This window comes from Veillonella magna DSM 19857 (genome assembly GCF_000428745.1).
GTDB lineage: Bacteria > Bacillota > Negativicutes > Veillonellales > Veillonellaceae > Veillonella_A > Veillonella_A magna.
Genome location: NZ_AUAN01000009.1, coordinates 57,672 through 104,465, shown reverse-complemented (window position 1 = coordinate 104,465; position 46,794 = coordinate 57,672). Strand labels below are relative to the sequence as shown.

The 46,794-nt window shown below is 44.6% G+C and carries 42 protein-coding genes, 2 tRNA genes, 1 riboswitch and 1 other annotated feature (1 of these 46 cut by a window edge); of the genes, 31 read left to right on the top strand and 13 right to left on the bottom strand.

Features of this window, described 5'->3' with window-relative positions; all coding sequences use genetic code 11:
• Positions 1 to 284: helix-turn-helix domain-containing protein (locus tag G344_RS0104460; RefSeq protein WP_028255157.1), on the bottom strand; the 284-nt coding region annotated here is incomplete at its 3' end.
• 694 nt (positions 285 to 978) lie between these two features.
• On the opposite strand from G344_RS0104460, the gene serC reads away from it, so the two are divergent.
• The 4 genes from serC (at position 979) to G344_RS0104440 (ending at position 4,820) form a co-directional block, all read left to right on the top strand.
• Positions 979 to 2,046: a 3-phosphoserine/phosphohydroxythreonine transaminase gene (gene serC / locus G344_RS0104455; RefSeq protein WP_028255156.1), complete on the top strand. Its 1,068-nt coding sequence runs from the start codon at positions 979 to 981 to the stop codon at positions 2,044 to 2,046.
• Between the two features lie 13 nt (positions 2,047 to 2,059).
• The gene (serA, locus tag G344_RS0104450) at positions 2,060 to 3,649 is read left to right on the top strand and encodes a phosphoglycerate dehydrogenase (protein ID WP_028255155.1); all 1,590 of its coding nucleotides are present in this window, start codon (positions 2,060 to 2,062) and stop codon (positions 3,647 to 3,649) included.
• A 48-nt stretch (positions 3,650 to 3,697) separates the two neighbouring features.
• Positions 3,698 to 4,336 carry a histidine phosphatase family protein gene (locus tag G344_RS0104445; protein WP_028255154.1) on the top strand — a complete coding sequence of 213 codons (639 nt, stop codon included), beginning with the start codon at positions 3,698 to 3,700 and terminating at the stop codon, positions 4,334 to 4,336.
• 187 nt (positions 4,337 to 4,523) lie between these two features.
• Positions 4,524 to 4,820: a DUF1294 domain-containing protein gene (locus tag G344_RS0104440; protein ID WP_028255153.1), complete on the top strand. Its 297-nt coding sequence runs from the start codon at positions 4,524 to 4,526 to the stop codon at positions 4,818 to 4,820.
• Between the two features lie 126 nt (positions 4,821 to 4,946).
• Here G344_RS0104440 and G344_RS0104435 read toward each other — a convergent pair whose 3' ends face one another.
• Both G344_RS0104435 and G344_RS0104430 read right to left on the bottom strand, forming a co-directional pair.
• On the bottom strand, positions 4,947 to 5,447 hold the full coding sequence (locus G344_RS0104435) for a GNAT family N-acetyltransferase (RefSeq protein ID WP_028255152.1): 501 nt from the start codon (positions 5,445 to 5,447) through the stop codon (positions 4,947 to 4,949).
• A 155-nt stretch (positions 5,448 to 5,602) separates the two neighbouring features.
• Positions 5,603 to 7,003, bottom strand: coding sequence for an amino acid permease (locus G344_RS0104430; RefSeq protein ID WP_051245750.1), 1,401 nt, complete (start codon positions 7,001 to 7,003; stop codon positions 5,603 to 5,605).
• Between the two features lie 238 nt (positions 7,004 to 7,241).
• On the opposite strand from G344_RS0104430, the gene fusA reads away from it, so the two are divergent.
• The 3 genes from fusA (at position 7,242) to G344_RS0104415 (ending at position 10,904) form a co-directional block, all read left to right on the top strand.
• Positions 7,242 to 9,311 carry an elongation factor G gene (gene fusA / locus G344_RS0104425; RefSeq protein ID WP_028255150.1) on the top strand — a complete coding sequence of 690 codons (2,070 nt, stop codon included), beginning with the start codon at positions 7,242 to 7,244 and terminating at the stop codon, positions 9,309 to 9,311.
• 226 nt (positions 9,312 to 9,537) lie between these two features.
• Positions 9,538 to 10,008, top strand: a complete 471-nt coding sequence (locus tag G344_RS0104420) for a NanQ anomerase/TabA/YiaL family protein (protein ID WP_028255149.1) — start codon at positions 9,538 to 9,540, stop codon at positions 10,006 to 10,008.
• The gene (locus G344_RS0104415) at positions 10,008 to 10,904 is read left to right on the top strand and encodes a DMT family transporter (RefSeq protein ID WP_028255148.1); all 897 of its coding nucleotides are present in this window, start codon (positions 10,008 to 10,010) and stop codon (positions 10,902 to 10,904) included. Before G344_RS0104420 ends, G344_RS0104415 begins: the two co-directional genes overlap by 1 nt.
• Before the next feature lie 320 nt (positions 10,905 to 11,224).
• On the opposite strand, the gene G344_RS0104410 is transcribed toward G344_RS0104415, so the two are convergent.
• Positions 11,225 to 12,406: an MFS transporter gene (locus G344_RS0104410; RefSeq protein WP_028255147.1), complete on the bottom strand. Its 1,182-nt coding sequence runs from the start codon at positions 12,404 to 12,406 to the stop codon at positions 11,225 to 11,227.
• Positions 12,407 to 12,793: 387 nt separating this feature from the next.
• Between G344_RS0104410 and G344_RS0104405 the strand changes: the two genes are divergently transcribed.
• The 6 genes from G344_RS0104405 to G344_RS0104380 all read left to right on the top strand — a co-directional run bounded on the left by G344_RS0104405 (position 12,794) and on the right by G344_RS0104380 (position 17,648).
• Positions 12,794 to 13,690, top strand: a complete 897-nt coding sequence (locus tag G344_RS0104405; protein ID WP_028255146.1) for a pirin family protein — start codon at positions 12,794 to 12,796, stop codon at positions 13,688 to 13,690.
• A gap of 61 nt (positions 13,691 to 13,751) precedes the next feature.
• Positions 13,752 to 13,858: riboswitch (TPP riboswitch) on the top strand.
• 146 nt (positions 13,859 to 14,004) lie between these two features.
• Positions 14,005 to 14,208: a sulfur carrier protein ThiS gene (thiS, locus tag G344_RS0104400; RefSeq protein ID WP_028255145.1), complete on the top strand. Its 204-nt coding sequence runs from the start codon at positions 14,005 to 14,007 to the stop codon at positions 14,206 to 14,208.
• Between the two features lie 2 nt (positions 14,209 to 14,210).
• Entirely contained in the window at positions 14,211 to 14,906 is a 696-nt protein-coding gene (thiF, locus tag G344_RS0104395; RefSeq protein WP_083963063.1) for a sulfur carrier protein ThiS adenylyltransferase ThiF, read from the top strand.
• A gap of 62 nt (positions 14,907 to 14,968) precedes the next feature.
• The gene (locus G344_RS0104390; protein WP_244869489.1) at positions 14,969 to 15,772 is read left to right on the top strand and encodes a thiazole synthase; all 804 of its coding nucleotides are present in this window, start codon (positions 14,969 to 14,971) and stop codon (positions 15,770 to 15,772) included.
• 12 nt (positions 15,773 to 15,784) lie between these two features.
• Entirely contained in the window at positions 15,785 to 16,993 is a 1,209-nt protein-coding gene (thiH, locus tag G344_RS0104385; protein WP_028255142.1) for a 2-iminoacetate synthase ThiH, read from the top strand.
• A gap of 46 nt (positions 16,994 to 17,039) precedes the next feature.
• On the top strand, positions 17,040 to 17,648 hold the full coding sequence (locus G344_RS0104380) for a thiamine phosphate synthase (RefSeq protein WP_169718810.1): 609 nt from the start codon (positions 17,040 to 17,042) through the stop codon (positions 17,646 to 17,648).
• Between the two features lie 59 nt (positions 17,649 to 17,707).
• On the opposite strand, the gene G344_RS0104375 is transcribed toward G344_RS0104380, so the two are convergent.
• The 6 genes from G344_RS0104375 to rbsK all read right to left on the bottom strand — a co-directional run bounded on the left by G344_RS0104375 (position 17,708) and on the right by rbsK (position 23,085).
• Positions 17,708 to 18,133: a hypothetical protein gene (locus G344_RS0104375; RefSeq protein WP_028255140.1), complete on the bottom strand. Its 426-nt coding sequence runs from the start codon at positions 18,131 to 18,133 to the stop codon at positions 17,708 to 17,710.
• 240 nt (positions 18,134 to 18,373) lie between these two features.
• A complete protein-coding gene (gene rbsB / locus G344_RS0104370) occupies positions 18,374 to 19,279 on the bottom strand; it encodes a ribose ABC transporter substrate-binding protein RbsB (RefSeq protein WP_028255139.1) in 906 nt (301 codons plus the stop codon).
• 14 nt (positions 19,280 to 19,293) lie between these two features.
• Positions 19,294 to 20,229 (bottom strand): ABC transporter permease subunit, encoded by a 936-nt coding sequence (locus G344_RS0104365; RefSeq protein WP_028255138.1) that lies wholly within the window; start codon positions 20,227 to 20,229, stop codon positions 19,294 to 19,296.
• 3 nt (positions 20,230 to 20,232) lie between these two features.
• Positions 20,233 to 21,714: a sugar ABC transporter ATP-binding protein gene (locus tag G344_RS0104360; RefSeq protein WP_028255137.1), complete on the bottom strand. Its 1,482-nt coding sequence runs from the start codon at positions 21,712 to 21,714 to the stop codon at positions 20,233 to 20,235.
• Positions 21,715 to 21,779: 65 nt separating this feature from the next.
• Positions 21,780 to 22,193 carry a D-ribose pyranase gene (gene rbsD / locus G344_RS0104355; protein WP_028255136.1) on the bottom strand — a complete coding sequence of 138 codons (414 nt, stop codon included), beginning with the start codon at positions 22,191 to 22,193 and terminating at the stop codon, positions 21,780 to 21,782.
• A gap of 1 nt (position 22,194) precedes the next feature.
• Positions 22,195 to 23,085, bottom strand: a complete 891-nt coding sequence (gene rbsK / locus G344_RS0104350; RefSeq protein ID WP_028255135.1) for a ribokinase — start codon at positions 23,083 to 23,085, stop codon at positions 22,195 to 22,197.
• Between the two features lie 319 nt (positions 23,086 to 23,404).
• Positions 23,405 to 23,657: a binding site (T-box leader), on the top strand.
• Positions 23,658 to 23,721: 64 nt separating this feature from the next.
• On the opposite strand from rbsK, the gene G344_RS0104345 reads away from it, so the two are divergent.
• The 3 genes from G344_RS0104345 to G344_RS0104335 are packed head-to-tail and all read left to right on the top strand — an operon-like array spanning position 23,722 to position 26,726.
• Positions 23,722 to 25,197, top strand: coding sequence for an energy-coupling factor ABC transporter ATP-binding protein (locus G344_RS0104345; RefSeq protein ID WP_028255134.1), 1,476 nt, complete (start codon positions 23,722 to 23,724; stop codon positions 25,195 to 25,197).
• Positions 25,198 to 25,233: 36 nt separating this feature from the next.
• On the top strand, positions 25,234 to 26,043 hold the full coding sequence (locus tag G344_RS0104340) for an energy-coupling factor ABC transporter ATP-binding protein (protein ID WP_028255133.1): 810 nt from the start codon (positions 25,234 to 25,236) through the stop codon (positions 26,041 to 26,043).
• Positions 26,043 to 26,726: an energy-coupling factor transporter transmembrane component T gene (locus tag G344_RS0104335; RefSeq protein ID WP_028255132.1), complete on the top strand. Its 684-nt coding sequence runs from the start codon at positions 26,043 to 26,045 to the stop codon at positions 26,724 to 26,726. Before G344_RS0104340 ends, G344_RS0104335 begins: the two co-directional genes overlap by 1 nt.
• Before the next feature lie 222 nt (positions 26,727 to 26,948).
• On the opposite strand, the gene G344_RS0104330 is transcribed toward G344_RS0104335, so the two are convergent.
• Positions 26,949 to 28,133, bottom strand: a complete 1,185-nt coding sequence (locus G344_RS0104330; protein ID WP_028255131.1) for an SAM-dependent methyltransferase — start codon at positions 28,131 to 28,133, stop codon at positions 26,949 to 26,951.
• 323 nt (positions 28,134 to 28,456) lie between these two features.
• Between G344_RS0104330 and G344_RS10675 the strand changes: the two genes are divergently transcribed.
• Together G344_RS10675 and addA are read left to right on the top strand one after the other, a co-directional pair.
• A complete protein-coding gene (locus G344_RS10675; RefSeq protein WP_051245748.1) occupies positions 28,457 to 31,921 on the top strand; it encodes a PD-(D/E)XK nuclease family protein in 3,465 nt (1,154 codons plus the stop codon).
• Positions 31,887 to 35,771 carry a helicase-exonuclease AddAB subunit AddA gene (addA, locus tag G344_RS0104320; protein WP_028255130.1) on the top strand — a complete coding sequence of 1,295 codons (3,885 nt, stop codon included), beginning with the start codon at positions 31,887 to 31,889 and terminating at the stop codon, positions 35,769 to 35,771. Before G344_RS10675 ends, addA begins: the two co-directional genes overlap by 35 nt.
• A gap of 96 nt (positions 35,772 to 35,867) precedes the next feature.
• Here the strand turns inward: addA and G344_RS0104315 are convergent.
• Positions 35,868 to 35,941 (bottom strand) — tRNA-Gly (locus tag G344_RS0104315).
• A gap of 182 nt (positions 35,942 to 36,123) precedes the next feature.
• On the opposite strand from G344_RS0104315, the gene G344_RS0104310 reads away from it, so the two are divergent.
• From G344_RS0104310 to G344_RS0104300, 3 genes are all read left to right on the top strand, one after another.
• Positions 36,124 to 36,678 (top strand): beta-class carbonic anhydrase, encoded by a 555-nt coding sequence (locus G344_RS0104310; RefSeq protein WP_028255129.1) that lies wholly within the window; start codon positions 36,124 to 36,126, stop codon positions 36,676 to 36,678.
• Between the two features lie 87 nt (positions 36,679 to 36,765).
• Positions 36,766 to 37,494, top strand: a complete 729-nt coding sequence (locus G344_RS0104305) for a tetratricopeptide repeat protein (protein WP_028255128.1) — start codon at positions 36,766 to 36,768, stop codon at positions 37,492 to 37,494.
• 99 nt (positions 37,495 to 37,593) lie between these two features.
• Positions 37,594 to 37,684: transfer RNA gene (locus G344_RS0104300), tRNA-Ser, on the top strand.
• Between the two features lie 367 nt (positions 37,685 to 38,051).
• Here the strand turns inward: G344_RS0104300 and G344_RS0104295 are convergent.
• Positions 38,052 to 38,927 (bottom strand): PocR ligand-binding domain-containing protein, encoded by an 876-nt coding sequence (locus G344_RS0104295; protein WP_028255127.1) that lies wholly within the window; start codon positions 38,925 to 38,927, stop codon positions 38,052 to 38,054.
• Positions 38,928 to 39,193: 266 nt separating this feature from the next.
• Between G344_RS0104295 and G344_RS0104290 the strand changes: the two genes are divergently transcribed.
• The 10 genes in view from G344_RS0104290 to pduL are tightly spaced (at most 27 nt apart) and all read left to right on the top strand, a layout consistent with a single transcriptional unit that may run on beyond the window.
• Positions 39,194 to 39,490: a BMC domain-containing protein gene (locus G344_RS0104290; protein WP_028255126.1), complete on the top strand. Its 297-nt coding sequence runs from the start codon at positions 39,194 to 39,196 to the stop codon at positions 39,488 to 39,490.
• Positions 39,490 to 40,311, top strand: coding sequence for a propanediol utilization microcompartment protein PduB (gene pduB, locus G344_RS0104285; RefSeq protein ID WP_028255125.1), 822 nt, complete (start codon positions 39,490 to 39,492; stop codon positions 40,309 to 40,311). The genes G344_RS0104290 and pduB overlap by 1 nt, the downstream gene beginning before the upstream one ends.
• A 27-nt stretch (positions 40,312 to 40,338) precedes the next feature.
• Positions 40,339 to 42,000: a propanediol/glycerol family dehydratase large subunit gene (locus G344_RS0104280; RefSeq protein WP_028255124.1), complete on the top strand. Its 1,662-nt coding sequence runs from the start codon at positions 40,339 to 40,341 to the stop codon at positions 41,998 to 42,000.
• Positions 42,001 to 42,012: 12 nt separating this feature from the next.
• Positions 42,013 to 42,687 carry a propanediol/glycerol family dehydratase medium subunit gene (locus G344_RS0104275; protein WP_028255123.1) on the top strand — a complete coding sequence of 225 codons (675 nt, stop codon included), beginning with the start codon at positions 42,013 to 42,015 and terminating at the stop codon, positions 42,685 to 42,687.
• A 12-nt stretch (positions 42,688 to 42,699) separates the two neighbouring features.
• Complete coding sequence (locus tag G344_RS0104270; RefSeq protein ID WP_028255122.1) at positions 42,700 to 43,218, top strand: diol dehydratase small subunit; 519 nt, start codon at positions 42,700 to 42,702, stop codon at positions 43,216 to 43,218.
• Between the two features lie 15 nt (positions 43,219 to 43,233).
• On the top strand, positions 43,234 to 45,072 hold the full coding sequence (locus G344_RS0104265) for a diol dehydratase reactivase subunit alpha (protein WP_028255121.1): 1,839 nt from the start codon (positions 43,234 to 43,236) through the stop codon (positions 45,070 to 45,072).
• Complete coding sequence (locus G344_RS0104260) at positions 45,063 to 45,437, top strand: glycerol dehydratase reactivase beta/small subunit family protein (protein WP_028255120.1); 375 nt, start codon at positions 45,063 to 45,065, stop codon at positions 45,435 to 45,437. The genes G344_RS0104265 and G344_RS0104260 overlap by 10 nt, the downstream gene beginning before the upstream one ends.
• The gene (locus tag G344_RS11435) at positions 45,434 to 45,991 is read left to right on the top strand and encodes a BMC domain-containing protein (RefSeq protein ID WP_051245747.1); all 558 of its coding nucleotides are present in this window, start codon (positions 45,434 to 45,436) and stop codon (positions 45,989 to 45,991) included. Before G344_RS0104260 ends, G344_RS11435 begins: the two co-directional genes overlap by 4 nt.
• A 20-nt stretch (positions 45,992 to 46,011) precedes the next feature.
• Positions 46,012 to 46,281, top strand: coding sequence for a propanediol utilization microcompartment protein PduA (gene pduA, locus G344_RS0104250; protein WP_028255119.1), 270 nt, complete (start codon positions 46,012 to 46,014; stop codon positions 46,279 to 46,281).
• A 19-nt stretch (positions 46,282 to 46,300) separates the two neighbouring features.
• Positions 46,301 to 46,794: the 5' portion of a phosphate propanoyltransferase gene (gene pduL / locus G344_RS0104245; RefSeq protein ID WP_028255118.1), read on the top strand. It continues 127 nt past the right edge of the window; only the first 494 of its 621 coding nucleotides appear in the window; the start codon lies at positions 46,301 to 46,303; its stop codon lies beyond the right edge, outside the window.

Sequence of the window (46,794 nt, the reverse complement as noted above, 5' to 3'; positions counted from 1 at the left end):
TCAATAGCACCGGCCTTCAAGGTATTGAAAGAACCTTTTCTAGATGCTTCGTAACTGCCCTGACCACGATCGGCCAAGTACATGAGTACTGATGTACCTTGCTTGATTTGTACTACGGTGCCACGTTTGATTTCAGTATGAATCGTTGTTCTAGAACGACCAAGTGCTTTGGCAATGGCTGATTTCGAGACATTAGCCTGCAGCTGCTTTTCAATGTAGAAACGTTCTTCATACGAAAGGTGTTTGTTTGTACGCAATGATGTGTTATGATTAGTGTAGTCCATAGTGATACCTCGTGTGTTGGTCTAGTTTTGTTACTTTAATCATAACACGGCGTAGTCACTATGGATTTTTTATGTGTTCAGTTTCATTTTACAATTAACCAGTAGTTTCTGGTATAGAAAGGGATGCAAAAAATTTTTCTTGCACTTTTGGAGAAATTCATTTATAATGCGTATATAAAATATACATGTGTCTATTTAAGATAGATGTGTACAGATATTGTAAATTGGCGATGATGGAGAAGGAATTTCCTCACGTTTTCAGAGAGGCAACGGGTGGTGCGAGTTGTCAATGTTCAGTTATTCTTCCGCTCCTGAGATGAAGGCGAAGAGTCTTTCGGGTATGCCCGTTATAGCTGTTTAAAGATGGCCGTAAGGCAATTTGGGTGGTATCGCGGGTGCTCTCGTCCCTTAGAGGATGAGAGCCTTTTTTAGTATGCGTTACGTTAGGCATCAGTCATAGGATCAATCATAGGTATGATGAGGTATAACTGATTATGACTTGATGAAGAGTATCGCTACGATGATAAGCTGCTGTTATATTGCTCTTATTTCCTTACGTGTTAACTTGGGTGGCACCGCGAGAAAAGAGAAGCTCGTCCCATGGGACAGCTTCTCTTTTTGTGTTTAGGGATGTATGTTATCTGTTAAGATTAGAAAAATTATTTGATATGTAGTACTAGAGTAGGAGGACACTATGAAGCGAGTATATAATTTTAACGCTGGCCCATCGCCAATGCCTTTAGAGGTACTGGAAGGATTAAAAGAGGATCTTACGGATTTTCGTCAGACCGGTATGGGGATTACGGAGATCTCTCACCGCTCTAAGGAATTTCAGGTTATGTTGGATGAGACGAAGGCATTGGTACATCATCTAACGGGGCTTGATGATTCCTATAAAGTTGTATTCGTTCAAGGCGGCGGTACGATGCAGTTTATTATGACGGCCATGAACTTTCTTCACTGTAAGGGTGCCTATGCAGATACAGGTGTTTGGACAACGAAGGCAATGAAAAATGCCTCTTATTATGGTACCGTGTATGAAGCGTCTTCATCAAAAGATAAGCAGTATTCGTATATTCCGAAGACAGTGAAGCTAGAAGCGGATACGGATTATTTGTATTTGTGCGCTAATAATACAATTTACGGTACGGAGTATCAAGCGTTTCCTCGTGTAGAAGTGCCGATGATTGCGGATATGTCCTCTAACATGTTATCCAGAACTTATGATTTTACAAAATTTGATTTGGTGTGGGCAGGGGTTCAAAAAAATTTGGGAGCGGCCGGAACGGCTTTAGTGATCGTGAAGGAATCACTGCTGGAGCGAGCCCGGACGGATATTCCAGAATTTTTCCGTTATGAAACATATGTGAAATCCGATTCTACGTATAATACACCGCCGGTATTTTCTATTTATACGGTGAATCGAACATTACAGTGGTTAGAAAAATTGGGTGGCCTTACAGCAATGGAGGCTCTTAATCGAAAAAAGGCAGCAGAAATTTATGCTGTAATCGATGGCAGTGAAGGTTTTTATCGAGGCCATGCGGTAAAAGAGGATAGAAGTCGAATGAATGTGACGTTTACATTAGAAACTCCTGAGCTGGAGGCGGAATTTGTAGAGCAAGCAAAGGCACATGGTTTTATAGGATTGAAAGGTCACCGTCTGGTAGGTGGTTTACGGGCATCATTATATAATGCAGTTACGTTAGAGGCAGCGGAAGCGTTGGCTATGTTTATGAAAGAATTTCAGAATAATCATTGAGGAGGAGATTCAAATGGAAAAAATATATATTACACAGGATGTAGCTAAGGAAGCTAAGGAGTTATTGGAAAAAGAATATACGGTTGTTATTGGTAAGAATTTGGCCGAGGATGAATTGTGTGAAATTATAGGCGAGTACGATGGCATTATTACACGCAGTCAGACGAGAATAACGAAAAAGGTTATTGAAGCGGCAGATAATTTAAAAGTTATCGGCCGAGCCGGCGTAGGTATTGACGGTATTGATCTTGAAGCGGCTACGCGCCGAGGGATTACGGTGGTGAATACGCCGGAATCGAATACAATTGCTGCGTGCGAGCATGCTATTGCGCTGATGCTTTCGGTGACACGTTGCATTCCTCAGGCCCATCAATCGATTCAAGAAGGGCGTTGGGATCGAAAAAGTTTTACAGGGATTCAATTGTTGGATAAAACGGTAGGGATTATCGGTGTAGGCCGAGTTGGTTCCAATGTAGCCAAACGGTTACAGGCGTTTAACATGCGCACCATCGGTTACGATCCATATATTACAGAGGAGCGCGCTAAGGAGTTGGGTGTGGAGTTGGTTGATTTGGATACGCTTTTAGGCGAATCGGATTATATCACCTTGCACACGCCGCTTACGGAAGAAACACGAGGAATGATTGGTGCTGCCGAAATCGCCAAAATGAAAGACGGTGTTCGTTTGATTAATGCAGCTCGCGGGGCCATTGTAGATGTAAAGGCTTTGGCAGAGGCCTTGGCCAGTGGTAAGGTGGCGGCAGCCGGTATTGATGTGTGGGCATCGGAACCTTTGCTTCCGGAAAATAATCCGTTTATTACTATGACGAATGTAGCATTAACGCCTCATATCGGAGCTTCTACAAAAGAGGCTCAAGCCGGGGTAGCGACGGATGTAGCATTAGGTGTTCGACAGGTGTTACATGGTGAACCGGTGGCTACGGCGGTCAATGCATCGCCTATTACAAAGGCAACGTTACGAGTGATTCAACCTTATTTTGATGTATGTGAACGTATCGGCCATATTGCGATTGATTTAGCAGGCGGACGTATTTCCGGTATTGCCGTAGAATATACGGGGGAACTGGCAGAAACGGAGACGGCACCGCTGACAACGGCTATACTCAAGGGGTTGTTATCGCCGGTATTACAACAACCGGTGAACTTTGTAAATGCCCGCGGTATTGCTAAGGAACGCCATATTGATATTCGAGAAACGAAGACGGCTCGAGGACGGTATTATACGAATACGGTCACATTGACTATTGAAACCAATGCGGGCAGTCATCAGGTAACGGCTACATTATTTGATCGTAAGGAAGCCAAAATTGTGGCACTGGATCATTTCCGCGTTGATTTGGAACCTAAGGGTTGTTTTATTGTAGCTCCTCATGAGGATAAACCGGGAATGATCGGTCAGGTGGCAACGGTACTGGGCGGTGCTCATATTAACATTAACAGTATGCAAGTAGGTGCATCGAATGCCAAGGGGGTTAATGTTATGGCAGTCGGTGTTGATAAGGATATTCCTACGGCGATTATTCCGGCGTTGCTTAATATTGAAGGTATTCAAGACGTGAAGATCATTCATTGCGAACATTGATGTCCGCGCTCTCTTGTATGTGCTAAGTACAGTAGATAAGGAGGTACTATGCTTCGAATTATATTGGTTCGTCATGGTGAAACGAAGTGGAATATTGAAGGACGCTTTCAAGGACAGGTGGATACGGAGTTATCAGAACGTGGTATTGCGCAAGGCCAACGGGCAGCGATTGCTTTGGCGGAGGTGCCCATTGATGCAGCTGTTGCCAGTCCTTTGCAGCGATCTTATTTGACGTGTAAGATGGCGGCAGATAAGCACGGAATAGCAGTACGTAAGGATGATCGGTTATTAGAAATTTCCCATGGTCTGTGGGAAGGGAAGCTGGCTGATGATGTAGCTAAGACCTACGGATATGAATTGGCTTTATGGCGAACGGAACCGGAGAAAGTGACAATGCCGGAAGGTGAATCATTGGAGGATGTGCGGATTCGAGTGCGTGCTGCTTTTGATGAATACACGAGGACCTATGACGGGCAAACGCTGTTGGTTTGCGCTCATGATGCAGTGAATAAAGCAATTATCTGTGATTGCATGGGGTTGTCCGTTGCCCATTTCTGGCAGATCAAACAGGATAATGCATGTATCAATGTTTTGGAGTACGATGAAGGAACGTGGAGAATTGTCACGTTAAATGCTACCGCACATATAGGGTATCTAATCAGTGGTATTGAGCAAAAAGGGTTATAGTCATACTCTAGGCTGAGGAAGAGTTAATAGGGGCTGAGCAATTTTTGCTCAGCCCCTATTTATGTAAATAAAAGCCTTCGAAAAATTTGTGGATATGTAGTTTAGTTGCCATAGTAAAAAAGGGACGGCCCATACATATCATGTAACATATGGTATAATGATTACACTATCTAAAAGGAGTGTATATATGTTTACGATTAACAATGAAATCCATCAGTGGATTCTCTTCTATGCGGCAGGTGTTAATCTATTGGCCTTAGTTGCGTATGGATGGGATAAATATTGCGCTATTCACCATAGATGGCGAGTTTCTGAAATAATGCTTTTGGTATTGGCGGCCATAGGAGGAAGTGTAGGTGCTATTATGGGAATGCGAATCTTCCATCATAAGACACTGCACTGGAAATTTCGAATTGGTGTGCCTCTGTGTTTGATGCTTCATTGCCTGCTTTTGATTTGGCTCAATATACATCATATTATATAAAAAACGGTTACAAGATATTTTTTATCTTATAACCGTTTTTTGCCCTGCATGTACTTGTGCTTTACTGGGGAAACATAGAGTATAGGCAAGTTTGATGATGTCTGATTTCGGCGGAGAGTAGTTGTATTATTGATTTTCGGGAAAGTCTATGGTCATGTTGTACCATGTAGAGCCACCGTGTGTTGATTGCGCAAGACCTTCATTGATATAGCTGAATTGCTCATAGAAAGGAATGCGCTCTTTTTTACAGGTCAGCGTCAGACGTTTCTTTTTATTCATGCGAGCTATTTCGATAAAGGCGTGCATAAGGCGTACAGCAATTCCTTGATGCTGATACTCGGGATGTACGGCTAAACTAAATACCATTTGTGTAGGTGCTTGATCATCATGTAATGCGGTAGAGTGAAACAGATCATCGGTAATATGTGGTTGCTGGGTTACGCATCCGTTAATAAAACCGACGATAGTTGTATCAAGACAGGCTACCAGAAATGTATGCGTAAATAGCTTTTGACGTTCTCGAATACTTTCTAAAGGGGCAGCTTCGGTTGATGAAAAGCAGAGCTTTTCTATGTAGGCGATGGTTTCACAATCCTCTGGCATGGCCGGGCGAATAAGTAGTGACATGACAAACTCCTTATATGATAACTAAGTACGAATGATAGATACTCTATAAATTTATAATAAGAATAGCAAACATAAAAATAGGGGCTGTTAGGAACATGCATCATGTTCTTACAGCCCCTTTATTGTATCATATGACAATAATGGTTTGGAAACTATTATTTTTTTATCGTTCGTCGGCTTTTAATACGATAGGTAATGTATAAAAAGAGTACCCAGAACGGTAGAATAATTACGGATGTTCTCATGGAATCCATGAACCACATGACACCGACCATCGTAAGCAAGAAGGCAATGCAGAAGTAATTGCTTACCGGATATAGCAGCGATTTAAATTTTAATTCATTTAAACGGCCTTCTCGCGTGAAAGTACGACGGAATTTCATATGCGTTACAACGATGACGAACCAGCTGATAATAAGGCCGGCTACAACAAGCGCCAATAAATGCATGAAGACTTCGCCCGCACTTGGATATAGGTAGGTCATCAAGACGATGATGAGAGCGATAGCCGATGAAAACAGCGTTGCAATAAGCGGTACACCGCGAGCGCTGAGATAGCCAAACAGCTTTGGTGCATTGCCCTCCCGAGCCAGACCATACAGCATACGAGAGTTACTATATAAGATGCTGTTGAATACGGATAAGGCCGCTACCAATACTACGAGATTTAAAATATTGGCCGCTGCGGGAATACCGATGTCTTGGAAGATTTGAACAAACGGACTGGCAGTAAGGCCTACTTTGTCCCACGGAGACAGGGTCATGAGGACAACCATAGTGCCGATGTAGAAAATCAAAATGCGAAGGAGCAATTCGTTGATGGCACGAGGCAAGCTTTTTTCCGGATCTTCGGCTTCACCGGCGGTAATGCCGATGAGTTCGACACCGCCGAAGGAAAACATAACAACGGCCAATGAGCAAAGGAAGCCCCAGCTACCGTTAGGAAAGAAGCCGCCGTTATTCCAAAGATTACTGAAGTTTTGCGGGAACGGTCCCATGTGAGCAAAGATGAGATAGAAGCCAAAGAGTATCATACTTACGATGGCTGCAATTTTTATAAAGGATGCCCAGAATTCAACTTCGCCGTAGGCTTTTACATGGACAAGGTTGACGGAGGTAATGATGACAATGCATAGCAGTGTGCTCAGCCATTGCGGCAGTCCGGGAAACCAAAATTGTAAATAGACGGCAATGGCAGCTAGTTCTGCCATTCCGGCCAGCATGTACAGTGTCCAATAATTCCAACCGGCCAGATAGCCGACGAAGCCATTCCAATATTTATTGGCAAAGTAGCTGAAGGAACCGGACACCGGTTCACGTACGGACATTTCACCGAGCATGCGCATGACGAGAAAAATAAAAATGCCTGCCAACAAATAGGAGATAATAATACCGGGGCCGACGAGCTTGATGGTTGGTGCGGATCCATAAAATAATCCGGTGCCGACAGAAGCGCCGAGGGCAATCATTTGCATGTGGCGATTTTTTAAACCTCGTTTCATATGCTTGTTTGTTGACGAATCTTGCGGAGATACGTCGTTAGTTACGTCTTTCATAGATTGAGTCCTCCCTTGTTTCGGCACATCATGTGCCATTACTGTATCTCTTAGCAGTATATCACATATACTAGACAGTTGTCTTTGTAATTTGAAGGCACTTTTACAGGGGTATTATGCCAAAATGTTAAAATTCAAAATTTGTATAATTGTTATGAAGGATTTTAATAGTAAGGCATAGAATTAACTACAGTAATGACAATTGCGTGGGTTCTACGCTTTGAAGGAGGCGGTTTGTATGAAAGAATATGCAGGTGATTTAATCCGTAATGTGGCAGTTGTGTCCCATGACGGAGCAGGTAAGACGGCTCTTGTAGAAACATTACTGTTGGCTTGCGGAGCAGTAGCTTCCGTTGGTAAGGGACAAGATAATAAGCATATTATGGACTTTGAACCGGAAGAAATTAAACGCAATGTAACCATCCAGTTGGGAATGGCACCATGTGAATGGAAGGATCATAAAATTAATTTTATTGATACACCGGGCTATTCCGAATTTCACGGAGAAGTGCGCGCGGCCTTGCGTGCTTCGGATGGTATGCTCATGGTATTGTCGGCGACATCCGGCGTAGAAGTAGACACGGTTCGTGCATGGGATTATGGCGTAGAACTGCAGATGCCGAGGATGGCTTTTATTAACAAGATGGACATGGAAGGAGCCGATTTCTTCGGAATTTTGGAAAAAATGCGCGAATTATTCGGTAAGGCTGTCATGCCATTGCAGGTACCTATCGGTGAAGGACCGGATTTTAAAGGCGTTGTGGATGTGGCTAAGCGCACAGCTTATGTATATGACAACGGTAAGATGACAGAAATTCCGGTACCGACAGAACTGGCCGATAAAGTAGAAGAAATTCGCGAAATGACGGTAGAAGCTGCTGCCGAGGGTAATGACGAATTGCTGGAAAAATACTTGGACGGTGAAGAGTTATCGTTGGAAGAAATTCGCCAGGGACTTAGAGAAGGTATGATTACCGGTCGTGTATGTCCTGTTATGTGTGGTAGTGCAGCTATGAATATCGGTATGGATCAAGTACTGGACCGTATGATTCGCTACATGCCGGATGCTACTAAACGAGTTATGACGGCAGAAGATGTAGACTCGGGAGAACAAAAAATTGTTCATGTGGACAAGCCGTTTACAGGTTTTGTCTTTAAGACGATTCTCGATCCTTTCGCGGGTAAGCAAAGTTTTGTTCGCGTGTTCTCCGGTGAATTAAAAGAAGGGGACAAGCTTCTTAATGTAACCCAAGGGGTAGAAGAAAAATGGGGCAAGATGTATACGCTTATCGGGAAGCAGCAAGTACCGGTTACGGAAGCCGGCGCAGGAGATATTGTTGTCATTCCTAAATTGGCTGCATCAAAGACGGGTGATACCTTTGCTACACCGGAGTTCAAGGTAAAGTATCGTCAAATTCGATTCCCGCAGCCACTGCTTACAGTAGCTATGGTTCCCGAAAAGAAGGGGGACGAAGAAAAGTTAGCCTCGGCTTTGCAGAAAATTGGCGAAGAAGATTTAACATGTGTAGTTGTGAAGGATGTAGAAGGTCGTCAGATGCAGGTAAAATGCATGGGTGAAGTACATCTGGAGCACATTATGAATAAGATGGAACGCAAATACGGTGTGAAAGCAAAATTAGAAAAACCGTATATTCCGTATAGAGAAACGATTCGCGGCAGTGCCGAAGTGGAAGGCAAGCATAAGAAACAAAGCGGGGGCCACGGTCAGTACGGTCACGTTAAGATTAGCGTAGAGCCGTTATATGATGGTACGGATTTTGAATTTGTAGATAAAATTTTCGGCGGTGCTGTTCCGAAACAGTATATTCCGGCCGTAGAAAAAGGTGCTAAGGAAACGTTGGACAAAGGCTTAATTGCCGGCTATCCGATGATTGGCGTACGGGTTACCTTGCTTGACGGATCGTATCATTCCGTGGATTCGTCGGAACTTGCTTTCAAGGTAGCCGCTGCGCAGGCATTAAAGAAAGCTATTCCAGAAGCTAAGCCGGTCTTGTTGGAACCGGTATATGAAGTAAACGTTATTGCGCCGGATTCTTTTATGGGCGATATCATGGGTGACTTGAACAGTCGTCGCGGTCGCGTGCTTGGTATGGAACAGGGTGAACGGGAAGGTATCACCATTGTTAAGGCACAAGTACCGTTTGCGGAAATGTTGGATTATGTAACAGTGTTGCGCTCCATGACGCAAGGACAGGGCGTATTTAATATGACGTTTAGCAGTTATGAAGAAGTACCCCATAAATTAGCAGAAGCAATTATCGCAAAGTATGAAGCGAAGGAAGAATAGCAGTATATAGTAAGGAAGGCCCCGTATATAGGGAGCAAAAGCAGATTGGATGAATGCTTTTCAACTTATATGCGGGGCCTCTTATTATGTGGGAAGTATGTGGAAAGAAGGAAAAAGGAAAGAGACGACGGGCTTTCGGTTGCCCTTTAGGGGGAGGGATGGTATAGTAGAGGAAATATTGTAGTTGTGAGCGGCAGTGCTCGGTAGTAGGAACGGAGGATGTGCGATGATATTCGGAACATTGGACATAGATTTTACACAGTTTCATTTACCCAAGGCGTTAGAAGAAGCGTTAACATTTTTAAAGGAACATGACTTTATGGCGATGGAACCGGGGCGTGTTGGTATTGATGGAGAGCGGATGTATGCTAATGTAGATGCCGTATCGACGCGACACCTGACAGATACAAAACCGGAACAGCACAAGCGTTACATTGATGTACAGTTCATGGTACAAGGGCATGAGCGCATTGGCTTTGCCTGTGACCGAGGACAGGCAGCGCCGACGGAGGCTATGCCGGAACGGGATTTATGGTTTTATGATACGACGCTGACTGATGAAGGTGTACTCGATTTGCGTGAAGGCTGCTATGCCATCTTTTTCCCGGAAGATATTCATCGTCCGTTAATGGCGATTGATGATACACCGCAGGCGGTTCGCAAGGTAGTCGTTAAAGTGAGTGTGGAGGCATTGTAGTGGATAGGAATACGTTGATTGGTATTGCATTGACGTTATTAGGTGGTATCCTATGGGGATTCTCGGGGATTTGTGCCCAGTTTATTCAGCAACAACGGGGAATTACTCCGGAATGGCTGTTGGTTGTACGCTTGTTGTCAGCCGGTGCCATAACGGTATTCTATGTTTTTTTTCGTATGCGAGGGACGATGTTTCGGATTTTTAAAAGTCCAAAGGATACGGCCAAGCTGTTAGTCTTCGGCATTTTGGGGATGGCATTGTGCCAATATTCCTATTTCCGATCTATTTTTTATGCCGGTGCCGGTATCGCCACGGTATTACAATATTTGGCGCCGGCTATGATTATCATATACATGTCGGTAGTCCATCGTGTAAAACCCAGCTGGGGAGAAGGCATCAGTGTATTATTGGCTACCGTAGGTACGGCACTAATTGCGCTGCACGGTGACTTTTCAAAGTTGAATATTAACGAAGCCGTGCTTTTCTGGGGATTATTATCAGCGGTGGCAGTAGCTATATACAGTGTACAGCCGGTACAAATTTTAAGAACCTATGGGACCGGGCCGGTTGTAGGATTGGCGATGATGGCCGGAGGAATTTTGGCATATGGTGCATGGCCTCTTCATGAAGTGCCGGGAACATGGGACATGTGGACATTCGGAGCCTTATTTGGCATTGTTATTTTAGGAACAGTGGTGTCCTTTAACGCCTATTTGGAAGGTGTGCGCCGTATCGGTGCCGTGCGGGGTTCGGTATTATCTTCTATTGAACCAATTTCGGCAGCGTTGTTGGGATGGTTAGTATTGGGAAATACGTTTGTTACATCGGATATGATTGGTTTTGTTATGATTTTGTCCACTATATTTATATTGGCCAATGAAAAGAAAGCAAACTAAACATACGGTGACAATAAGAATACAAGAAAATTAAGAATATAGGAAAATGAAAAGTGGTGTCTGTTCTTGTAACGGTAAGTCAGCATGTATGCATGACGTTATGTACAAGATAGACACCACTTTTTTGTATAAAGAAAAGACAGAATAGTTTTATGAGAAGTCAGAGAGCAATAGATTATAAAGGCTATTTTATGTATCTTTAGTAGGATGAAAGCAAAGGGTAAATCATAAAAATTATTTTGATGCGGTATGTGAATAGAGTTTTTGATGCGCTGTGCGAGTAGAGTAAAAAAAGTTGTTGGCTATAGGCATATACGGTATTATGACCGGATGCGTAGGAATACCCATAATGCATTTAACATAAAGAGAATCCCCGTCGCCCAGAAGAGAAAGGTGAAGCCAAACCAAGCCATGAGTGAAGCACCGCCGATGGATCCCAGAAAATAACCGAAGAATTGCATGGATTGATTATAGGAAAACACTTGGCCGGAATATTGCTTCGGTGTATGAGAAGAAATGTAGGTATTAAGGGCGGGTAGGAGTCCGCCTAATCCTAAGCCAAGAAGAAAACGCAACAAGCCCAGTTGCCATACATCGGTGACATAGGCCTGGGGGATATGAAGAAGTCCTACGTATAACAAAGCGATGATAAGAACTTTGCGAGGACCGACGCGATCGATAAGGCGACCTAAGAAGGAACTGCTCATCATTTGAGCGAAGCCTGTTGCCGAGAATACAAGCCCTGCCAATAATGCCAAATGTTCTGTAGCCGGTGGCACGATGTCACGCACATACACAGTGATGATTGGCTGCAGGGACATAAAAGCTACGGCATAGATAAAGGAAGAGACGGAAATAATAACGAGCTGTTCAAAAGAGTCCAGTTTATGACGCAACTCGGAGAATCCTTGCTTTTCTACCGTAGGCTGCGGCGTAAAATTTTCGTGGATAAAAAACAGCGTCATTAATGTGGAAACGCAAAGCAGTGCAGCCGTGATAAAAAAGGTGCTGCGTATACCGAATATGCCGGCTAAGTAACCTCCGATAAGAGGCCCCAGTAAGGCACCGGCTAAGTTGGCGCTAGCTAATAAACCGAGCGCCCAACCGGTATGCTTTTCCGGTGTTTCCGTAGCTACCAATGTAATGGAACCGGAAAAATAGCCCGACACCAAGCCTTGCAATAACCGGACACCTACCAGCTGAATAGGACTGGTTACAAATCCGATCAGTATGTTACAAATCATCATGCCAAAGCCGGCACGGAGGAGAATAATTTTTCTGCCTTTACGATCGGCTAGCTTGCCCCAAAAGGGAGCGGATAAAGCAACGACTACATGGGTAATCCCCATGGCCCAACCGGACCAAACGGCAATATCCTTGGAACTTTCCATCCCCAGCTCGTGTAAATAAATCGGTAAAATAGGGGCTAGTTGACTGATGCCCGTTGATGCCAGAAAAGCACCGAATAAACAGATATAGACGGTGCGTCTCCATGGTTCCATAGCTAATCACTTCCTTACTATTGTATGTATTGTATTTTACAGTCGATACAGACTATGATATGTCATCTCGTTTCAGAGTGTATTCCTGCTCTATAGCTATTATACGATGAAAACTATTAGGGAATAAATAGTTTCCTATAAAAGAATGCCGCTAAAAGAGAGGCATTAAGATATAACGTAAAGGTGATATTGATTGTAGATGTATGGCGCTGTTGTTGAAATACTTGAGTTATAGGATATCCTACAGAAAAATAAAACTGTAAGTATATAAAAGTTGACTACGATATAAAAATATAGTATTATAATGGCAAGTTAAATACATCGAATATTATCGATATAAAAGAAGACGACATTATTCATGTCGAAAAGAGGAAGGAATGATAGAATATGAATAAAGAAATTAGAAACGTAGAGGAAATTATCAGAGGCAACGGATATCATTGGGTAGGTAACGGATTTAAAGTAAATCAGTTGTTGCCGGCAGCTGTATACGGTCGTGATATGCGTAGATACTCTCCGTTTTTGTTGATGGATTATAATGCGCCTACTATATTCCCGGGCACAGAAGACGAAGTTGGTGTAGGTGCCCATCCGCATCGTGGTTTCGAAACAGTTACTTTTGCTTTCGAAGGCAAAGTAGAGCATCATGACAATCGAGGTAATCATGGTGTTATCGAGCCCGGTGATGTGCAGTGGATGACTGCCGGTGCCGGCATTCTGCACAAGGAGTATCATGAAAAAGAATATGCCAAACAGGATCGTCCGTTTCATATGTTGCAACTGTGGGTGAACTTGCCTATTGAACATAAGATGGCGACACCGGGATATCAAGCCTTGGAAGCTAATCAGATGGGAACGGCAACAATCGGTGATGATGGTAAGGATGGTGAGGCCATTGTGGTAGCCGGAGAAGCATTCGGTGCTAAAGGACCGGCGCATACGTTCACACCGATGAATGTATATCGACTCAAAGTAGCACCGGGGAAAACGGTAACGGTACAGGAACCGGAGAACTATCATCTGTTAATGCTCACCATTTACGGCACAGCCACATTGAATGCTAATGAAACAGTAAAGCAAGGAGAGCTTGCAGTATTTGCCGATGAGGCCGGTCAAATTACAATCACAGCTGGTGAAGAAGGGGCAGAACTCATCGTCCTCAGCGGTGAGCCGATTAATGAACCGATTGTAGCAGCCGGTCCGTTTGTAATGAATACACAGGCAGAAATTCGTCAGGCTGAAAAAGATTTCTACGATGGAAAATTCGGTACGTGGAATTTCTAAGAAATGTTTCAGTCATAATTTACTTGACAATAGTATAATGCAAAGCGTATGATTACGTTGTAAAAATAATAAGGGGAGCTTGTGTGACAGGCTGAGAGGAAGCTAAAGACTTCGACCCGCAAACCTGATTTGGGTAATGCCAACGTAGGGATTATATGATGAAGATTTGCGGGAATAGGTAGATGACCTATTCCCCTTTTGTTTTTTCAATTGAATTATAGGAAGACCATGTGATTGAACAGAGTTCATGAAGGGGGACACCACCGCGGGTGTCATCCTTTGTGAACTCTTTTTTAGAAAGGAGGAAATATGGTATGGTAAGGCTTTTGGTAAATGGTAATAGTGTAGAAATCGCGGAGCCAATATCGTTGGCACATTGGTTAGAAAGCAAAGGCTATGGGATTAAAACTGTTGCTGTAGAGCTTGATGGTACTATTGTAGGGCCTGAAGCATATGAAGCTATAATACTGAGTGATGGTATGCAGATAGAAGTTGTTAGTTTTGTTGGCGGTGGATGATAATGGAAAAAAATGAACAGAAGACAGATTTTAGTAGTATAAACTCATGGCCACCTTTGGAAACAGAGGAGAATGACGTACAACATTTGTGGCAGGCTTTATGTAGTCGTCATGGTAGAGACGTGCAGGAACAATTAGCCAAGGCACATGTGGCAGTTGCCGGATTGGGAGGATTGGGATCAAATATTGCCGTTCAATTAACTCGTATTGGTGTAGGCAAATTAACATTGCTTGATTTTGATCGGGTAGATATTACAAATTTAAACAGACAGCATTATTTTTTACAACACGTAGGGCAGTATAAAACGGAGGCACTGCGTAAAATTTTAGCGATGATTAATCCCGGCATACAAATTACTTGTATTACCGATAGATTGACCCCGTCTACGGTGATCCCTTATTTACAAGAGTCGACGATTGTTTGCGAAGCGTTTGATGTGGCAGATCAAAAAGCAATGTTGGTGAGAGAGATCCGTCGACAATTACCGGAAATAACTATTGTGTCAGGTAATGGTATGGCCGGATACGGGAGAACAAATGATATGTGTGTAAAACGTTTAGGAACTCATTTATATTTATGTGGCGATGGGTATAGCGGGATCGAAGGAAAAAATTCCGTCATGGCGCCAAGGGTTGTATTATGTGCTTCACAAATGGCTAATGTGGTGACATCTATTGTACTGGGAGGAAAACCGTGAGGTAGGAGAAAATATAAGTTAAACCGGTAAAAGATGTAGAAGAAGGAGGTAAAGGCGTAGGTATGAAAGAAGATACACTGATGACAGCAGAACAGAATGGACAAAATGATGAATGGTATTTGGGCGACCATCGATTTTCATCACGGTTTGTTTTAGGCTCGGGTAAGTTTTCATTACCCTTAGTACAAGCTGTAACGGAAGCAGCTGAGGTAGAATTGATTACCTTGGCTTTACGGCGGACAAATGAAGGAGGTGTTGCTAATATTTTAGAGTATATACCGTCAACAGTGGGTATAGTGCCTAATACATCGGGTGCACGTAATGCAGAAGAGGCTGTGCGGATTGCTCGTTTGGCTCATCGTATTTGTCACACACCGTTTATTAAAATTGAAATCATGAGGGATAGCCGTTATCTATTACCGGATAACCAAGAAACTGTGAGAGCAACAGAACAGCTGGCGAAAGAGGGATTTGTAGTTATGCCTTATATGTTTCCCGATTTGACAGTAGCAAGAGATTTAGTGCAGGCAGGGGCGGCGTGTGTAATGCCTTTGGCAGCACCGATTGGTTCTAATAAAGGGCTTATTAATAAAGAATGGATTCAATTGTTAGTAGACGAGCTTTCAGTACCGATTATTGTGGATGCCGGTATAGGAAAACCGTCGGAAGCATGCGCGGCTATGGAGATGGGGGTTACGGCTATTATGGCTAATACAGCTATTGCCACAGCGAAGGATATTTCCGGAATGGCTAAGGCATTTAATATGGCCATTCAAGCCGGGCGTAGGTCGTATTTATCTGGACTAGGGCGCGTACTTGAACGTGGTGGACAAGCATCTTCACCTCTTACGGGATATTTACGATAGTAGGAGGAGAATATGTACGATATAAACAAGACAATTATAAATGATGTAGTACGACAAGCATGGCAGCAGAAACGAAGCGATTCGATGTCATATATAACCGGTATGGAAGTAATTGATGAAACATTGATGCACAAGGTTATATCTGCCAGAGAGATATATAGCCCAAAAGAATATACCGCCATTGATGTGGAAGAGGCTCTGCAAGTAGACCGTCTGTCATGGAAAAATTTTGGCGCACTACTATCACCGGCAGCAAAGCCGTATTTGGAGGCAATGGCTCAGCGGGCTAAGGCTGTAAAAGAAGCGTACTTCGGAAATGGCATACAGATTTTTACCCCGTTATATTTATCGAATTATTGTGAAAACTATTGTGTGTATTGCGGGTTTAATTGTCATAATACAATTAAGAGGGCAGCACTCAATCGTGATGAAATTGAACGAGAAATGCAGGCTATTGCCTCTACCGGCCTACAGGAGATTTTATTACTTACCGGTGAGAGCAGATCCATGTCGGATATTTCCTATATTAGTGAAGCATGCCAAATAGCCAGAAAGTATTTTCGGGTTGTTGGACTTGAAATATATCCGGTAAACAGTGAAGAGTATGCATTATTACATCAGTGCGGTGCTGATTATGTAACGGTATTCCAAGAAACGTATGACAGCCTAGTATATGAACAGTTACACCTTGCTGGTGCCAAACGCATATTCCCCTATCGTTTTCATGCACAGGAAAGAGCTTTGCGTGGAGGGATGCGTGGAGTAGGATTTGCAGCGTTGCTAGGATTAGCTGACTTTAGAAAAGACGCATATGCTACAGGGATTCATGCTAGAATGTTGCAACAAGCCTATCCGCATGCGGAAGTTGCTTTTTCATGTCCACGCTTACGGCCTATAAAAAATAATACATCAATAACTGCTACAGGTATTGGCGAAGCAGAGCTATTACAGATTGTGTGTGCATATCGTTTATTTATACCTTCCGCATCTATTACGGTATCAACACGGGAGTGTGCTCGTGTGCGGAATGCGATGGCAAGCATTGCAGCGAATAAATTGTCCGCCGGTGTAAGCACTGGAATAGGGACTCATAGTGAAAAGACAAATCATGATGGGGATGCACAATTTGAAATTGCCGATGGACGATCTGTTTCTGAAGTATGCGCAGATTTAGAAAAGCTAGGCTTGCAGCCGGTGCCGGTGGACTATATATATGTTTAAATTAACTGCATGTCAAGATGATTGTAGGACTACACTTCCATGGATAGTGATTACTGACAGACATTGTGCGGAACAACCGCTAGCGTTACAAATTGCTGATCTTTGTAAGGTGTATACACCACAAGCTATTATTGTTAGAGAGAAAGATGTAACCGGTCAAGTATATGAAAAAATATGGCAATCGATTTCTTCGGTGGCGAATAAGAAAAAAATTTCAGTACTCATGCACAATTACCCTGATCTAGCAATAAAAAATGATGCTGTTGGCGTACATATGCCGTTGATGTCCTGGTTGAGGTGGAGAAAGAATGCGCCAAGTGAAGCTCAACGATTATGTAGTAGACCAAAGAATCATAAGTTTGGTGGTGTCGGTGTTTCCGTTCATTCTGTAGAGGAAGCATTGATAGCCGAAGCTTCCGGTGCTAACTACATAATAGCAAGTCCCGTATTCCCTACTTCCTGTAAACCGGATGCACAGCCATTGGGTTTAGAAGGATTGGCGGCTATTTGTCATGCAGTTGGTTGTCCGGTATATGCCTTAGGAGGTTTGCGGCTGAATGACATACGTCAAGAAATGTTAGTACAGGCTGGAGTGACCGGTTATTGTGTGAGGTCGGCAGCTATGAACTTTTCAGTAAAACCTCAGTTAAAATGAAGAAAATTGCTATATGACTGAAGGCGGAACATCTAAGTTAACTGTTATAAAGGATAACTTTATTTTTTTCTTCTTAGTAGGTTAACATATTGAGGAATATGAGAAAGCCCGTGCAGTGCGCCGATGGAAATAAAAATATAGGCGGCGTATTGATGCCATAGTATAAGCTGAGCTTTTACGACGGATTTTGGGATTCCGAATACAGTAATAACCGATTTTGGAAAGAAAGCGGCGCCCAGTACAAACGCTAAAGAAAGAGCTAAGGATCCCCAGAATAGGAGGCGTATCGTATGTTTGACGCGTGCTTCCGGTACCCGTAGAAGACGGAACCAGTTATATTGTGTTAGTAGGTGAACGACGATAAGTGCAAGAAATATATAGGCTGTGGTTTTATGGAACGATTTGCCAATATCGATGCCCTGCCATAATAGTGGTAGACAGAGTGCACAAAGTCCGGCACTGATGTAACGAATGTAGTTTTTCATAAAGAACCTCACTTGAGATAATAATAGAAATCTATTTCTGCAATCAGTATAGCGCATGGATGATGAGCCAATAATGAATTATACTGGGAAGAGAGTGATATACGACATTATATCACACTCCAGTGATATATAGACTAAAAGGTGTGACCGGATAAAAAAGGAACCGACGAACAATGCGTTCGTCGGTTCCTTTTTTGTCTATATGCAAGTCATAGGTATGTTATCGATAGATGACGGATGTTATTTCGTCACTACTTTTAAGTCAACCGGGATTTTGGCATCTACTTTTTCGCCTTTCAATACCTTGCTGGCTGTATCGACAGCAATTTTACCCATCAATTCCGGTTGCTGTGCAATAGTAGCACCTAATGCGCCGTCCTGTACGGCTTTCTGGCCGTCCTCCGTGCCATCGAAGCCTACGATAAAGATTGTTTTACCCGCAGATTTGGCAGCCTGGATAGCGCCGAGAGCCATTTCGTCATTCTGTGCGAAGATTGCTTGAATGTCCGGATTAGCCTGTAACATATTAGATGCTACGTTAAGACCCTTCGTGCGGTCGAAGTCAGCACTCTGTTTGGTGAGTACAGTTAATTTCTGATCGGCTACTTTGTGGAAGCCTTCGCCGCGTTCACGTGTAGCGGATGCACCCGGAATACCTTCGAGTTCGGCAACCTTAGCTTTTTCGCCTAATTTTTTAACGATTAAATCAGCGGCCATTTCACCGCCTTTTACGTTATCGGAAGCGATGTGAGCCACTACGGTTCCCTTATCGGTGGAGCGGTCAAGAGTGATTACCGGAATGTTTTTCTTGTTAGCGGCTTCTACGGACGTAGAAATTGCAGCTGAGTCTACTGGGTTAACAATGAGAAGGGATACGCCGCCTTCTAAAAGGTCGGAAATGTCGTTGGCCTGTTTAGCCGGATCATTTTGCGCATCAACGATTTTTACCTTCATACCAAGTTTAGCAGCTTCGTCTTCTACCCCTTTTTTGATAGATACGAAGAACGGATTATTTAATGTAGAAATGGAAAGACCGATGGTGCCGCCTTTTTTTTCGGCATTACCACTGTTGCTATTGGAACCGCAACCGGCTACCATAACAACGATAGCAAGGGCTACCGCTAATAACGTGAATAATTTTTTCATTGTAACTATACCTCCTAGGCTTTTTTGCGATCGGCAAGAACTGCCAACAGAATAACAATACCTTTTACGACTTGCTGGTAAAAGCTGGATACGTCAAGAATATTCAGCCCGTTATTTAATGTACCGATAATAAGAGCACCGATGAGGGTACCTACGATGTGACCTTTCCCGCCGGCAAGGCTGGTGCCACCGAGAACTACGGCTGCAATGGCATCAAGCTCGTAACCCATACCGGCAGTCGGTTGGGCAGAGTTAAGGCGCGATGTGATGATAGCCCCGGCTAATGCGCTGAGAAAGCCCGTTAAAGCGTACGCAAAAATCTTGATGCGGTTGATATTAATGCCGGCAATGAAACTTACCTTTTCACTACCCCCAACAGCATAGGTACGGCGACCGAGAGATGTTTTTTGTAAAATAAACCATAAAATAAGGAAAGACACGAACATAGTAATAGCCGGTACCGGTAAGCCAAGTAAATTTCCTTGGCCAAAGGAGTGAAAGGCTTCGCTTTGCGTCAGTCCGCTAATAGGGTTACCATCGGTAAATACGAGGGTAGCGCCGCGATAGATAGTCATAGTAGCCAAGGTAGCGATAAATGGTGCTACTTTACCATAGGCAATGACAAGACCGTTGATACCACCGAGGATGATACCGATACCACCGGCTGCGAAGATAGCAGCGATCGGATCCATACCACCAACGATGAAATCGGCCATCAAAGCGCTGGCTAAAGCTAACATGGAACCAACCGACAAGTCGATGCCGCCGGTAAGAATAACAAAAGTCATGCCAAAAGCGATAATGGCGTTAATAGAAACCTGGCGTAATAGGTTTTTTAAATTAGAAAATTCCAAGAAGCTGGAATTTAAGGATGAAATAATAATAAATAAGAGGATAAGACCGATAAGTGGCCCCATTTTCTTAATAAAAGCAGTTACATTCGTATTCATTGATTATTGGCCTCCTGTTGCAAGTGTCATGATGGATTCGGCAGTAGCGTCAGCGCGATTCAAAATACCGGCTACGCCACCTTCGTGAATGACCATAACGCGGTCGCTCATGCCGAGAATTTCCGGGAGCTCGGAGGAGACCATGATAATGGATACCCCCTGATTGGTAAGCTCGTTCATGAGATCGTAAATATCTCTTTTGGCGCCGATGTCGATGCCGCGCGTCGGTTCATCCATGATAATGATGGATGGCGACAAGCCTATCCACTTGGCGATGACAACCTTTTGCTGATTGCCGCCGGACAAAGAAGAAACAGGCAAGTGTACCGATTGTGTCTTAACACCGAGACGATCGGATAAGTCTTGACTGAAGGAGAGCATTTTTTCGCGATGCATAATGTTGGACGGGCATAAGTGTCCCAAATTAGGCAAAGTTATGTTAGAGGCAATGGAGAAGTCTAAGATTAGGCCTTCGGCTTTGCGGTCTTCGGTGATAAAGGCAATACCGGCTTTGATTGCATCTTCCGGTTTTTTGAGATGTAATTCTTTGCCATGTAAAGTGATGGTGCCGCCATTATGTGCATCGACACCGAAGATGGCACGCATGATTTCCGTACGGCCGGCCCCCATCAAACCGGATACGCCAAGAATTTCCCCTTTGCGCAGGTTAAATGAAATGGGCTCAAAATGACCGATAGGAGAAAGATTCTCTACGGAAAGTACTGTATCACCGGGAATGGTGGTTCGCTCCGGGTAAAATTCATCTATGGAGCGACCGACCATGGCTTTTACTACTTCGTCAACGGAAATATCTCCGATGGGGCAAGTGATGATGGAGTGACCATCACGCATAACCGTAATATCGTCACATTCACTGAAAACTTCTTCCATGCGGTGAGAGATATAGACGATGGCCACACCGCGCTCCTTTAATTTTTTCATCATGGTAAAGAGCGTTTCGGTTTCTCGTTCCGTTAGAGCCGCCGTCGGTTCATCCATAATTACTACCTTGGCATCTAACATGAGAATTCGAAGAATTTCTGTCATTTGCTGTTGACCGACAGAGCATTCACCGGCTTCTTTTTGCAAAGGCAATTCAATATGCATGTCTTCACACATTTTGGTTGCTTCCTTGAGCATAGCCTCTTTGTCGATCATGCCGAAACGCGTTTTCTTCGGACGCATAAGATATAAATTTTCTAATAAGGTTAAATTCGGCCAAATGTTGAGTTCTTGATGAATAAAGGCAACGCCGTTGAGTTCGGCCTCGCGGGCACTGTGGAAAGTGGTTTCCCGGCCGTCGATAGCAATAGTGCCGGCGTCGGCTTTGTGAATACCTACCAGGATATTCATCAAGGTTGATTTACCGGCGCCGTTTTCTCCCATCAGGGCATGAACACGGCCGGCTTTCAGGCATATGTCAACGTCGCGCAGTACTTGGTTGGTACCGAAGGCTTTGGCAATGCCGGACATTGTGATTTCCATGTAAATAAAACTCCAATCCTATAACTTGTATCGTGTGTAGCGGAAGTATTTTTATGGTACGTGTGTTACCGTTCCGGTGCAAAAATACAATCTGCTTGCAAGATAATATTAGAATACGGTGTTGCTTCACCGGTGCGGATAATACATTTGCAATGACGAGTAGCCTCTTTAAATTCCTCATGGCTTGTTATGCGTCGATCAAAACGGTTCACCGGGAAAAGTTCGTCTACGATGGCATAGTTCACGGGATTTTCCGCTTCCATAGGTTCGCCGATATGAATTGCTTCGACACGCATGTGCTTAGCAACGAGGCGGAGCACGTCTGCGAAGGAGGGAACGCCGAAGGTGAGCGCGACATCAATTTTTTGCACTCCTTCCGGTACAGGTAATCCGCAATCTCCGATACAAATAGTATCGGTATGACCGAGGTCAGCCAAAACCTTGGCAATATGACTGTTTAAAATGCCACCTTTTTGCATATTAGTGAGCCTCCTTCATAAATGTTGCTACTTCATCTTCAAAAGGCATTCCTTCTTGAGCACCGAGCTTTTGAATAGATAAGGCGGCAGCTGCGTTACCGTAGCGTATCGCTTGCTCCATGGTTTCGCCGCGGACAATTGCGGCTGCAAAAGCCCCGTTAAAGGTATCGCCGGCACCGGTTGTATCCACCGGTGTAACGGTAAAGCCGGGGACAATCGCAAGTGTCCCCTTATTGTTGTAGCCTACACCGCGCTTGCCTAAGGTAATAAGTAATTGCGGCTTGACGGTTCGAAGAACCTCTTCCTGTGATACCCCGGGATACAACGCAGATAACTCGTGCTCATTAGGAGTCAAGTAGGTTACTTTGTCAAGCCAAGCCGAATTGAGTGAAGCTGCCGGAGCCGGATTGAGCAGCACCGGGATATTAGCGTCGGCACAACGGGTTATGGCATAGCCGATGGTAGCCAAGGGAATTTCATTTTGCAAAAGTACGAGGTCGGCTTTTGCAATGGCCGGCCAAGCATTGTCGACGACGGCTTCATCAACTGTGGCGTTAGCGCCGAGAATAACTATGATACTGTTATCTCCTTCGGCCAAGGTAATATGCGCAGTACCGGTAGGTACTGTGTCACGCCGCACTAAATAAGTCGTATCAATGCCGTACTGTTTTAAATTTTTTAGCATCATGTCTCCGTAAGTATCTTGGCCGATACAACCGACCATAGTGACATGGGCACCGAGTTTAGCTGCGGCTACCGCTTGATTGGCACCTTTACCGCCGGGGGAGGTGTTGAGACCTTCGCCGAGAATAGTTTCGCCTGCCTTCGGTCGCTTGTTTGCCAAGACAGTAAGATCGATGTTGCAGCTGCCGATAACGACGATGTTGTTCATCAGATGATACACTCCGTTCTTATAGTGATGACGGCGATTTGTTACTGGAACGTAGCGCCGCTTATAGATTTTTTGATACTTATTTAAATATAAAATTAAATATTTAAATAAAATTCTACAGTATAGTATATAACAAAATAACGTAGCTGAAAATACATAAGTTAGATAAATCCGTAATTTGTAAGTATCTTGGGTGTGAGGAGCATTTGTAAATGATAAAAGATAACTACATATTAGAGAAAATAGGAAGAGAAGAGGATTAGCGATTAGGTGTTGACGGCAATGAGAAAAGCTGTGTATAATAAGAAAAAACATAGTGATAATATCAACGAACAGGAAGAGTAACCGCGCAAGCTCGGCTACAGCGAGTCGGGGTAGGTGGAAGCCCGATGCAAGAAGGTGCGGCGAATGGACCTGGGAGATGTAGTCCGATCCGTAAGGCTAGGCACTACCGGTAGTCTCTTACCGTTATTTAAGGAGCGCGTATCGCCACAGATGAAGTGGCCGTACGTTGTGAGCCGGGCTGCATAAGCCAATCGGGGTGGCACCGCGGAGTAACCTTCGTCCCTATTTTGTAGGAACGGAAGGTTTTTTTTATACCTAAAATTAGGGTGATAGTGATAAGGAGGCACGTATATGGAACGTGGCAAAGATGTAGCAAAATTAGTATATACCCATGTGCAGGGTGGCCAATTTCGATGGGTAACCGTTAGCACGCTGATGTTGGCTTTGGGAACTATTTTACATTTAGTCAGCCCTAGTGTGGCGGGGGTTACACCGAATTGGACAACCGCTACGTATTGTGTGGCTATTCATTTAACGCGACCTACCTATCGCCAGTCCGTTGGCATTGGGTTGGTAGCTGCACTTATCAATGTGATGACATCAAAATCCGCATTTCCCTACGGTAATCTATTCAGTGAGCCGGCAGGAGCGTTGACTTGCGCGATACTTGTTAGTTTGCTGGGGCGTATGGGATCTTTTAAGTTGGGAAAGTTGGAGTTACTGCCGTTTATTACGGGATTCCTTAGCACGGTGGCATCGGGTGGCGTCTTTGTCACTATTCTTTACTGGGTATTAGGTTTACCGACAGCTGTATATGTAAATGCCATGTGGCCGATGGTTCTTATGGTAAGCTTGTGTAATGGTATTGTAACGCCTCTTCTTTATGTACCGGCAAAGCATCTTTTTGCGCGTCGCGGTTATGTAACGGATAAGATGGGAACTACAGATAGTCATGAGGGCTTGATCATCACACCGGCTCACGATGCAAAGATTTCTATTGAGCACTTTAATTACTACTATACTAAGGCAACGACACCGGCAATTAAAAACATAAACTTGCAGGTTAATGAAGGAGACTTTTTAGTAGTGACCGGCCCGGCAGGTTGTGGGAAGTCCACATTATGTATGGCCATGACCGGAGCGGTGCCGAAATTCTATGGGGGTCGGATGGAAGGCATGGTGTTTGTTAATGGGAAAGCTACGACTCAAGTAGAAATTCCGGATTTAGCTACAGAAATCGGTGTAGTTATGGCCGACTACGATACACAATTGGTAACGATGACGGTTGGTGAAGAAGTGGCGTTTGCTATGGAAAATCGCGGTTACTCGCCGGAACAGATTAAAGAGCGCAGTGCTGCTGTATTTAAACAAGTGGGCTTAGAAGGCATGGAAGAGAGAAAGATTACCAGCTTATCCGGAGGACAGCGGCAACGCTTGGCAATTGCATCGGTATTAGCTACGGATCCATCTATTCTTGTATTGGATGAACCAACCAGTTCGCTTGATCCGGAAGGGACCGCTGAGCTGTATAAATTGGTAGGTACGTTGAACAGAGAACATGGTATTACAGTAGTTGTTATTGATCACGATTTACATGCGGTGTTGCCATATGCTAACCGTTTGGTACTTATGGTGGATGGTGAAATCCGCAGTGATGCGGATGTGCCGACTACGTTACGTTATATGTATGAGCACGATATTTATGTAGATGCCTTGCCTTCCATCTTTGTTACGTATTTACGATTGGAAGCGGCAGGCTATACATTCCCGGCGCCGTGGCTCAGTGTAGCGGCGGCAAAGAAAGGATTGACTTCGGTCGTACATTGATGAGCGGGACCAGAGATACAGATAAAGGAGATATCTATGTTAGAAGTAAAACATCTGCGCTTCGGATACGTGCCGGGCAAGGATATTATGAAAGATGTAAGCTTTACTATCGGTAAGGGTGAATTTATTGCCGTCGGCGGTCGAAATGGTTGTGGTAAGACAACAGTGACGCGTCTTTTAATGGGATTGGAAACACCGGTAGAGGGAACCTTGTATTACAAAGGTGATGATATTACTAAATTATCTCCTTCGGAGCGGGGCCGTTTTATCGGCTATGTGTTCCAACAGCCGGATCGCCAAATGTTTAGACCTACCGTAGCCGAAGAAGTAGCGTTTGGACCAGAGCAGCTTGGTTATACAAAATCGGAAGTAAAGGAGATTACCGAGGATGCACTGGCGCGTACCGGTATCAGTCATTTGGCAAAGTCGTATCCACCATCGCTTAGACGCGGTGAAAAGCAGCGTGTAGCGATTGCGTCGGCGTTAGCTATGAAATCGCAAATCCTTATTTTGGATGAACCGACCAGCGGACAAGATGGTAAGGAAACAAGAGAGATGTTGATACTGCTAGAGGAATTGCGGTCCGCAGGACTTACTATTGTTCTCGTTACTCATGATATGGAAATCATTGCATCACATTGTACGCGAGCCATTATTATGGGTTACGGCACAAAGGCTTTTGACGGCACACCGGAAGAGTTATTCACCAAGAGAGATGACTTATATGAGCTTGGATTGACAAAGCCACCGTGTGTCGAATTGGCACAATCCGTACCGGGCATAGGCTATTGCAAGTCAATGAAGGAATTTGAAGAACGTATGATGGCGCGAAGGGAGGCCCTATAATGAAACAGCTTGTACCGTTTACAAAAATTATTACGACTATGGCGGTTTCTCTGTGGGCAATTATTTTACATACACCGAGTGAATTGGCGGTGCTGTTGATAGCGGAGCTTGTTTTGTTGGCTGTAACAGGCTTGTTGCATACACAATATAAGGTAGTTTTCACACTGGCTGTTTTCGCAATATTTCTAGCAGTTGTGCAATATATTGGCGGAGGTACATTAGAGTCGGCTTATGTAACAGGCTTGCGGATGTTGTGTATGACTATGGTATTCATTGTACTATTGGCGACTACACGGCTACAGGATTTAACGGCGGCATTAGTTACGCAATGTAAAATTCCTTACGAATACGCCTTTATGTTTACGGCAGCTTTGCGCTTCGTACCGGATTTTATTACGGAAAGTAAGGCGGTGCAAGAAGCACAGGCGTGTCGTGGAATGGCAATGAAGGGCAATATAGTTAAACGATTGCAATCCTATGGTTCGGTCATTCAACCGCTGCTTTTAAAATCCTTGGGACGATCGGAAACGATGGCTCTTTCTTTGGAGTTGCGCGGATTTGGCAATAAGAAGCATAGTTTTGTTGCTAAGGTCGGTATGCGCGGTAAGGATTACGCAGTGGTAATAGTGCTGGCTGTGATTACGGTAGCTATCATTGCTTACAGCCGCGGACTTATCGGCTGATGAAATGATAAGAGAAATCGTGGCATGGCTGTAGCAGTTTTATTCTACTGGATAAAGTCGGGTAATAAAATAATATAGAAAGCAAAGAAAACAAGGCGGCAACTCATGTAGGGGATACATGAGTTGCCGCCTTGTTTTCGTTTAGGATAAATTTGTATTTTATAAATAGTGAGCCTGTAAGGGGATTACATGACTCGCTATAACGGTAGTTAGCGCCAACGATTAATACCAACGGGTGATTGGTAATTCATTGTTGATACCTTTCGTGGCGAGAATTTGATGAAGGTCCATCATGCCATTGTAAAAGGCAGCGGCACAACCGGTGAGATATAAATCCCACATGCGGATGAATCGTTCATCAAACATGTTCTTAATGGTAGGCAACTGAGCACGGAAGTTCTTGTCCCATTCCAATAAGGTTTTATTATAGTGAATGCGCAGGTTTTCTACATCCTGTACATGAAAGTTATCTTCCGTCATATCTGCAATCATTTCTCGCAGACTCGGCAACATTCCGCCGGGGAAGATATATTTACTCATCCAGGCATCGCCCGGTTTTTCCTGCATGCCGCTGATAAAGTGGAGGAGGAAGAGACCGCCATCCTTAAGTACAGCATCCACGCAGTCATTAAAAAGCTGATAGTTTTCGCGTCCCACATGTTCAACCATGCCTACGCTAACGACGCGATCAAAGGTCATACCGGATTTCGGTAAATCGCGGTAATCCATCAATTTAACAGTTAACTGATTTTCTAGGCCGTTTTCTTTAATGCGGCGCTGGAATTCAGCATATTGTTCTTTGCTGAGCGTAATACCGGTGCCTTTGATACCGTATTTTTTAGCGGCTTCGATGAGGAGGAATCCCCAACCGCAACCGATATCAAGAAGGCTCATACCTTCCTTTAAATATAATTTTTCCAAAATACGATCTACCTTGTGTACCTGTGCTTCGTAAAGGCTGTCGCTTTCATTAGCAAAGTAAGCACAAGAATACTGCATTGTTTTATCTAACCATAATTTGTAGAAATCATTGCCGATATCATAATGGTGTTCGATTTCGCGGGCTTGATTACTTTTGCCCAAGGATACGTGAGCCAGTTTACTCATTACTGAACCGGATGTAGAAAAATTATCCATTTGTCCCAAAAAATGGTTTAAAGCTTCATATAAATCGCCTTCGATGTCGAGAATGCCGTCCATGTATGCTTCTCCCAAGGCAATCGAAGTGCTTTCCATCAGTTTACTGACAGGAATAGGTTCCTTCATATGTACGGTAAATGTCGGAGTCCCTTCGCCGATTACATATTCATTGTCTTTAAATACAACTTTGAACGGATTTGCATCAAAACGTTTCAAAAAAGAAATCATTGCTTTTTCTTCGAGCTTATTGCCCAATTCTTTTAGCATAATCGGAATGCCTCCTTCATTTAAAATTTTGTCTAGGTGCGTTATTATGATATGACTATGACGTGGATAAGTCAATAGTTATTAAAGTTCTATTATTTTATGGGGATATAAAAATTTTGGATGTATAGGTAGAGTTGAATCGGGAAGGACAGGTAGAAAGAACAAAGAGAACACGTGATATGCGATAAATGCTTTATCATAATGACGAAAGAATTACAATAGGTATGCATACCAATTTATTATGTACATTAGTAGTGTATGTGGCATCCCTGGGGGAAAGCATATATAATTAACATACAATTGAGTAAATAAAGGAGTACGGTATGAAACTGACTATGTATATGGGGCGAGCCGGAACAGGTAAAAGCTATGCTTGCTACGAACGAATTCGAGAAATCATAACTACTTGCCCCGGTGAACCTATTATCCTCTTGGTGCCGGATCCGGCTACGTATCGCACAGAACGTGAATTAGCGGCTTTCATGCCGGAAGGTGGTTTCACAACAGTACGTGTGGTAGGTTTCGGGCGGTTAGCTCATCAGGTTTTTCAATCATTGGGGAAAGCAAGAGAAGACAGCTTGTCCGATATTGGGCAAAAATTAGTGTTGCGACTGCTGTTAAAACGACATGCCGACAAACTTGAAGTATTGCGTCGGGCTGCATCGCAGCCACATTTTGCAGATGTATTGCAAGGATTACTGGCAGAATGCAAAGCGTTTCGCGTGACCGCAGAGGATTTGCGAAGCGGTGCCGATAAAGTAGATTCTATGGGACTTGCCGGAAAGCTGCGTGAATTGGCATATATCAAAGAACAGTATGAAACGATGACAGATAATCTATGGGGCAGCGATGAAGATAGCATGGAAGAGCTGATTCGCTGTATTGGTGATTCATCGTTACTACAACAGGCACATGTAATCGTAGATGGCTTTCATTGGTTTACTCCGCTGCAGAATATATTAATTCAGCGGATGTTTGCCTTGGCAAAGGAATCTATTTTAACAGTGACGTTGCCGGCCGAGACAGAGCCGGAACGATATGCTAGGCCGGGGCAATTATTTTATCGCCCTTATGAAGTATATACCACATATAAGGAACGATATGGCAAACAACTTTTAGTACGGCGCTTTACAAAACAGCACCGTTTTCAATCGCCGGTGCTAGAAGCATTGGAAAAAGGATATTTTGCCTATCCATCGCAGGGAAATCAATCCAAAGATACGGTAGCGGTAGTGCGTGCTTATAATCGTGAGCGCGAGGTAGATGCTATATGCCGACGAATTTCTTCCTTAGTAAGAGAAGAGGGGTATCGTTGGCGCGACATCACAATCATGTTGCGCGAATCAGAAACCTATGGTGATATATTAGAAAAAGGGCTGGCGCAGTATGGAATCCCCTTCTTTACAGATAGACGACATCCCATGCGAAGCCATCCTTTGGCGGAACTTTTAACAGGCTTATTGGAGATAGTGCAGAGTCGATTTAATCATGATGCGGTATTTCGATTATTAAAGACTGATTTCTTTCCCCTGTCGAGGGAAGAGGTAGATCTTTTGGAAAATTACTGCTTGGAATTTGGTATTCGCGAGCTTATGTGGTTAAAGCCGGAATGGACATATCGTCGTCGCGATACGGGCCCTGAAGGTAGCGATAGTTATGAACGAGAAACGCTGCGAGTATCTCGGATACAGAACATTCACAGTAGGATAGTACCATTGTGGCAACTGTTGTGGGATTTTGGCAGGCAGTCACATACAGGCTATGAATGGTGTGAGCATTTATATACGTGCTTGGAGTCCCTGCATGTACCGAGGACATTGTCGCAGTGGAGTCGCGAAGCAGTAGCCGAAGGACTTCAAGAAGAAGCAGATAGTCATGAGCAAATGTATAAGCGAGTGATTCGTTTTTTTGATGAAGTTATGCTATTGGCAAAAACGGAACTACTGGCACCTGATGAAATCGCAGTACTGTTAAGAGAGGGCTTGGATGAGGTGACATATTCGTTGGTACCACCGAGTCTTGATCACGTGGCTGTGACTACCGTGGAACGCGGGTATACTACGGAAAGTGCCATTGTATTTGTACCGGGCATTAACGAAGGTGTATTTCCGCAGCGCATGGGTGATGAAGGACTACTCAAGGATAAAGAGCGTACAGCGTTGCAGGCGGCAGGAATCACGCTGGCTGCAGGTGCCTTGGTTCGCGCCTTTAACGAGCAATTTCTTTTTTACATTGCTTGTAGCCGAGCACGACAGCGACTTTATATATCCTACGCCGGCTCCGGTGAGGATGGTAGTAGCTTGGAACCGTCATTGGTAATTAAACGATTGGCAAGCATGGGATATACATCACCGCCAATGGAAGCACCGCTGACGATGCCGGATGGTGACGAGACAGATTATATGTGGACCCCGCAGCAGAGCTTACGCCTTTTAGCGGGACGTGTTAGCGAGGCAGTAAAGGGGCAGTCGGTAAATCCATTATGGTGGAGTCTTTACGATTGGAGTTTAAAAGCAGGTTATTACGAGCCGCTTCGATTATCGACGCGCGGGGCGTTGGACACTAACGAGGTGCCTCTTATTGAACCGGCTGTGGTAGATGCATTACTGTTACGAGGAAATGCTTTGGACGGATCGGTTACTCGATTGGAAAGTTACCAACGGTGTCCGTTTGCTTTTTACGCGCAATATGCGTTGCAACTGGCACCGCGCAAGGTCAAGTCGTTTGGTGCACCGGAAATGGGAACGTTTCTGCATGAAAACTTGCGCCGTTTAGGTATGCTTCTCCTGTCACAGGAACGACAATGGCGTGACGTACAGCCGGAGGAATTACAAAAAATTTGTGCTGATGTAGTAGCGGATACGACGGCGGAGTTATTAGGCGATGCTTTTACGGATGCCTATGAAGAAGCCCTGCAGCAGCGCCTCGAGGCGACATTGCAACGAACGGTATATCGTCTCAGTGACTGGTCAAAGCGAAGTGTGTTCGATACGGTGCATGTAGAACAGGGCTTCGGCAATGGCCCCGACAGTTGGCCGGCAGTACCGATTGCTTTAGGCGGAAATCACTATATTCGCTTGCGAGGACAACTGGACCGTGTAGATGAATATCGCATAGGTGATACATTATTTGGCTTGGTTATTGATTATAAATCAGGTGGGGCTGCGGTATCCGCATCTGATATTTACTATGGATTAAAGCTACAATTGGTTACGTATTTACTGGCGTTGGAACGAGCACAGCATTCAATGACCATGCTGCCGGCAGCGCTGGTGTATACATATGTAAAGAATCCGCAAATCAGTGATACGGCTCCGTTGGCAGTGGCTGAGGCAGAAAAGAAATCGATGACGGATACGTCGCTTCGAAATAGCGGATATTTTGCGCATGATCACGATATTTTATTAAAAATGGATGATAGCTTGGCAGGGCGGCCCGATACATCACCGTATGTACCGGTACGTCTAAAAAAATCCGGAGATATTTACAGCAGTGATTTGCGGAAAGTAAAGACAGTGGGCGAATTTAAAACGTTGACCGATTATGCTTGTCGCGTGATGGCAAAAGCAGGACAACATATTTTGGAAGGTCATTTTCCGTTGAGCCCGTATAATTTGGACGGACGTATTCCCTGCAGTTTTTGTCAATATCGCGTAGTGTGTCGATTTGAAAATACGCGTAATCGCTATCGCTATATTCACGGCCTCAGTGAAGAAGAAGGCATGCGTCGTATGGCAGAAGGAGGAACGGTATATGAAGTGGACCCACGATCAACAGAAGGCGATTGAGGCGCCAAAGCCGGGACCGTTGTCATCACAGACATTATTGGTGGCTGCCGCTGCAGGATCGGGTAAAACGGCAGTGCTTGTAGAACGAATCATTTCACGTTTGCGCGATAAAACGCGACCACTCAGTATTAGTGAACTATTGGTAGTGACCTTTACAAAAGCGGCTGCGGCGGAAATGAGTGCCCGCATCGGAGCTAAGCTGTCCGAAGTATATGGGGAAACGGGTGACACATATTTAGAAGAGCAGCTGCATGTATTGCCATCCGCACATATTTCGACATTACATTCATTTTGCCAATGGGTTATAAAAAGCTATTTCTATCGTTTGGATATCGATCCGGCATTTCGTATTGGTAATGAAGGCGAGCTGCAGCTCATGCGTTCGGAAGTGTTGGATGACGTATTGTTACAGGCGTATACGAATAATGACTATCATATCTTCGAAGTGGCGGATATGCTCAGCGATAATCGTTCGGATGAACGGCTGAAGCATCAACTGTTGCGCATTTATGATTTTGCCTTAGCTCAAAGTGATCCTCAGGCTTGGCTTGATAAGGCATACCAACGGTATGAAAGTGCTATGGATACATCGTTGCTCGAAACGATATGGGGACAGGCATTTTGGCAGGAACAGCAGGATATAATTGCTCGGATAGAATCTGATTATGAGACGATGGTAGCGTTGATTAATCGTCCGGACGGTCCCGCACCTTGGCAAAGTTTGGTTGATGAGGTGGCTGGCATTCGAGAAGCATTACGGGAATCCGAGAATTGGGATGCTATGCATGCGGCAGTTGCGTTAGCAGAGAAACACCGCTTTGGGGCCTATCGAAAGACCGGATTTAAAAAAGATTTGGACTCAGGTGTTGTAGACGCGGGAATCGTTTCACAGGTGGAAGCACTGGGAAAACAGAATAAAGAACGTTTGCAGGCTATGGCTCAGGGACCTTTCGCTGTAGACGAAGCCACCTTTAAAGAGCAACTGCGCGGTCAGCTCCCTTACGCACAAGGTATTATCGGCTTAGTGCAGGCGTTTGATACAGCGTTTAAAGCAGCTAAACGCCGAGCAGGCTTGTTGGATTTTTCCGACTTGGAGCATTTATGTCTGGCGTTACTGCGTGACAAGGATGAAGACGGTAATTGGCATCCTTCTTCGGTAGCATTGGAATTGCAGGAACAATTCAAGGAAGTTATGGTTGATGAATACCAAGATACCAATGGTGTGCAAGAAGCCATCGTCAATTTAGTATCGCGCCGCGACAATCGATTTTATGTAGGTGATGTGAAGCAATCTATTTATCGATTTCGTATGGCGGATCCTACCTTGTTTATGGAAAAATATCATCGCTTCGGTCGCGATGAGGCAGATGTGGAACGTCGTATTGATTTGGCACAGAATTTCAGATCCCATGAAAATATCCTTAGCTTTACTAATTTTCTGTTCCGCCAAATTATGACGGAAGAAGGGGCAGAGCTCTCCTATGGTGATGAAGAAGCTCTTTATCCGGGACGAGTAACAGAAGATATGCCGGAGGATTGGGTTGGCGGTCCCGTAGAATTACATCTTATCGAGGTGGATGATACGACACAACAAGGAGCATCTGAGAAGGGGGCTTCTTCTAATGCGACAGCTATGGCTTCCGATGGCGGAGATGATGCGGATGAACTGGAAAATGACGAGAAGGAAATTGCGTTTATTATAGAAAAATTGCAGGCCTTGAAGGCAGCCGGTGTAAAAATACAGGAAAAGGACGGTAGTTTCCGTCTCATGTGTTGGCGAGATGTTGTTATCTTACTGCGATCGGTAGCCGGTAAAGCCAATCGTATGGTGGAAGCTATGCGCATAGCGGGTATTCCGGCTTATGCGGAGGAGAACAGCGGTTATTTCAGTTCCTTGGAGGTACAATTACTGATAGCCTTACTACAGGTTATCGATAACCCGGAACAGGATTTACCGATGGCAGCTGTGTTAGGTTCGTTTATTGTCGGCCTTGATGCTAACGCATTGGGACGATTGCGAATGCAAGGCGATGGATCATTGTGGTCATTGTTGCCAACGTTTGCCGGCAAGGAAGATAATCCGGCGGTGATGGCATTTATCGAACGATTTACAAGATGGCGTACATTGTCGCGGCGACGCAGCGTCAGCGAATTATTGTGGCATATTTTTGAAGATATTAATTACGTTGAGTATGTCAGTGCTATGCCGAACGGATTGGTACGTAGGGCGAATGTATTGGCACTGTATGATCGAGCCAAGCAATATGAAGCCGGCAGTTTTCGTGGACTTTTTCGTTTTTTACGTTTCATCGAAAGCTTGCAGGCGGCCGGAGAGGATCTCAGTGTAGCTCGGACGGTAAGCGAAGCTGATGATGTAGTGCGCATTATGAGTATTCACAAGAGTAAAGGATTGGAATTTCCTATCGTATTCCTCAGCTCGGTACAAAAGAAATTTAATATGCGTGATTTGATGGAACCTATTTTATTGCATAAAGATGGTGGTTTGGGATTAAAAGGATATTACCCGGACTATCGTGTTATGTATGGGTCACTGCCGTGGTTGTATAATCGTCGTTTATTGGCAAAGGCGGCTAAAGCGGAAGAAGAACGTATTTTGTATGTGGCCTTAACACGGGCGCGGGATAAATTATTTATTACGGGGTATGTAAAGAATTTTGCAGCCCGATGTGCGCGCATAGCTGCGCCGGCGCTCGTTCTGGATGAACAACAACTTCCGGCGGATTTGATTTTAGGCGGTAACTCGTATCTGGATTGGTTGCTTCTCGGACTAGGCCGTCACCTGGAAGGAAATTCCATTCGTCTTAATAGCGGGGTTGAGGATATACGAATGCCGAATCTGAAGGATAAAAGCTGTCGTTTTACAGTGGCCGTACATGACGGCAGTGCCTATACTAAGCTGCGTGGTACCGGTACTGATGCGGAAATGTTGTTGCATAAGGTATACGCAATGGAGCCGTTAGGTGCAGAACCGTTGCCGGAGGCCATTGCTCATCGATTTGCGTTTTCTTATGCTTACCCGGGAGCGGTGATTACGCCGGCTAAGATTTCGGTGAGTGAAATTAAACGACGATTTGCCGAAGCCGAAGCATTAGCGGCTACTTCGGGCAGTATTATCGATGATGATTTAGATAGTACATTGCAAGCAACAAGTGGTGAAACGGGTATTACTGCCGAGGAACAGGCGTTGCCTAATCATGAACCGGCAGATGGAGTGTTGATGAATGAAGTGTCAGTGAATGAAGTGTCAGTGAATGAAGGGACTATCATTGATGAAGCGTTTGCAATGAAACCCGTTGCTTTAAGTGAAGAAGCGGTGACGGCCTCGGGCGCTCGGTGGGGGACCCTGATGCATGAGGCGATGCAGTGGCTGCCGTTACAACCATATACTAAGGAAAGCCTGAAAAAGGCTTTGGATAATCTGGTACTAGCCGGATATATGACTATGGATGAACGTCAGGTACTCAATGAAACGTATTTGCGGCAATTTTATGAAAGTGCACTGGGGCAGCGGATGTTAACATCCCCCAGGGTAGAACGAGAGTGGCCCTTTAGTCGGCTGGTATCGGCAAGTGATGTGTATCCGCAGGTAGAACAGGATGAACAGCTATTTTTGCAAGGGATTATAGATACTGCTTTTGAAGAAGACGGAGCATGGGTATTGGTTGATTATAAAACAGATAAGGTACGTAATGCCGATGAACTTCGTCAACGCTATAGGTTGCAACTGCGAATATACAAGGAGGCACTGGAACAGCTGACAGGTATGCCTGTGAAGGAAACTTACATCTACTCGTTCCGTCTGCGTGAAGCAGTACGACTTGATGTATAAGTAATGATGGATATAATCTAGGCAATGATTGTTTATATATGATAAAAGCCGGAAGGCACACATCATATTGTGATGTGTGCCTTCCGGCTATATTTATGGAGCGGGCAAAGGGAATCGAACCCTCCTCTCAAGCTTGGGAAGCTTGCATTCTACCGATGAACTATGCCCGCAGAATACTGTTTAAGTGTATCAAGTTTTTCTGTACTTGTAAATAGGAAATTCGCAAGACGACTGCATAGTTGCTTTGCAGGTGTGACCTTTGCCATAGGTCTTACTGCAGTAAGGTGATATAATACACATGGTTCTTATTCCCAGTGAGGAAGTAGGAGGTAAAGAGAGAGGAGACCATGGTATGGCAATGATAGATGCAATTATGAAAGCAAATGAAGCGTATGTGCCTTCGAAAGGAATGAAATATGCTAAGGAGGATCCTGCTGTGGCCAAGTTGCCTGCGAAGCATTTGGCAATCGTAACATGCATGGATACACGGTTAGTCAATATGATGGAGAATGCTATGGGGCTACAGCGCGGCGATGCGAATGTAATCAAAGTAGCCGGCAATGTCATTGAACCCTTTGGAGATGTAATGCGTAGCATATTGGTTAGCGTATATGAACTGGGTGCCAACGAAGTCATTGTTGTTGGCCATGATGGGTGTGGTATGGAGAAGACGACTGCCGCAAGCTTAGCTGATAAAATGAAACAGCGCGGTATTGATGCGGAGGCTATTGCTGATGTGTATGCTACTTTGGAACGATGGGCGGATAGCTTTACCTGCGCGCATTTAAATGTAGAAAAAGCAGTGCAGGTATTACGTGCGCATCCGTTGTTACCCAAAGATGTTAGTATCAGCGGATGTATTATGAATCCAGCTACGGGTGAATTGACAAAAGTTGATACTATCTAGCTTCTACTTCATGGCTCTGTAGTTGTATCAAGAAAAGTGAGAATGATACAATAAAAGTTAAGTACACAGCAGCGAAGGAGGCATATCATGAAGATACGCGTACAACAAATCGGAGCGACCGCATTTATATTGTCGATAGTTATTTTAGGAAACCCGGCACATACGACAGCACAGGATATGACAGCATCGACGAAAGAGCCGGCAGCAACGATGCAATCCGTAACATCGTCAACAGAAAATTCGGTAGCGGCGGTGGGGACAAATCATAGTTTAATTGCCGTTTTAGAAGAAGCATTAAAGCATAAACCGAAAGATCGAGGATTGCGTAATCAACTGGCGCAGATGTATTTAGCCGAAGGGCAGTATGATAAGGCATTAACATTATTTGGAAAGAGTATGAAGCATGGATCGTTGATTCCCGAAAGTTATAATAATCGGGCTATGCTGTATTACAAGATGAAACGTTATGCGGAAGCAAAGGATGACCTGGCACATGCGTTGCAATTAGAGGCGAAGGATCATTTTCCCGATAGCACCGTTAATATGACAGAAGGACTGATGGGAAATATTTTGGCTGAAGAAGGTGACTATAGCGGGGCTTTGCCGTATTTTGAAAGTATATATAAGCGTACGCCGTCCAATGTAATAAATGTCTTTAATTACGCACAGGCCTTAGAGATGACCGGAAAGCGTGAAGCTGCTAAGGCTATATATATGAAGCTGGTCGGGCAAGAGCGAAGCTTAGGCAGTAGCTTGATGACAAAAGTACAAACGCGGATAGACGGTGATTGGGATACATTTACCGAGTGGTTATAATGTATAAAATCAAAATAAGGTGTTGACAAGATACCAGAAAATTGTATATACTATCCAAGTAGTTCATATGAAGTAGTGATACGGATGAGCTATTTGTTTGGAGAGGTGTCCGAGCGGCTTAAGGAGCATGATTGGAAATCATGTGTGCGGTTATACCGTACCGAGGGTTCAAATCCCTCTCTCTCCGCCAGTTAATGAACAGCATCTGCGTTGGCAGGTGCTGTTTTTTATTTTGTACTCCCGCATATTTTTTGTATCCTTGTTCTCTACATGATCCCTGAATTTGTAGCGGAATGATTGTTGAAATCTATGTAGGTCTTTAGAAGCTATCATTGGTTAGTAGTATAGGCATGAATAGTGTAATAATAGAGTTATAGGACCAACACGTTTTGTCCTATAACCCTAATAATAAATAGAAATGATACTCTCTTTAGATGTCGGGATACGGTAGACGAATAAAAGGCCGTACGATTTGTGAAATTCACAAATCGTACGGCCTTTTGGCATGTTAGCAGAAGTAAAAGGATTATGTAATGTACGAAATAGTAGCAGTAGTGTTACGCTCTATATTTTTTGCGATAGCCATGAGGCGTATCCGCCATAGCTTCTTTAAAAATTTTGCTGAAGTAACTAGGGCGACTGAATCCTAAGGCTTTCGCAATTGATTCAATAGGGCTATCCGACTCGCGCAATAAAATTTTAGCTTGATCTAACTTACGTTGATTTACATATTGGACGAGAGTTAGTCCCATCTCTTTTTTGAACAGCTTTGAAAAATAGGTTTCGCTTAGGTATACATAAGCGGAAATATCACGAAGCGACGGATTTTGGTATAAATGCTTATCAATATAGGCAAGGGCTCGTTTGATTTCCGGACGCAATGCTATTTCCTTAGGTGCGGTGTATTGCGTTAAATAGTCCGGTAAATGGCCGAATCCCATCGCTACTTCCGGGAAATAGTGCATTGCCATCAGCTCGAGTACATGTACGGCACTTTCCATTTCTTCACGACGAAAGGAAGGAAGCTTTCGGTAATAGCTTTTAAGTTCACTGGAGCTGTGCCAATCGGTAGCCGGAGCAATTTGTGGTAAGGATGGATCCATCACAATGGTTTGCCCTGCTAAAATATAGCCCTTAAGCTGTCCGCCGGCAATGATTGGAATAGAAAAATCGCTTAACCCTGCATGACAACGATACGGCTTGAATTGACCGCAACGGGAAGATTCAAGTCCGCCGTAGGCATCGCAATAAGCGCATAGTTTAGCCGTGTGAGGCCGACTGCGCATATAGTTACAGAAATTAGTGAAGCTATATTTGGTGGAGAGGACCTTTCCTCGAATATCTACATACACGGAGGCCATATCGGTAATGGTCGTAAAATCACGCATAATCTGATTGATGATAGCAGTTTCGGATTGTACACTGCAATGCATGCTCAACACCTCTCTTCCTAATGAAGTAAGAAGATTAAATTGTGATAATTTATATAACTCAAGATATTGATAAGAGATAGAGAGTATAACTATCTTTCATACCTTTTCTATAGAAGTATTATAACAAAAATTTGTTAATCATAAAACAAGATAAGAAAAATTCGTAAAAAAGTGTTAAAAAATAATATCCTGTTATTTTTTAAAATATAAATATAAAGCCTTTCGGCAATGGTATGAACTATGGAAATGGAATGGAGATGACGTGTATGGCGCAAGAAGCATTGGGTATGGTGGAAACGAAGGGCCTTGTTGGGGCTATTGAAGCAGCAGATGCTATGGTTAAAGCAGCTAACGTGGCTCTTATCGGCACCGAAAAAATAGGTTCCGGCTTGGTAACCGTCATGGTGCGCGGCGATGTTGGTGCTGTTAAAGCATCGGTAGATGCCGGTGCGGCTGCTGCCGAACGTGTAGGTGAAGTAGTATCGACACATGTAATTCCAAGGCCGCATCGTGAAGTAGAAGGCATGTTGTTCCCAAGCGACGTTGAAAAAGGTGATGAATGATGAGCGACACCCAAAAAATGGTAGATGAAATTCTAAAACGCGTGTTAAGTAAAGCAGATGGGTTAGCTAAGGACAGTGTTCCGGCTCCCGTTGCTGAGAGTAAAGGAGAAGAACAGATTATGGCAAAGACATGCAGCTTAACAGAATTTATCGGTACGGCTAAGGTGGGCGATACCATTGGTCTTGTTATTGCTAACGTGGATCAACAAGTATTAGATGCTATGAAATTGACAAAAAAATATCGCTCTATCGGTGTTGTCGGTGCCCGTACCGGCGCAGGGCCGCATATTATGGCCGCTGATGAAGCCGTTAAGGCAACAAATACGGAAATTGTAAGCATTGAACTTGCCCGTGACACTAAAGGCGGTGCCGGTCATGGTTCCTTGATCGTATTCGGTGGAGACGATGTATCCGATGTTAAACGCGCCGTAGAAGTAACACTGAAAGAAGTGGAACGCACTTTCGGAGATGTATATGGCAATGAAGCGGGACACATTGAATTGCAATATACGGCACGTGCCAGTCATGCATTAAAAACAGCATTCGGTGCGCCGGAAGGTAAGGCTTTCGGGCTTATCGTTGGTGCTCCGGCGGCTATTGGCGTTGTTATGGCTGATGCGGCAGTTAAAGCAGCTAATGTCGATGTGGTTGGTTATTCGTCACCGGCTCATGGCACGAGTTTCTCCAACGAAGTTATTTTGCAAATCACCGGTGATTCCGGTGCTGTGCGTCAAGCTGTTATCACAGCTCGTGAAATAGGCAAGGAATTACTGGGTACATTGGGTAGCGAGCCAAAAAATGATGTACCTTCATATATTTAGAGTCATGGGGAAAGGAAGTATAAGAGTATGAAATCAAAGCGCTTTGAAGTACTAAGTCAGCGTCCGGTTAACCAAGACGGCTATGTAAAGGAATGGGTAGAAGAAGGCTTTATAGCCATGGAATCCCCTAATGACCCCAAGCCAAGTATCAAGATTGAAAACGGCACTATCGTAGAACTTGACGGTAAGCGTCGAGAAGATTTTGATCTGATTGATACATTTATTGCTAACTATGCTATCAATTTGGAACGCGCCGAAGAAGTTATGAATATGGATTCGCGCAAAATTGCCAATATGATTTTGACACCGTCCGTACCGCGCAGTGAAATAGCGGGTTTAGCCAAGTCGATGACTCCGGCTAAAATGCTGGAAGTAGTTAGCCAGATGAATGTAGTTGAAATGATGCAATGTATGCAGAAGATGCGCGCGCGTCGTACTATGGCCAACCAAGCCCATGTAACGAATGTCAATGATAATCCGGTACAGATTGCGGCAGATGCAGCAGAAGGTGCGTTGCGTGGCTTTGCGGAAGAAGAAACAACGGTAGCTGTAGCACGTTATGCACCTCTTAATGCCATCGGTATTCTCGTAGGTTCGCAGACAGGACGCCCCGGTGTATTGACGCAGTGTTCCTTGGAAGAAGCCACTGAACTGGAATTGGGAATGCGTGGATTTACGGCGTATGCAGAAACCATTTCCGTATATGGCACAGAAGATGTATTTACCGATGGCGATGATACACCGTGGTCGAAGGCATTCTTGGCATCGGCATATGCATCACGCGGTTTGAAAATGCGTTTTACCTCCGGAACGGGATCGGAAGTTCAGATGGGACAGGCGGAAGGCAAGTCCATGCTGTACCTTGAAATTCGTTGCTTATTCCTTACCAAAGGTGCCGGGGTGCAAGGTATACAGAACGGTTCGGTAAGTTGTATCGGTATTCCAGCTGCGGTTCCATCCGGTATTCGCGCTGTGTTAGCGGAAAACTTGGTAGCGGCTATGCTTGATTTGGAATGTGCTTCCAGTAATGACCAGACCTTTAGCCATTCTGATTTACGTCGTACGGCACGTACGCTTATGCAATTTGCGCCGGGTACGGATTTTATTTGTTCCGGTTACAGTTCGACGCCTAACTACGACAACATGTTTGCCGGCAGTAACTGGGATGCGGAAGACTATGATGATTGGACAATTATTCAGCGTGACCTCAAAGTAAACGGCGGCCTCAAGCCGGTACGTGAAGAAGATGTCGTAGCTGTTCGCAATAAAGCGGCGCGTGCTTTGCAAGGCTTATTTGTAGAATTAGGTTTACCGGCCATTACCGATGAAGAAGTAGAAGCAGCTACATATGCACACGGTTCTAAGGATATGCCGGAACGTGATAAGGTAGCGGACATCAAGGGTGCCGCAGATTTAATGGCTCGTGGCGTAACGGGGATTGATTTCGTTAAGGGCTTGGCTAAACAAGGATTTAATGATGTAGCACAAAGTGTACTTAATCTGTTGAAACAAAAAGTAGCCGGTGACTATTTGCAAACATCCGCTATTTTTGATGATAAGTTTAATGTAATTTCTGCAATCAATGACTCCAATGATTATGCCGGTGTAGGTACGGGCTATCGTTTGGAAGGCAAGGATTGGGACGTTATCAAAGATATTCCGAATGCAATCGACCCGCGTGATATTTAAGGAGGAATCGACATGGCTGAAGTAAATGAACAAGTATTACGCGCACTTATCATGGAAGTGCTCAGTGAAATGGGAAATGCCAGCAAGCCGGTTACCTTCACCGGTTCGGCAACGGCGGCAAAACCAAAGGAAGATGATAGCGATGATTCGTGGATCGTAACGGAAGGACCGGCACAGGCGCATACATCGCCGGATGAAGTAGTTATAGCCGTAGGTCCTGCCTTTGCTCGCAGTCAGCGTACTACTATCGTCGGTGTACCGCATAAAGAAGTTATTCGTCAGTTGGTAGCAGGGATTGAAGAAGAAGGATTAAAGGCACGTGTTGTTCGTGTATATCGTTCATCGGATGTAGCGTTCATGGCAGTGGAAGGGGATAAACTATCCGGCTCCGGAATTTGCATCGGCATCCAGTCAAAAGGAACCACGGTTATTCACCAGCGCGATTTGCAGCCATTATCTAATTTGGAATTGTTCCCGCAGGCACCGCTTTTGACGGAAGAAGTATACCGCGCTATCGGTAAAAATGCAGCAAAGTATGCGAAGGGGGAATCTCCTAATCCAGTAGCTACCTTGAATGATCAGATGGCAAGACCTAAGTATCAGGCATTGTCGGCGTTGTTACATATTAAAGAAACAAAACGTGTGGTAAAGGGCAAACCGGCAGATGAATGCCGTATCACGTTATAAGGAGGAATCAGCATGAGTACTGAAATGGAAGCGATGATTCGCAAAATTTTAGAAGATATGCAGCAAGGCGGTGCAACAGTGACGGCAACCGCACCGGCACAGGCCGGCAGTACCGATACACAGGCGACGGTAGCGGATTATCCTATAGCGCAAAAGCATCCGGATTGGATTAAGGTACGCGGCAGCGGTCTTGATTTCGTTACGCTTGATAATGTAATGAGCGGTGCAGTTACGATGGAAGACTTACGTATCAGTCCGGCTATTTTGAAAGCCCAAGGACAGATTGCCAAGGATGGCGGCCGTGAGCAGATTGAATATAATTTTTCGCGGGCTGCAGAAATGACGAAGGTCAGCGATAAGCGCTTATTGGAAATGTATAATGCCCTTCGACCGTATCGTTCCTCCAAGCAGGAATTGTTAGCAATGGCTGATGAATTAGAACGAGAATACGGTGCGCATATTTGTGCTAATTTCGTTAGAGAAGCGGCAGAAAATTATGAACGTCGTAAGAAATTAAAGGGCGATAACTAAGTTAGGAGTCTTATTATGAAGCGAATCGTCGGGATTGATATAGGTAACTCTACAACAGAATCGGCTATGGCATGTATCCGCGATGATGGGACTGTACAATTTTTAGGCTCGGCGATAGCGGATACTACAGGAATTAAAGGAACTAAGGATAATATACAGGGACTAATGGAGTCGTTGCGACGTTTGGTCCAACGTGCCGGTGTTACCATGCAGGATATTGACTTAATTCGTATCAATGAAGCGACACCGGTTATCGGCGATGTGGCCATGGAAACCATTACGGAAACGATTATTACCGAATCGACGATGATTGGGCATAATCCTAAAACACCGGGGGGACTCGGCATTGGTGTAGGTGAAACGGCACATATTTTGCAGTTATTGGATAAACCAATAGAGGCTCCTTATATTGTTATTGTACCGAAGGAAATAGATTTTCAGCTGGTCGCAGAGCTCATTAATGCTTATGTGCATAAAGGCTATCGGATTACGGGAGCTATTTTACAAGCCGATGACGGCGTACTGGTAGCTAATCGCTTGCAGCAAATTATTCCTATCATTGATGAGGTATCCTATATCGACAAGGTGCCTCTGGGAATGTTGGCAGCTGTAGAAGTAGTAGAGCCAGGCAAGGTTATATCACAACTATCCAATCCATACGGTATTGCTACGGTGTTTGGACTTTCGGCGGAGGAAACAAAAAATATAGTTCCTATTGCGAGAGCGCTTATTGGCAATCGATCGGCAGTGGTTATCAAAACACCGGCCGGCGATGTGAAAGAGCGCGTTATCCCGGCGGGCTCTGTGGTTGTTAGCGGTGATGGGCGAACCGTGTCGGTGGATATTTCATCCGGCGCAGAAGCCATCATGGCGGTGCTGGGACAGATACAGCATATTGATAATGTGTGCGGCGAAGCCGGTACAAACGTAGGCGGTATGTTGGAAAAAGTGCGCCAAACTATGGCTGAGTTGACTAATAAATCTCCGAACGATGTGTACATTCAAGATTTATTGGCAGTAGATACGTCGGTACCTATCAATGTAAAAGGCGGCTTAGCCGGTGAATTCTCTATGGAGCAAGCTGTAGGTATTGCATCCATGGTTAAGTCGGATCATTTGCAAATGGAAATTATTGCTAAAGAGGTAGAAAGAGAATTAGGAATTCCTGTAGAAATCGGCGGGCAAGAAGCGGAGTCGGCTATTCTCGGTGCGTTGACAACCCCGGGGACGGAAACACCTATGGCCATACTGGACTTAGGTGCCGGCTCTACGGATGCATCTATTATGAATAAGGAAGGCGCGATTAAGGCCATTCACTTGGCCGGTGCCGGTAACATGGTAACAATGCTTATTAATTCGGAGCTGGGACTGGAAGATATCCATTTGGCCGAAGATATAAAAAAATATCCGTTGGCAAAGGTAATCAGCGTGTACCATATCCGTCACGAGGATGGTAGCGTGCAATTCTTCAACGATCCTTTGCCGGCATCGTTATTTGCTAAGGTCGTCATCGTTACTCCTGATGGGCTGGTCCCTATTGAAGGCGATGTATCCATGGAAAAAATACGTATAGTCCGTCAGACAGCTAAAGAACGGGTTTTTGTTACAAACTCATTGCGTGCATTAAAGGCAGTGAGTCCTACACAAAATGTACGGGATATTCCCTTTGTAGTTATTGTGGGCGGATCGGCATTGGATTTTGAAATTCCGCAACTTGTAACAGATGCTTTGTCACACTATAACTTGGTAGCCGGTCGAGGAAATATCAGAAGTACGGAAGGTGCTCGCAACGCAGTAGCTACCGGATTGATTTTATCCTATGCCAAGGAGCGGAGGAATCGTTCATGGATGTAGTAATGACGACGAAACCAACTATTTTGATATACCGCACGGCAGATACCGATATGACCTACTTACAGGATTTGTTATTCGGCATGGAAGAAGAGGGAATTCCCTTTACGGTTGAAGAAGTAAGTGGTAACGATGCCGGTGTGCTGGCCGACAGGGCTTCGCATGAATCTGCATTGGCTGTAGGTGTTGGTTGTACGACAAAGGCAGTAGTGCTCAGTTATAAAAATTTGCCACCACAGCAATTTATCTATCGCTTGCAGCCGTATAAAGGACAAAGAAAAAGCCTGCGTATATTGGGGAGTAACGCTGCTCGTTTGGCGAAAGGAAATCCGTTTAAAAGTGATGACAGACTGGAGGTGGCATTTTGAAAGAAGCATTAGGCATGGTTGAGGTACGCGGTTTAGCATTGGCTATAACCGTAGCCGATGGCATGGCGAAAGCGGCTAATGTGACACTGGCCGGTATTGAAAAAGCACGTGGTCAAGGATGGATGACGATATTCGTTACCGGTGATGTAGGCGCCGTTAATTCGGCAGTCTCTACCGGCGCTACCTTGGCAGGCGCCGGATTGATTAGCCAAAAAGTGATTCCGCGACCGGCGGAAGGCGTTCAATCCTTGTTGATTACGACGACGCCGGATAGATATACTGCTGCATCGGTAGCCGTATCTAAACATAAAAGCACTGAAAGTGTAACTGTGGATACAATGACTGTTGCGGCAAATCTGAAGGAGAGTGAAGCTACCGATACATCGGAAGGCATGATGGTAGAACATGTATCGCCTACCGTTGATGATACATCTTTAATGCATCACGGATCCGGTGAAGAAAAGGCAGGGCAGACTGCCGAAGAAGCAACTCCGAAGACGACAAAAAAACGCCGGGCACCGCGCAAGCGTACAAATACAACAAGTAAGAAGTAAGTAGATTGAGGAGGATTATTATGAATAACGCATTAGGCATGGTTGAAACGAAAGGTTTGGTCGGAGCTATCGAAGCAGCCGATGCAATGGTAAAGGCAGCAAATGTTACATTGACAGGTTATGAAAAAATTGGTTCCGGTTTGGTAACCGTTATGGTTCGCGGCGATGTAGGTGCCGTAAAGGCAGCCGTTGATGCAGGTAGTGCAGCAGCCGCTAAAGTAGGCGAAGTGGTATCCACTCACGTAATTCCGCGCCCGCACAGCGATGTAGAGGCTATTTTGGCAAAATAGACAGTAAAGGAAACCGACTATGGAAAAGGGAGCACTAAAAGAATTAATACGCAAAACCATTGAATCCATAGTGGCGCCTACGATTCCTATCGGAGTGTCTAATCGACATATCCATTTAAGCGGAGCTGATTATGACAGATTGTTTCCCCGCGAACTGTTGCGGCCGAAGAAGGCGCTTGCGCAACCCGGTGAGTTTGCGGCGGAACAAACTGTTACCTTAGTGGGACCGAGAGGAACCATTGAACGCGTTCGCTTATTGGGCCCGTTGCGTGCGCATTCTCAGGTCGAAGTATCTCAAACCGATGCCCGTACTCTGGGAATTGCGCCGCCGGTGGCCTTATCCGGTGACTTGTCAAAAGCGGCTCCGATTACTATTAAAACAGCGCATGGTCAAATCACCTTGCCTTGCTGTATCATCGCTAAGCGCCATATTCATGTAGCTGAAGCAGATAGTTCACGCTTGGGCGTACATCATGGTGATACCGTAGCGGTTCGAATGATATCACCGCAGCG

What these genes read in the sequence shown, in the direction of transcription:
- G344_RS0104280 (WP_028255124.1), top strand. Translation starts at nt 40,339, where the DNA reads ATGAAATCAAAGCGCTTTGAAGTACTAAGTCAGCGTCCGGTTAACCAA.
- G344_RS0104365 (WP_028255138.1), bottom strand. Translation starts at nt 20,229, where the DNA reads ATGAATACGAATGTAACTGCTTTTATTAAGAAAATGGGGCCACTTATC.
- addA (WP_028255130.1), top strand. Translation starts at nt 31,887, where the DNA reads ATGAAGTGGACCCACGATCAACAGAAGGCGATTGAGGCGCCAAAGCCG.
- G344_RS0104290 (WP_028255126.1), top strand. Translation starts at nt 39,194, where the DNA reads ATGGCGCAAGAAGCATTGGGTATGGTGGAAACGAAGGGCCTTGTTGGG.
- G344_RS0104310 (WP_028255129.1), top strand. Translation starts at nt 36,124, where the DNA reads ATGGCAATGATAGATGCAATTATGAAAGCAAATGAAGCGTATGTGCCT.
- G344_RS0104430 (WP_051245750.1), bottom strand. Translation starts at nt 7,003, where the DNA reads ATGAAAGACGTAACTAACGACGTATCTCCGCAAGATTCGTCAACAAAC.
- G344_RS0104305 (WP_028255128.1), top strand. Translation starts at nt 36,766, where the DNA reads ATGAAGATACGCGTACAACAAATCGGAGCGACCGCATTTATATTGTCG.
- G344_RS0104375 (WP_028255140.1), bottom strand. Translation starts at nt 18,133, where the DNA reads ATGAAAAACTACATTCGTTACATCAGTGCCGGACTTTGTGCACTCTGT.
- G344_RS0104440 (WP_028255153.1), top strand. Translation starts at nt 4,524, where the DNA reads ATGTTTACGATTAACAATGAAATCCATCAGTGGATTCTCTTCTATGCG.
- G344_RS0104335 (WP_028255132.1), top strand. Translation starts at nt 26,043, where the DNA reads ATGAAACAGCTTGTACCGTTTACAAAAATTATTACGACTATGGCGGTT.
- serA (WP_028255155.1), top strand. Translation starts at nt 2,060, where the DNA reads ATGGAAAAAATATATATTACACAGGATGTAGCTAAGGAAGCTAAGGAG.
- G344_RS0104360 (WP_028255137.1), bottom strand. Translation starts at nt 21,714, where the DNA reads ATGGAAATCACAATGTCCGGCATTGCCAAAGCCTTCGGTACCAACCAA.
- G344_RS0104265 (WP_028255121.1), top strand. Translation starts at nt 43,234, where the DNA reads ATGAAGCGAATCGTCGGGATTGATATAGGTAACTCTACAACAGAATCG.
- G344_RS0104340 (WP_028255133.1), top strand. Translation starts at nt 25,234, where the DNA reads ATGTTAGAAGTAAAACATCTGCGCTTCGGATACGTGCCGGGCAAGGAT.
- G344_RS0104275 (WP_028255123.1), top strand. Translation starts at nt 42,013, where the DNA reads ATGGCTGAAGTAAATGAACAAGTATTACGCGCACTTATCATGGAAGTG.
- thiF (WP_083963063.1), top strand. Translation starts at nt 14,211, where the DNA reads ATGGAAAAAAATGAACAGAAGACAGATTTTAGTAGTATAAACTCATGG.
- G344_RS0104270 (WP_028255122.1), top strand. Translation starts at nt 42,700, where the DNA reads ATGAGTACTGAAATGGAAGCGATGATTCGCAAAATTTTAGAAGATATG.
- G344_RS0104420 (WP_028255149.1), top strand. Translation starts at nt 9,538, where the DNA reads ATGATATTCGGAACATTGGACATAGATTTTACACAGTTTCATTTACCC.
- fusA (WP_028255150.1), top strand. Translation starts at nt 7,242, where the DNA reads ATGAAAGAATATGCAGGTGATTTAATCCGTAATGTGGCAGTTGTGTCC.
- G344_RS0104330 (WP_028255131.1), bottom strand. Translation starts at nt 28,133, where the DNA reads ATGCTAAAAGAATTGGGCAATAAGCTCGAAGAAAAAGCAATGATTTCT.
- G344_RS0104390 (WP_244869489.1), top strand. Translation starts at nt 14,969, where the DNA reads ATGAAAGAAGATACACTGATGACAGCAGAACAGAATGGACAAAATGAT.
- rbsB (WP_028255139.1), bottom strand. Translation starts at nt 19,279, where the DNA reads ATGAAAAAATTATTCACGTTATTAGCGGTAGCCCTTGCTATCGTTGTT.
- G344_RS0104435 (WP_028255152.1), bottom strand. Translation starts at nt 5,447, where the DNA reads ATGTCACTACTTATTCGCCCGGCCATGCCAGAGGATTGTGAAACCATC.
- pduA (WP_028255119.1), top strand. Translation starts at nt 46,012, where the DNA reads ATGAATAACGCATTAGGCATGGTTGAAACGAAAGGTTTGGTCGGAGCT.
- thiS (WP_028255145.1), top strand. Translation starts at nt 14,005, where the DNA reads ATGGTAAGGCTTTTGGTAAATGGTAATAGTGTAGAAATCGCGGAGCCA.
- G344_RS10675 (WP_051245748.1), top strand. Translation starts at nt 28,457, where the DNA reads ATGAAACTGACTATGTATATGGGGCGAGCCGGAACAGGTAAAAGCTAT.
- G344_RS0104345 (WP_028255134.1), top strand. Translation starts at nt 23,722, where the DNA reads ATGGAACGTGGCAAAGATGTAGCAAAATTAGTATATACCCATGTGCAG.
- G344_RS0104410 (WP_028255147.1), bottom strand. Translation starts at nt 12,406, where the DNA reads ATGGAACCATGGAGACGCACCGTCTATATCTGTTTATTCGGTGCTTTT.
- G344_RS0104260 (WP_028255120.1), top strand. Translation starts at nt 45,063, where the DNA reads ATGGATGTAGTAATGACGACGAAACCAACTATTTTGATATACCGCACG.
- G344_RS0104295 (WP_028255127.1), bottom strand. Translation starts at nt 38,927, where the DNA reads ATGCATTGCAGTGTACAATCCGAAACTGCTATCATCAATCAGATTATG.
- serC (WP_028255156.1), top strand. Translation starts at nt 979, where the DNA reads ATGAAGCGAGTATATAATTTTAACGCTGGCCCATCGCCAATGCCTTTA.
- pduB (WP_028255125.1), top strand. Translation starts at nt 39,490, where the DNA reads ATGAGCGACACCCAAAAAATGGTAGATGAAATTCTAAAACGCGTGTTA.
- rbsK (WP_028255135.1), bottom strand. Translation starts at nt 23,085, where the DNA reads ATGAACAACATCGTCGTTATCGGCAGCTGCAACATCGATCTTACTGTC.
- rbsD (WP_028255136.1), bottom strand. Translation starts at nt 22,193, where the DNA reads ATGCAAAAAGGTGGCATTTTAAACAGTCATATTGCCAAGGTTTTGGCT.
- thiH (WP_028255142.1), top strand. Translation starts at nt 15,785, where the DNA reads ATGTACGATATAAACAAGACAATTATAAATGATGTAGTACGACAAGCA.
- G344_RS0104445 (WP_028255154.1), top strand. Translation starts at nt 3,698, where the DNA reads ATGCTTCGAATTATATTGGTTCGTCATGGTGAAACGAAGTGGAATATT.
- G344_RS0104405 (WP_028255146.1), top strand. Translation starts at nt 12,794, where the DNA reads ATGAATAAAGAAATTAGAAACGTAGAGGAAATTATCAGAGGCAACGGA.